Source organism: Pseudomonas rhodesiae (assembly GCF_007858255.1).
Taxonomy (GTDB): Bacteria; Pseudomonadota; Gammaproteobacteria; order Pseudomonadales; family Pseudomonadaceae; genus Aquipseudomonas; species Aquipseudomonas rhodesiae.
The window spans coordinates 340789-397376 of the sequence record NZ_VFEU01000002.1 but is presented as its reverse complement, the minus strand read 5'-3'; the positions used below and the strand labels follow the sequence as shown (position 1 = coordinate 397376).

Genomic DNA, 56588 nt, shown 5'->3' with positions numbered 1-56588 from the left:
ATCAGGCCGGCCAGCGGCATCACCGCGATACAGCCGATCTCGGCCAATTGGCGCGCGATGATTGGGTCATCGCTGGTGTAGACCATCACGTCGAAACCTTCCTTGACTAGGGTTTCGGCGGCCTTGAGGGTTTCGATCACGTTGGGGAACAGGGTTTTCTGGTCGGCCAGCACTTCCAGCTTGACCAGGTTATGACCGTCGAGCAGCTCACGGGCCAAGCGACAGGTGCGCACGGCTTCGACGGCGTCGTAGCAACCGGCGGTGTTCGGCAAGAAGGTGTAGCGGTCCGGCGACAGCACTTCGAGCAGGTTCGGCTCGCCCTCGATCTGGCCGAGGTTGGTGCGGCGTACGGCGAAGGTCACGATTTCGGCACCGGAGGCTTCGATGGCCAGGCGTGTTTCTTCCATGTCGCGGTACTTGCCGGTGCCGACCAGCAGACGGGACTGGTAGGTACGGCCGGCCAGGACGAAGGGCTTGTCGTTACGAACGATGCTCATGGGAAATCCTCGTAATGGGGTGAGGTTCTGCAGAATCCGGGGCGGCGCCATCGCGCCAAGGGGGCGACTAGCCGCCGCCGATGGCGTGGACCACTTCGACCTGGTCGCCGTCGTTCAACGTGGTGCCCTCGTGCTGGCTACGCGGGACGATGTCCTGGTTGAGTTCCACTGCGACGCGACGCCCGGTCAAGTCCAGGCGGGTCAGCAGCGCCGCGACGGTTTCACCGTCGGGCAGTTCAAAGGATTCGCCGTTCAACTGAATGCGCATGCCACGGGCCGCCATCGTTTTAAGGGGCCCGCATTCTAGCTCGATTGGCCGCCAAAGGTCAGCTCCAAGCGTCAAGCGGTCAGTTGCATGCGCCAGGCAGCCAGGCCCAGAAAGAACCAGCCAAGCAGAAAGGCCAGGCCACCGAAGGGGGTGATGATGCCGAGCTTGCTGATACCGGTCATGGTCAGCACATACAGGCTGCCGGAGAACAGCAGGATGCCGACGACAAACGACACGCCCGCCCAGGTCACCAGCCGACCGGGAATGTGAGCTGCCAACAAAGCAACGCCGAACAGCGCCAGGGTATGCACCAACTGGTAGGTTACGCCGGTGTGGAAGATCGCCAGATAATCGGCGCTCAAGCGGTTTTTCAGGCCATGGGCGGCGAAGGCGCCAAGAGCAACGCCCGTGAAGCCAAAAAAGGCAGCCAACATCAGAAAACTACGCAGCATGGGAACTCCAGTCAGACTCATCGGGCAGGGTCTGTATAATGGCCCGCTCAACGGGTTCGGCCAAGCCATCTCTATGCTGCGTGTCCTCTTCAGTCGGTTACTCAAAGTCGCGAAATGGTTTGCCATTGGCAGTGTGTTGCTGGTGCTGCTGTTCCGTGTCGTCCCACCGCCGTTCACTGCGCTGATGGTGGAGCGCAAGATCGAGTCTTGGGTCGACGACGAGCCCATCGACCTGCAGCGCACCTGGGTGCCATGGAATGAGATCTCCGACGAGCTCAAGGTGGCGGTGATAGCCGGCGAAGATCAACGTTTCCCACAGCACTGGGGCTTTGATTTCGGCGCGATCCAAGCGGCATTAGCTCACAACGAGCGCGGCGGCTCGATACGCGGCGCCAGCACATTGAGCCAGCAGGTGTCGAAAAATTTGTTCCTCTGGTCCGGCCGCAGTTACCTGCGCAAAGGCCTGGAAGCGTGGTTTACCGGACTGATCGAGGTGCTGTGGCCCAAGCAACGAATTCTTGAGGTGTACCTCAACAGCGTGGAATGGGACGACGGGGTGTTTGGCGCGGAAGCGGCGGCGCGGCATCACTTTGGGGTGAGTGCCAAGGGGTTATCGCGGCAGCAGGCCAGCTATCTGGCGGCCGTTCTGCCTAACCCTCGCGTGTGGAGTGCCAGTCACCCAACAGCGTACGTGGCGCGGCGCGCGGCGTGGATTCGACAACAGATGAGCCAGCTGGGCGGGGATGGTTATCTGGCGGAACTGAACAACGCGCGAAAAGCCCCCTGGTCCGACTGACTCAACACAGAACAAATGCAGGAGGGGGGCTTGCCCCCGATGACGGAGTGTCAGTCAACTTCTGTGTGACTGATCCACCGCAATCGGGGGGCAAGCCCCCTCCCACATTGTTAAGCGGCGATGGACAATTTCAGCTTGTTCATCGCGCTTTTTTCAAGCTGGCGAATCCGCTCAGCCGACACGTTGTACTTCTGCGCCAAGTCGTGCAGCGTGGCTTTTTCTTCCGCCAACCAGCGCTGGTAAAGAATGTCACGGCTGCGCTCGTCCAGCACTTCCAGCGCTTCGTGGAGGTTGTGATTGGAGTTGTCGCTCCAGTCCGCATCTTCCAGCTGACGCGCCGGGTCATACCGGTGGTCTTCCAAGTAATTGGCCGGCGATTGGAAAGCGCTGTCGTCGTCCGCTTCGGCGGCCGGGTCAAAGGCCATGTCATGGCCAGTCAGACGGCTTTCCATCTCGCGCACTTCACGGGGCTCCACACCGAGGCTTTCGGCCACGCGGTGGACTTCCTCGTTGTTCAGCCATGCCAGACGTTTTTTCTGGCTGCGCAGGTTGAAGAACAGCTTGCGCTGGGCCTTGGTGGTGGCGACTTTCACAATGCGCCAGTTGCGCAGGATGAACTCGTGAATTTCCGCCTTGATCCAGTGCACGGCAAACGACACCAGGCGCACGCCCATTTCAGGGTTGAAGCGCTTGACCGCCTTCATCAGGCCGACATTACCTTCTTGGATCAGGTCAGCCTGGGCCAGACCGTAGCCGCTATAGCTACGGGCGATATGTACGACAAAACGCAGGTGGGCGAGCACCATCTGCCGAGCCGCCCCCAAATCCTGCTCATAGTAGAGACTCTCGGCCAGTTCACGCTCCTGCTCAGGCGTCAGCAATGGAATGCTGTTGACCGTGTGCACATAGGCTTCCAGGTTCGCACCTGGGACCAAGGCATAAGCAGGTTGCAAAGAAGTGGTCATACGAAAAAACCTCCGACTCACATAACTCGTGCAGTTCAGCACTGCGAAAATTGACCGGGAACCGTAGGACAAGTTCCCTAAACCACTGATACGGTCAATACAAACGAAACCACATTAATCTGACATTAACTACTTCGGTGCCAGCTCGCGTAAATGCCGTGCGACCGCAATCCACGCACCGATATACCCCAACAATACCGCGCCGAGCAAGAGTGACAGACCATCGGCAACCGGCACGCCCGCCAGGGCGAAATCGCTGCCGTACAGCCCGGCCAGCCCGACCACCGCATCGTTCAGCCAGTTCAGCCCGAACGCCAGCACACCCCAGGACAAAATCCCCGCACCGAAGCCATAAAGCGCGCCCATGTACAGAAAAGGCCGACGCACATAGCTGTCCGTGCCGCCGACCAGTTTAATCACTTCTATCTCGGTGCGACGGTTTTCAATATGAAGACGAATGGTATTACCTATCACCAAAAGTAATGCAGACACCAACAACACCGTCAAACCGAACACAAACCGGTCACCCAGCTTGAGAATCGCGGCCAGGCGCTCTACCCAGACTAGATCAAGTTGCGCTTGTTGCACCTTGGGCAGCTCTGCGAGTTTTTGTCGCAGGGCTTCAAGGGCGGTCTTGTCGACCTCGTTCGGCGTCACCAGCACCACGCCCGGCAGCGGGTTCTGCGGCAGCTCCTTGAGCGCCTCGCCCAGGCCGGACTGTTGCTGGAACTCTTCAAGCGCCTGATCACGGCTGACGTACTCGGCATCCGCCACGCCCGGCATGTTCTTGATGTCATCGCGCAGCGCTTCGCCCTCCTTGGCGCTGGCGTCCAGATTCAGATACAGCGAAATCTGCGCCGCGCGCTGCCAGGAACCACCCAGACGCTCCACATTATTGAGCAACAGCGACAAACCCATCGGCAGGCTCAGGGCCACGGCCATCACCAGGCAGGTGAAAAAGCTGCCGATCGGCTGCTTGCCCAGGCGACGCAGGCTGTCCAGCAAGCTGGCACGATGGCTTTCGATCCACGCACGCAACAGGGTGCCGAAGTCCGGCCCGTCGTCATCGTCGTGTTTTTTCTTCTTCGGTTGCGGATCGGCGGGCTTGGGGGCCACGCGCTCGGAAACCTTGGGACTGCGTGTTGCACTCATACGCCAGCCTCCCCGTCACCGATCAAACGACCGCGCTGCAAGGTCAGCATGCGATGGCGCATGCGCGCGATAAGCGCCAGGTCGTGACTGGCGATCAGCACGCTGGTGCCCAGTCGGTTGATGTCCTCGAACACCCCCATGATCTCGGCGGCCAGGCGTGGATCGAGGTTACCGGTGGGTTCGTCCGCCAGCAGCAAGGCCGGACGGTGGACGATGGCGCGGGCGATACCGACGCGCTGTTGCTGGCCGGTGGACAGGTCGCCGGGGTAAAGGTCGGTCTTGTCCGACAGCGCTACGCGCTCCAGGGCCGAATCCACGCGCTTGATGATCTCGGCCTTGGACAACCCGAGAATCTGCAACGGCAACGCGACGTTATTGAACACCGTGCGATCGAACAGCAACTGGTGATTCTGGAACACCACGCCGATCTGGCGGCGCAGGAAAGGAATCTGCGCATTGCTGATGGTGGCCAGATCCTGGCCCGCCAACAGCAGCTTGCCGGTGGTCGGGCGTTCCATGGCCAGCAGCAGGCGCAGCAGGGTGCTTTTGCCCGCGCCCGAATGGCCGGTCACAAACAAGAATTCGCCGCGACGCACTCGAAAGCTCAGCTCATGCAAGCCGACATGCCCGTTGGCATAGCGTTTACCGACCTGTTCGAATCGAATCATGAACGCTCCCGTTCGGCAAACAGTGCCTGGACAAAGGGTTCGGCTTCAAAGGTGCGCAAGTCGTCGATACCCTCACCGACACCGATATAGCGAATCGGCAACCCGAACTGTTTGGCCAGGGCGAAGATCACGCCGCCCTTGGCCGTGCCGTCGAGCTTGGTCAAGGCCAGGCCGGTCAACTGCACCGTCTGGTTGAACTGCTTGGCCTGACTGATAGCGTTCTGGCCCGTGCCGGCGTCCAGCACCAGCAGCACTTCATGGGGCGCGTCGGCATCGAGCTTGCCGATCACGCGACGCACTTTTTTCAGCTCTTCCATCAAGTTGTCTTTGGTGTGCAGGCGACCGGCGGTATCTGCAATCAGCACATCAATGTTGCGGGCCTTGGCGGCCTGCACAGCATCGAAGATTACCGACGCAGAATCGGCGCCGGTGTGCTGGGCGATGACCGGGATCTTATTGCGCTCACCCCAGACTTGCAGTTGCTCCACGGCAGCGGCGCGGAAGGTGTCGCCGGCGGCGAGCATGACTTTTTTGCCTTCCGACTGCAGCTTCTTGGCCAACTTGCCAATGGTGGTGGTTTTACCGGCGCCGTTGACGCCCACCACCAGAATCACAAATGGTTTGTTCGGCGTGATCACCAGCGGCGCTTCGACCGGTTTGAGCATCGCGGCCAGTTCGGCCTGCAGAGACTTGTAGAGCGCGTCGGCGTCGGTCAACTGTTTGCGCGCGACCTTCTGGGTCAGGCTCTGGATGATCACCGCAGTGGCTTCGACGCCGACGTCAGCGGTCAGCAGACGGGTTTCGATGTCTTCAAGCAGTTCGTCATCGATGGTCTTGCGGCCCAGGAACAGGCTAGCCATGCCTTCGCCGATGCTGGCGCTGGTCTTGCTGAGGCCCTGCTTGAGGCGGGCAAAGAAACCGGTCTTGCTGGTTTCGGCGGGTGCCGGGGCGATGACCGCAGGCGCGACCTCCTGCACTGGCACCGCAGCAGGCGTCGGCTCGACGACCGCAGGTTGCAGCTCGGGCTCGATCACCGGCGGAATCGGCGGCACCACATGCTCAGTCTGCACATCGTCGACCAGCGCAACTGGCTCCTCGGCCACCGGCAGTTCCGGCCACGGCTTGTGCTCTGGCTCTGGCTCTGGCTCTGGCGCCGCTTCGACCACCGGCTGCAATACCGGCTCGGCCAGAGGCAACACCACGGGCGCCGGTGTCTCGGCAACCGGTGCGGCTTCTATCAGAGGCTCGGGAATAGGCTCAGGTTGAACCTGGGGCTGTTCGACGACGGTTTCCTGCGGCTTTTTGCGCAGCCATCCGAACAGGCCTTTTTTCTCGCCAGCCGCAGCTGGGGTCTTCTTGTCGTCGTTGGAACCAAACATGGAGGACGGCTATCTCAAAGTAGCGACGCGCCAGGGCGCCTCGGTAAATAAAATTCGATGCAGAACAGACTGCTTTAACGCCCGCTTGTTCATGCGCAACATTTTGTAAGGCCAAATAAAGCCTCAGGAAAACGATTCAATACAGGGCTTTAGCGACACAAAATCGGCGAAAAATAGAATAACGTCAGGGAAAACCACTGTTTATTCCATGATTCCTACGGCTGCATACGAGGCGTCGTAAGCACCCCGAGCCTGATAGCCGTGGCCGTCGTTAAATCGGATCAGTATCCTAGCACCTCCTCGCCCGCCGACGCTAAGACCAAGCGGGCCGCCCAACAGGTTAAAAAACGAATGAATGCTCTCGCCCGCCGCGCCGCAGGCCTGCTGTTCAGCACAGTTTGTCTGCCTCTTTCAGCTTTGGCTGCCGATCCACAACCGACCCATGAATTCACCCTCGATAACGGCCTCAAGGTGGTCGTACGCGAAGACCATCGCGCGCCGGTGGTGGTTTCCCAGGTTTGGTACAAGGTCGGCTCAAGCTATGAAACCCCGGGCCAGACCGGTTTGTCCCACGCTCTGGAGCACATGATGTTCAAGGGCAGCGCCAAGGTCGGCCCGGGCGAAGCCTCGCTGATCCTGCGCGACCTCGGCGCCGAAGAAAATGCGTTCACCAGCGACGACTACACCGCCTACTACCAAGTACTGGCCCGCGACCGCCTGGGCGTTGCCTTCGAGTTGGAAGCGGACCGCATGGCCAGCCTGCGCTTGCCGGCCGATGAGTTCAGCCGCGAGATCGAGGTCATCAAGGAAGAGCGCCGTCTGCGTACCGACGACAACCCGATGTCAAAAGCCTTCGAACGCTTCAAGGCGATGGCTTTCCCGGCCAGCGGCTATCACACGCCGACCATCGGCTGGATGGCGGACCTGGAACGCATGAAGGTCGAGGAGCTGCGCCACTGGTACCAATCCTGGTATGTGCCCAACAACGCCACCCTCGTGGTGGTCGGCGACGTGACCCCGGACGAGGTGAAGAACCTGGCCCAGCGCTACTTCGGCCCGATCCCCAAACGTGACGTGCCACCGGCCAAGATCCCCATGGAGCTGGCCGAACCCGGCGAGCGCCTGCTGACAATGCGCGTGCAGACCCAACTGCCAAGCGTAATCCTCGGCTTCAACGTACCCGGCCTCGCCACTGCCGAAGACAAACGCTCGGTGCAGGCCCTGCGCCTGATCTCGGCTCTGCTGGATGGCGGCTATAGCGCGCGTATTTCCGAGCAATTGGAACGTGGTGAAGAGCTGGTATCCGCCGCCTCTACCAATTACGACGCCTATACCCGTGGCGACACCCTGTTCACCCTCTCGGCCACGCCGAACCAGCAGAAGAAAAAGACCATCGCCCAAGCCGAGGCCGGCCTGTGGCGCCTGCTGGACGAATTGAAAGCCAAACCGCCGACCGCTGAAGAACTGGAACGCATCCGTGCCCAGGTCATCGCCGGCCTGGTCTATCAGCGGGACTCCATCACCAGCCAGGCCACGGCCATCGGCTCCCTGGAGACGGTGGGGCTGTCATGGAAACTCATGGACAGCGAACTCGCCGACCTGCAAAGCGTGACCCCGCAAGACATCCAGAAAGCCGCCCGCACCTACTTCACCCGCGAACGTTTGAGCGTCGCCCATGTTCTGCCCGAGGAGACCGCTCATGAGTGATCGCAAAAGCAGCCGTCTGATTCTGCCCGGCCTGATCGCCGTCACCTTGATCGCCGCAAGCGCCGTGTACTTCCTGCGCCCCAGCGAGTCCGTGGCCAGTCAGGCGCTGGATCAAGCGCAATCGGCCAACAAGCTGCAATCCCTGGCAGAACTGGACGGCAAGGCGCCGACCAACCGCAAGCTGGATGTGCAGACCTGGACCACCGCCGAAGGCGCCAAAGTGCTGTTCGTCGAAGCCCATGAACTGCCCATGTTCGACATGCGCATCCTGTTCGCCGCCGGCAGCAGCCAGGACGGCGATGTACCCGGCCTGGCGCTGATGACCAACGCCATGCTTAACGAAGGCGTGCCGGGCAAGGATGTCAGCCAGATCGCCAGTGGTTTTGAAGGCCTGGGTGCCGACTTCGGCAATGGCGCCTACCGCGACATGGCGCTGGTGTCCCTGCGCAGCCTCAGCGACAGTGCCAAGCGCGATGCAGCCCTGGCGCTATTCGATCAGGTGATCGGTCAACCGACTTTCCCGGCCGATTCCCTGGCGCGCATCAAGAACCAGATCCTCGCCGGTTTCGAGTATCAGAAGCAGAACCCCGCCAAACTGGCGAGCCTTGAATTGTTCAAGCGTCTATATGGCAATCATCCGTATGCCCATGCCAGTGAAGGCACGCCAGAAAGCGTGCCGAACATCACCCTGGCGCAGTTGCAGGCCTTTCACGCCAAAGCTTATGCCGCCGGCAATGCGGTGATTGCGGTAGTGGGCGACTTGTCCCGCCCCGAAGCCGAAGCCATGACCGCCAAGGTGTCCGCCTCGCTGCCCAAGGGCCCTGCCCTCCCGAAGATCGCCCAGCCCACCGAGCCCAAGGCCGGCCTGAGCCATATCGAGTTCCCTTCCAAGCAGACTCACCTGCTGTTCGCCCAACTGGGCATCGACCGCGCCGACCCGGACTACGCAGCCTTGTCCCTGGGCAACCAGATCCTCGGTGGCGGCGGTTTCGGCACACGCTTGATGAGCGAAGTACGCGAGAAGCGCGGCCTGACCTATGGCGTGTACTCCGGTTTCTCGCCGATGCAGGTGCGTGGCCCGTTCATGATCAACCTGCAGACCCGCGCCGAAATGAGCGGCGGCACCCTGCGTCTGGTGGAGCAAGTGCTGGCCGATTACCTCAAGACCGGCCCGACCCAGAAGGAGCTGGATGACGCCAAGCGCGAGCTGGCCGGCAGCTTCCCGCTCTCGACCGCGAGCAACGCCGATATCGTCGGCCAGTTGGGGGCGATGGGTTTCTACAACCTGCCGCTGAGCTATCTGGAAGATTTCATGAAACAATCCCAGGCTTTGACCGTAGAGCAGGTCAAGGCTGCGCTGAACAAACACTTGAGCGCCGACAAGATGGTCATCGTGACCGCCGGCCCGACCATTGCGCAGAAGCCACTACCGCCCCCTACTGATAAACCCGCCGAGCAGCCGCTCGGGGTCCCGGAGCATTAATGGCCAGTTCATCTCGCCCGAAAAAACCTGTCCACAACGTACATAACGGTGTGGGCCAACTGCGCATCATTGGCGGTGAGTGGGGCAGCCGCAAGCTGAGCTTCCCCGACGTGGTGGGCCTGCGCCCAACACCGGATCGCGTGCGCGAAACCCTGTTCAACTGGCTCGCGCCGTACATCGGCGGGGCCAAGGTGCTGGACCCATTCGCCGGCAGCGGCGCGTTGTTCCTGGAAGCGTTGTCCCGTGGCGCCGCCCAGGCCCAGGCGCTGGACGCCAGCAACGTCGCGGTGTCCAGCCTCAAGGAGCATCTGGGCACCCTGCGCTGCACCAATGGTCAGGTGCAAACCGCCGACGCCCTGCGCTATCTGGAAACCCAGCCCGCCAGCGAATACGACGTGGTATTCCTCGACCCACCGTTCAACCAGAACCTGTTGCCCGCCGTGTGTGCGCTGCTGGAAGAGCGCCAATGGCTGGCAGCCGATGCGTGGATCTACACTGAAAGCGAAACCGCACCCTCTACCCTGGGCCTGCCTGGCGCATGGCGCCTGCATCGGGAGCAAAAATCCGGGCGGGTGTTTTACGCGTTGTGGCATCGGTTGGTCGAAAGCGGCGCTTAATGCTTTTCAGCACGCGGATTCTTGTGGCGGGCAGGCTCGCCACAGACTGAGAGTTTCATGACACCGACCTCCCACCTGTTCACCCCCGCCTTCGGCCTCGGCAACCCCCACCTGCAAACACTGTGGGGGCCGCTGTTGCGCCCCACAACGCATATTGAGCGCCAACGCGAGCGCCTGTGGCTGGACGACGGCGACTTTCTCGACCTTGACTGGCATGGCCCTCACGACGCACACGTGCCGCTGGTGCTGGTGCTGCATGGGTTGACCGGCTCATCCAACTCCCCCTATGTCGCGGGCTTGCAGAAAGTCCTCGCCGGCCAGGGCTGGGCCAGCGTCGCGCTGAACTGGCGGGGCTGCTCCGGCGAGCCGAACCTATTGGCGCGCAGCTATCACTCCGGCGCCAGCGAAGACCTCGCGGCGACCATTACGCACCTGCGCACCAAGCGACCGTTGGCGCCCTTGTACGCGGTGGGTTACTCGCTGGGGGGCAATGTGTTGCTCAAGCATTTGGGGGAAACGGGGGAAATGTCCGGCTTGCAAGGCGCAGCGGCGGTGTCGGTGCCGTTTCGCCTGGATCAGTGCGCCGATCGCATCGGGTTGGGGTTTTCGCGGGTGTATCAGAAACACTTCATGCGCGAGATGCTGGCGTATATCCGCGTCAAGCAACGCCGCTTCCTACAGGATGGCCAGGTGGAGGGACTGAAAACCCTGGAGGCCCTCGGCTCGCTGGAAAAGATGCATACGTTTTGGGACTTTGACGGCCGGGTCACCGCGCCGCTGCACGGTTTTCTGAGTGCCGAGGATTATTACCGCCGGGCGTCGAGCCGTTACTATCTGGGCGGCATCCGCACCCCAACCCTGATTATCCAGGCCGCCGACGACCCGTTCGTGTTTGCCCATAGCTTGCCTGAGGCCAGCGAGCTATCGGATTGCACCGAGTTTGAGCTAACGACCAAGGGTGGCCATGTGGGCTTTGTCGATGGCTCACTGAAACGCCCCGGCTACTACCTGGAGCGTCGAATCCCCCAATGGCTATTGGCCCAGCACGGCTGAACGAGTGTGCGATCAATCGCCCGTAGCAATCGCCCGCTTCGAATCGGTGATCCACTCGCTCCACGACCCCGCATACAACTTACCCAGTGGATAACCTGCCAGGCTCAGGGCGAACAGGTTGTGGCACGCCGTCACTCCCGAACCGCAATAGGCCACCAGTTCTTCCGGCGAGCGCCCCTGCAACTGCGCAGCGAAGCGTTGCTTGAGTTGTTCGGCCGGCAGAAAGCGCCCGTCGCTGCCGAGGTTTTCATTGAATGCCGCGCACTGCGAGCCGGGAATATGCCCGGCAATTGGGTCGATGGGTTCGACTTCGCCGCGAAAACGCGCGGGTGCGCGAGCATCGATCAAGGTCATGCCCGGCTGGCCCAGGCGTTTTTGCAGGTGTTCGGCGTCCAGCAGCAGATGATTGTCCGGCTGGCCGACAAAGCTCCCCGGCTCGGTTACCGGCACGTCAAGGCTCAATGGGAACCCGGCGCTGTGCCAAGCCTTGAGGCCGCCATCCAGAATGGATACGCCGTCGCGCTTGCCCAGCCAGGCCAGCAGCCACCATGCCCGCGCGGCATAAGCGCCGGGGCCGTCGTCGTACAGCACAACATCGGTGTCGGCACTGATGCCCCAGGCCCGCAGTTGCTCGGCGAAGGTGTCCGCCGCCGGTAAAGGGTGGCGGCCGGTCACGCCTTTTACCACCGGACCGCTGAGGTGGCGCTCAAGATCGGCATATTGCGCGCCCTCGATATGGCCTTCGGCATAGCTGCAACGCCCGTATTCCGGGTCTTCCAGGGCGAAACGGCAATCCAGGATTACCAAACCTCCGGCCTTGCGGCGCTCGGCCAATTGCTGGGGGCTGATCAGTTGGGCAAGCGGCATGGCGGACTCCTGTAAACAGATTCGAGAAAAGGCCTACTTCACTTCTTCCAGTGCCTGATTCAATGGCACGTAAAATTCTTTGAACAGTGCGTCCACCGCGTCTTTCGCCTGGGGCGTGACGAAGCCGGCCTCCAGCACCAGCACCTGATACACCCCGCGCTTGATCGCTTCGGCACTCAGATGGGCAGAATTCTCATTGGTGGTGCACAAAAAACGCACCCAGGACGTGAGGATAATCCAGGCATTCAGGGTCAGGGCTTCGGTTTGCACCGGGTCCATATTGAGAATGCCGGCATCGACAAACCCCTGGTAGATAGCGCCGCCCTGGATCAGGCAACGCTGGGAAAAACGCCGATAGCCAGTGGCCAATTCCGGGTCGCTTTCCAGCAGGTGCTCAAGGTCGCGGTGCAGGAAACGGTAGCGCCACATGCCGGCCAATACGGCTTGCAGGTAGAAACGCTTATCCTCCACCTGCATCGCACGCCCTTGGGGCGGACGCAGGAAACTGTCCACCAGCGCTTCGTACTCGCGAAACAGCACGGCGATGATCGCCTGCTTGTTGGGGAAGTGGTAGTACAGGTTGCCCGGCGAAATTTCCATATGGGCGGCGATATGGTTGGTGCTGATACTGCGCTCGCCCTGCTGGTTAAAAAGCTCCAGGCTGGTTTGCACAATACGCTCGCTGGTCTTTACTCGTGGTGCCATAGGGGATCAGCTTCTATACACGGGATGGAGCATCTTACGGGCTATCCCGGCCTGGATAAATCCATCATGTTGCTGCAATGTTATTTGACAATTTAGAGTAATGACTCTAAAAATCCACGCAGACCAATAACAATCGGTACTGCGCCATGTCTGCCAACGTTGCCTACCTGCAAGATTCTCAGGCACTGGATCAACTCCAGGGTCTGTTCGACGCACAGCAGCGTGCCTACGCTGCCAATCCCATGCCGCCCGCTGCGCAGCGTCAACAATGGCTCAAAGCCCTGCGGGATCTGCTCAGCAATGAACGCCAGGCGTTGATCGATGCGATCAGCCAGGACTTCAGCCACCGCAGTGCCGACGAAACCCTCTTCGCCGAACTGATGCCCAGCCTGCATGGCATTCACTACGCCAGCAAACACCTCAAGCGTTGGATGAAACCCTCCCGACGCGCCGTAGGCATTGCCTTCCAACCGGCGTCAGCCAAAATCATCTATCAGCCGCTGGGGGTCGTTGGCGTCATCGTGCCGTGGAACTACCCGCTGTACCTGGCCATCGGCCCGTTGGTCGGCGCGTTGGCGGCCGGTAACCGGGTCATGCTCAAGCTCAGTGAATCCACGCCGGCCACCGGGCAATTGCTCAAGACGTTGCTGGCGAGAATTTTCCCCGAAGACCTGGTGTGCGTGGTGCTCGGCGAGGCCGACATGGGTATCGCGTTTTCCCGGCTGCGCTTCGATCACTTGCTCTTCACCGGCGCCACCAGTATCGGCAAGCATGTAATGCGCGCGGCGGCGGAACACCTCACGCCGGTGACCCTGGAACTGGGCGGCAAATCGCCCGCCATCGTTTCCACGGATGTACCGCTCAAGGACGCAGCCGAACGCATCGCCTTCGGCAAAGCGCTGAACGCCGGGCAGACCTGCGTGGCGCCGGATTACGTGCTGGTGCCAGAAGACCGTGTCGAGGGGTTTGTCGAGGCTTACAGCAACGCCGTTCGCGGGTTTTATCCCACGCTGGCCGACAACCCGGACTACACCGCAATTATCAATGAGCGACAACTGGCCAGGCTCAACGCGTACGTCAAGGACGCCACAGACAAGGGCGCCACCCTGATTCCGCTGTACGACCAAGGCCAGGGGCGACGCATGCCTCACAGCCTGCTCCTTAACGTCAGCGACGACATGACCGTGATGCAGGACGAAATCTTCGGCCCGGTGCTGCCGATCGTGCCGTATCGCGGCCTCGATCAGGCGTTTGCCTACATCAACCAACGGCCTCGCCCGCTGGCGCTGTATTACTTCGGCTACAACAAGGGCGAACAACAGCGCGTGCTGCACGAAACCCATTCCGGTGGCGTGTGCCTGAACGACACCCTGCTGCACGTCGCCCAGGACGATATGCCGTTCGGCGGCATCGGCCCCTCGGGCATGGGCCACTACCACGGTCACGAAGGTTTCCTGACGTTCAGCAAGGCCAAGGGGGTGCTGATCAAGCAACGTCTGAACGCGGCGAAGCTGATCTACCCGCCCTACGGCAAGTCCATACAGAAGTTGATCCAGAAGCTGTTCGTCCGCTGATTCCGCCACCTACGGGATAACAACAACAATGAACCCTAGCCTCACGGATTCCCCCGCGCTGTCACGGCGCGGCGTCTTGAAAATCGGCCTGTGCGCCAGTGCCTTCCTGGCCACAGCAGGGCTGGGCGCCAGCCTTACTGGCTGCTCCAGCAGCACTCCGGCCAGCGGCTTTGCCATGCTGCGCAATAGCGATCTGCCGTTTTTGCGCGCGGTGATCCCTGTCTTACTGGAGGGCGTGGCCAGCGCCCAGGCAGTCGCCAGCGGCATCGACGGCACTCTGAAAAAACTCGACTTCAGTCTGCAGCACCTGTCGCCGGAAATGTTCAAGCTCACCCAGCAATTGTTCGACGTGCTGAGCATGGGCCTCACTCGCGGCCCGCTCACCGGAATTTGGGGCAGTTGGGAAAACGCCGGCGCTGAACAGATCCGCCACTTTCTACAGCGCTGGGAAAACAGTTACCTGAACCTGCTGCGCATGGGCCAGGGCTCGCTACTCAAACTGGTGATCATGGCCTGGTACTTCCAGCCGGTGTCCTGGGCCCATTGCGGCTACCCCGGGCCGCCGAAGATCTGATCCGCATCCCCCACAATAAAAACAAGAGACGACCCTGATGCCCGTACCCGATCTGTTCCGCGAAGGCCTGGCCCGTGGCTGGAAAACCCACAATGGCAGCGCCCTCGATCAAGACCTGACCCTGGAAGCCGACGTGGCGATCATCGGCAGCGGCGCTGGGGGCGGCACCACTGCTGAAATTCTCAGCGCGGCCGGTTACAAGGTGCTGCTGATCGAAGAAGGCCCGCTCAAGACCAGCAGCGACTTCAAGTTGCTTGAGGACGAGGCCTACACCAGCCTGTATCAGGAAGGCATTGGCCGCATGAGCAAGGACGGGGCGATCACCATCCTCCAGGGCCGCGCGGTGGGCGGTACGACACTGATCAACTGGACCTCAAGTTTTCGTACACCGGACGCGACCCTTTCCCACTGGGCCAGCGAATATGCGGTCAAGGGCCACAGCAGCGCCGAGATGGCGCCGTGGTTCGAAAAAATGGAGCAACGCCTGGGCATCGCCCCGTGGGCCGTCCCGCCCAACCCCAACAACGATGTGATCCGCAAGGGCTGCGAAAAACTCGGCTACAGCTGGCATGTGATCCCGCGCAACGTGCGTGGCTGCTTTAATTTGGGTTATTGCGGCATGGGCTGCCCGGTCAATGCCAAGCAATCGATGCTGGTCACCACCATCCCCTCCACCTTGGAACACGGCGGGGAGCTGCTCTACCTGGCGCGGGCCGAGCATTTCAAATACCGCGGCGACACCGTCAGCAGCCTGGAATGCATGGCGATGGACGCCCGCTGCGTAGCACCCACAGGGCGCAAAATCACGGTCAACGCCAAACACTATGTACTGGCCGGGGGCGGCATCAACAGCCCGGCGTTGCTAATGCGTTCGGACGCGCCGGACCCACATTCGCGGCTGGGCAAGCGGACATTTTTGCACTTGGTGAATTTCTCCGCGGCGCTGTTCGACGAGGTGATCAACCCGTTCTACGGCGCGCCGCAGTCGATCTACTCCGACCATTTCCAATGGCAGGACGGCACTACCGGTAAAATGTCCTACAAACTCGAAGCGCCACCGCTGCATCCGGCGCTGGCCAGCACTCTGCTGGGCGGCTACGGCACACAGAATGCGCTGGATATGAGCCAGTTGCCCAATACCCACGCGATGCTGGCGTTGCTGCGCGACGGTTTCCACCCTGACAGCCCGGGCGGCAATGTGGAACTGCGCGGCGACGGCACGCCAGTGCTCGACTATCAGGTCTCAGATTACGCCTGGGACGGTCTACGCCGGGCCTTCCAAAGCATGGCCGAGATCCAGTTCGCGGCGGGCGCCAAGTCCGTCAAACCGCTGCATCACGATGCACGCTATGTGAAAACCCTGGCCGAAGCCCGCACGCTGATCGAGGGCCTCAACCTGGAACTGCACCGCACCTGCCTGGGCAGCGCCCATGTGATGGGCGGTTGCGCCATGGGTGAAGACCCCAAAATGGCCGTGACCGACAGCCTTGGCCGTCATCACCAATTGCGCAATCTGTCCATCCACGATGGCTCATTGTTCCCCACCAGCATCGGAGCCAACCCGCAATTGTCGGTGTATGGATTGACCGCGAAACTGGCGACTTCGTTGGCCGAACGTCTGAAAACGGCGTGAAAACACCTAGGATTCACGGCATTTATCTACGTAAGTCGACTTGGCCGACCGGGAAGGCTGCGATACCATCCGGTTCCCCAACGGACTCCGCCAGGACGACGCGATGAACCGAGTGTTGTACCCAGGTACCTTCGACCCGATTACCAAAGGCCATGGCGATCTGGTCGAACGCGCCTCTCGCTTGTTCGACCATGTGATCATCGCGGTCGCTGCCAGCCCCAAGAAAAACCCGCTGTTTCCCCTGGAACAGCGCGTGGAGCTGGCGCGTGAGGTCACCAAGCATTTGCCTAACGTGGAAGTCGTCGGCTTCTCCACGTTGTTGGCGCATTTCGCCAAAGAGCAGAACGCCAATGTATTCCTGCGTGGCCTGCGGGCGGTGTCGGACTTCGAATACGAATTCCAACTGGCCAACATGAACCGCCAACTGGCGCCGGATGTCGAGAGCCTGTTCCTCACGCCGTCGGAGCGTTATTCGTTTATTTCCTCGACATTGGTCCGAGAAATCGCGGCATTGGGCGGGGATATCACCAAGTTCGTGCATCCGGCCGTGGCCGATGCGCTGACGCTGCGCTTCAAGAAGTAATACCGCTCAATCGGCGCCTGCTCGCACTGCGGGCGCCAATGCGGCACAATTGCGCGCATTCGTTTTCAGATGCCTTGGCTGACGGCCCTGGCAGGAGTTTCCATGTCCCTGATCATCACCGACGATTGCATCAATTGCGACGTCTGCGAACCCGAGTGTCCGAACGCTGCAATCTCTCAAGGCGAAGAGATCTACGTGATTGACCCCAACCTCTGCACCCAGTGCGTCGGCCATTACGACGAGCCTCAATGCCAGCAGGTGTGCCCGGTCGATTGCATTCCGCTGGATGAAGCCCATCCGGAGACGCAAGAGCAGTTGATGGATAAGTACCGGAAGATTACCGCTAAGAATTGAGCCTATTTAGTGCCTGTTAGGGCCTTATCGGGGGCAAGCCCCCTCTCACATTTTTTGAATGTATTCACAAACTGTGGGAGTGGGCTTGCCCCCGATAGCGATACCAGCCATCACCCAGCAATCAGCTCTGGCACCTGGGGCAAAACACACTGGCCCGCTGCCCCAGCACCACATTGCGCAGCTCAGTCCCGCAGACCTTGCACGCCTCGCCGCCTCGGCCGTAGACGAACAGTTCCTGCTGGAAGTACCCCGGCTGCCCGTCGCCACCAATGAAATCCCGCAACGTCGTGCCGCCGCGCTCGATGGCCGCCGCCAGCACGCGCTTGATCTCGATCGCGAGCTTTAAATAACGCCCGCGTGAAATGCCGCCGGCCGCGCGACGCGGATCGATCCCCGCCGCAAACAACGCTTCCGTCGCATAGATATTGCCCACACCCACCACCACCGCGTTGTCCATGATGAACGGTTTGACCGCCATGGACTTGCCGCGCGATTGTTGAAACAGGCGCTCGCCGTCGAACAGGTCGGTCAACGGTTCCGGCCCCAGGCGCAGCAGCAGCTCGTGGTTGTGCGGGTCATGGCTCCAGAGCATCGCGCCGAAACGCCGCGGGTCGGTGTAGCGCAGGGCCAGGCCGGATTCGAGTTCGATGTCCACATGCTCATGCTTGGCCGCCGGCATGCCGGTTTCCACCAGACGCAAATTACCGGACATGCCCAAGTGGCTGATCAGGGTGCCCACCTCGGCATTGATCAACAGGTACTTGGCGCGCCGTTCCACCAGCACGATGCGCTGCCCGGACAGGCGCACATCCAGGTCTTCGGGAATCGGCCAGCGCAGGCGCCGCTCGCGCACCACCACACGGCTGACGCGCTGCCCCTCCAGGTGCGGGGCGATCCCGCGTCGGGTGGTTTCGACTTCAGGTAACTCGGGCATGTACGCCTCTTGGGTAATAAATCAGTTCGCGCCCAATTCGCGGATCGACAACTTCATGCTCTCGAAGTCGTAGTCCGACAGGCCCACGTAATCGAGCACCAGGTGGCCGACGGCATTCCACTCATGGTCCACCGACTGGTTGCCCAGCACCCGATAGGACGCGCAGATGTGCTCGGCCATTTTCAGGATCGCCAACAAGTTCTTCAGCGGCGCATTGCGCGAGGACTCATCGCTGAAAACCGCCAGGGCGTTGTGGTGGTTGGCAATCGCGTCGGTCACATGTTCCGGCAAACGCCAGGACTTGGCCGTGTAGTAACCCACCACCGCATGGTTGGTATTGAACGCGTTGTTCTCGGTATCGACCACGCGGCAGTCCGGCCCGGCGTTGGCATAGGCCTCTTCGAGCACCGGCATATAGTTGGGGAACCGTTTGAGCATCAGCGGCACGCCGCAATCGTGGAACAGCCCCAGAGCATAGGCTTCGTCCACCGCCTGAGAACCGGTGCGTTTGGCCACGCTCAGGCTGGTCATGGCCACATCCTGGGCGGTGTCCCAGAAACGGTTGAGGGTGACGATGGTTTCATCGCTCATCTCGCCCCGGATCGACAGAGCGTTGATCAGGTTGATCACCGAACGGCTGCCCAGCAGGTTCACCGCGCGTTGGATCGAGGCGATCTTGTTGCTCAGGCCGTAATGCGCCGAGTTGACGATTTTCAGCAGCGCGCCGGACAGGCCCGGGTCCTGGGAGATCAGCCGCGCGATCACGTCCAGATCCGGATCGGGCATGTACTGCTCCATCTGCAAATCCACCATGATCTGCGGCTGCGGCGGCACGCTGATGCCTTGCAGGGCCTGTTGAATCTGTTCGGCGGTAAGCTCTTGGGACATAAGTACACACTCCGGGCTAGGCCGCGATTCTAACCCCTAAGCAAAGCTGACCGACACCTCAAAAACCCGATCAATGTGAGAGCTGGCTTGCCTGCGATAGCATCGCCGCCGTACGTCAGATACACCGCGCCGCCGGCATCGCAGGCAAGCCAGCTCCCACATGAACCGGCGCGCAAAGGGTATACTCCCGCTCTTTTTTCCGGAGCGACGTCATGTCCCTGCCAAGCCTGCGTCTCAAAGCCAACGCCGATCGTCGTTTGCGCAACGGCCACCTGTGGGTCTACAGCAACGAAATCGACGTGGCCGCCACCCCACTCCACGGCTTCCAGGCAGGCGACCAGGCCATCCTGGAAGCTGCCGGCGGCAAGACCCTGGGCATCGTGGCCATGAGCCCGAACAACCTGATCTGCGCCCGCTTGCTGTCGCGCGACATCAAGTTGCCATTGGACAAGTCGCTGCTGGTGCACCGCCTGAACGTTGCCATGTCCCTGCGTGATCGCCTGTTCGACAAGCCGTTCTACCGCCTGGTCTACGGCGATTCCGACCTGCTGCCGGGCTTGGTGGTCGACCGTTTCGGCGACATTCTGGTGGTGCAAATCGCCTCGGCGACCATGGAAGCCCATAAAGACGACGTGATCGCCGCGCTGACCCAAGTGCTCAAGCCCAGCGGCATCCTGTTCAAGAACGACTCCGCCGCACGCGACGCCGAAGGTCTGAACCGTTACGTCGAAACCGTGTTCGGCCTGGTGCCGGAGTGGGTGGCGCTGGAAGAAAACGGCGTGAAGTTCGAAGCCCCGGTGATCCAGGGCCAGAAAACCGGTTGGTTCTACGACCACCGCATGAACCGCGCCCGTCTGGCGCCGTATGCCAAAGGCAAACGCGTACTGGACCTGTACAGCTACATCGGCGGCTGGGGTGTGCAAGCCGCGGCGTTCGGCGCCAGTGAAGTGTTCTGCGTCGACGCTTCGGCCTTCGCCCTCGACGGCGTGGAGCGCAATGCCGCGCTGAACGGCTTTGCCGAGAAAATGACCTGCATCGAAGGCGACGTCTTTGAAGCGCTCAAGGAGCTCAAAGCCAGCGAAGAGCGCTTCGACGTGATCGTCGCCGACCCACCGGCCTTTATCAAACGCAAAAAAGACATGAAAAACGGCGAAGGCGCTTACCGCCGCCTCAACGAGCAAGCCATGCGCCTGCTCAGCAAGGACGGCATCCTGGTCAGCGCTTCGTGCTCCATGCACCTGCCGGAAGACGACCTGCAAAACATCCTGCTGACCAGCGCACGCCACCTGGACCGCAATATCCAGATGCTGGAACGCGGAGGCCAGGGCCCGGACCATCCGGTGCACCCGGCGATTGCCGAGACGCGGTATATCAAGAGCATTACGTGCCGGTTGTTGCCCAATAGCTGATGCTGGCCTGACCGTTCATTTGTAAACGGCTCATGTGTGGGGGCAGCCGCCCCCACACTTCTTTGCGAAATTTCAGACAACACTGATCGCCCTATGAGGCATTGACCGGGTCTCTCTTCAAATCGATTCTCAGCCCTCATTCAAGGACTGAGCCCCCTCGATGATCCACATGACCTCCCCCGCCCGAAAAACCGCCGCCATCGCCTTGCTGATGAACATGACGATCCTCGGCGTATTCCCCCTGGACGTGATTCTGCCCTCCTTTCCCTCCATGGCTCGCTACTTCGATACGGCCGTGGCCGATATCGCGTTATCGGTGAGTCTGTTTTCAATCGGTTTATCGTTGTCGCTGCTGCTGGTCGGACCACTGTCCGACCGCGTGGGGCGCAAGCGTGTGTTGATAATCGGTATGGGCGTCGCCGTCATGGGCTCGGCGGGTTGTGCCATGGCGCAGGACTTTGCCTGGTTTATGGTCTTCCGAATGATCCAGGCGGTCGGGTGCGGCAGTTTCGTACTGTCCCAGGCACTGGTGCAGGATCTATTCATCGGCAAAGAACAAGAGCGATTGCGCATTGCCATGGTCACGGCCAGCGGCATCTGTATTTCCGTGTCACCGTTGTTCGGCAGTTGGTTGCAGACCTGGCTCGACTGGCGCGGCAGCTTTCAGGTGTTTGTCATCATTGGCCTGCTATTGATCCTCAAGGCTTGGCTCCTACTCGACGATCCAAGCCCGCCCTCCGATGTTCGACTCTCGATTGTGAACGCCTACCGACAGGTGCTGCGTGACCGCAGTTTCGTCGGTTACTGGCTGATCTCGGCACTGGCCTTCAGTTGCCATTTCGCCTTTATCGTCGTGTCGCCCATCATCCTGATGGAGCAATTGGGCCTTACGCCTTATCGGTTCGCCCTGGTCTTGCTGCTCTATGGCGCCGCCTACGTGCTGGGTGGCATCGCTGCGGGCTGGATGAACCGATGGATGGACGGCAATACGCAGATCGTCACCGGTCAGCGACTGATCGCATCGGCGGGCGTATTAATGCTGGCGCTCTATCACCTGTGGGGCCTGACGGTCATGACAGTGATGCTGCCGATGATCCTCTGTACCGCCGGAACGACCATCACCCGCCCCATTGCAACCTCCCGCGCCATGGGCCGATTCCCCCTGGCCGCCGGGACCTGCGCGTCGGCGGGAAACGTGATTATTTTTGTCTGTGGCGGTTTGGTCAGCAGCCTGGTCAGCCAGTCGGGCGAACAGGTGATGAACGTGCTGGCGATCACCTTTCTGGTTCTGAGCGGTATCGGTATGGGCCTGAACGCCAGGGAGCAAAGGTCTGCGCACGCGGCCTAAGGGCTCACTTCACGCTTGCGCCCATTCCCTCCAGCCGCCAGCGGTGTAGAATCGGCCCTATTCATCGCCAGTCATCCCCCGGCGGGTTTATGAGCTCAAGGCCACGGCGCGCGGCGATCCCGCAGCGTTAGAGGCAACCTCCGGACACACGGCTATTTCTGAGTGTTCCAGACGTCAATAGAAGCTCACTCCCCTGTTTAGTACCTGATTAGCCGCCCGGAGTGCTCCATGCCAGATTACCGCTCGAAAACATCCACCCACGGCCGCAACATGGCCGGCGCCCGCGCATTGTGGCGCGCCACGGGGATGAAAGATGACGACTTCAAGAAGCCGATCATCGCGATTGCCAACTCCTTTACTCAGTTCGTACCCGGCCACGTCCACCTCAAGGACCTGGGCCAACTGGTCGCCCGCGAGATCGAACGCGCCGGTGGCGTGGCCAAGGAATTCAACACCATCGCCGTGGACGACGGCATCGCCATGGGCCATGACGGCATGCTGTATTCGCTGCCGAGCCGCGAAATCATCGCCGACTCCGTGGAATACATGGTCAACGCCCACTGCGCCGACGCCATCGTGTGCATTTCCAACTGCGACAAGATCACCCCCGGCATGCTGATGGCCGCCCTGCGCCTGAACATCCCGGTGATCTTCGTCTCCGGCGGCCCGATGGAAGCCGGCAAGACCAAGCTCGCCTCCCATGGCCTGGACCTGGTGGACGCCATGGTCATCGCCGCCGATTCCAGCGCTTCTGACGAGAAGGTCGCGGAATACGAGCGTAGCGCCTGCCCGACCTGCGGTTCATGCTCCGGCATGTTCACCGCCAACTCGATGAACTGCCTCACCGAGGCCCTCGGCCTGGCACTGCCGGGCAACGGCTCCACCCTGGCCACCCACAGCGACCGCGAGCAATTGTTCCTGCAGGCCGGCCGCACCATCGTCGAGCTGTGCAAGCGTTACTACGGCGAGAACGATGAGTCGGTGTTGCCGCGCAATATCGCCAACTTCAAGGCCTTCGAAAACGCCATGACCCTGGACATCGCCATGGGCGGTTCCACCAACACCATCCTGCACCTGCTGGCCGCGGCCCAGGAAGCCGAGATCGATTTCGACCTGCGCGATATCGACCGCCTGTCCCGCCATGTGCCGCAACTGTGCAAAGTCGCGCCGAACATCCAGAAGTACCATATGGAAGACGTGCACCGAGCTGGCGGGATCTTCTCGATCCTCGGCTCCCTGGCCCGTGGCGGCCTGCTGCACACCGACCTGCCGACAGTGCACAGTAAGACCATGGCCGAAGGCATCGCCAAGTGGGACATCACCCAGACCGACGACGAAGCCGTGCACACCTTCTTCAAGGCCGGCCCGGCGGGCATCCCAACCCAGACCGCATTTAGCCAGTCGACCCGCTGGGACACCCTCGACGACGACCGTGAAAACGGCTGCATCCGCAGTGTCGAGCACGCCTACTCCAAGGAGGGCGGCCTGGCCGTGCTGTACGGCAACATCGCCCTCGACGGCTGCGTGGTCAAAACCGCCGGCGTGGATGAGTCCATCCATGTGTTCGAAGGCAACGCCAAGATCTTCGAAAGCCAGGACAGCGCCGTACGCGGCATCCTCGCCGACGAAGTCAAAGAAGGCGACATCGTGATCATCCGCTACGAAGGCCCCAAAGGCGGCCCGGGTATGCAAGAGATGCTCTACCCAACCTCGTACCTGAAATCCAAGGGCCTGGGCAAAGCCTGTGCGCTGCTGACCGACGGGCGTTTCTCCGGCGGCACCTCGGGCCTGTCCATCGGCCACGCTTCGCCGGAAGCTGCTGCCGGTGGCGCGATTGGCCTGGTGCAGGATGGCGACAAGGTGCTGATCGACATTCCGAACCGCTCGATCAACCTGTTGATCAGCGACGAAGAACTGGCGGCGCGCCGGGTTGAGCAGGACAAAAAAGGCTGGAAGCCCGTGGAGAAGCGTCCGCGCAAGGTCACTACCGCGCTGAAGGCTTACGCCCTGCTCGCTACCAGTGCCGACAAAGGCGCTGTGCGTAACAAGGCGATGCTCGACGGTCTGTAAGTCTTGCGCCCATAAAAATGCCCCGCCAAGTGCGGGGCATTTTTTTGCCTGGCCAAATCTCAATGCCAGCGTGGCAGTTAGCACATTTGCAACTGAACTATTGCAATCGGGGGCAAGCCGCCTCCCACATTTTTGATCAGTTACTGAATCTCCTCCGGCTTGACGATCACCCAGTTCTTGTCTGCCGTCACCGGCAAGCCTTCCTTGGCCTGGGCCGCGGCGTGCTTGGCCATCATGCCGTTGAGCTGGGCCATGTATTTGTCCTTGCGGTTGACCCACAGGTGGATACCGCCCTTGGCCACGTCCACATCGTGGAACAACATGTAGCCGTCGCTGGTCGGGGTGTCGCCGCCGACGATCACCGGCTTTTTCCATTCGTCGATGTAGGTGAGGATCGCCGCGTGCTTACCGGCCATCCAGGTCGCCGGGGTCCACAGGTAGGAGGTGAGCTCCAGACCGAGGTTGGCCTTCTCGTCATACTTGCCGGCGCTGATCTGTTTGCGCGCGGTGGTCAGTTCGCCGGTCTTGCGGTCCTTGAGCAGGGTGGTCACGCCAATGACGTTCTCGGGTTTGACGTTGTAGCCGTACTTCGGATCGGCAGCGACCATGCGCACCAGCTCTTCGGAAGCGGCGGTCATCACGTACACCTCGATGCCGTTTTCCATCAGCTTGTTGTACAGCTCGGCCTGGCCGGTGAAGACTTTCGGCGGCTGCACTTCGGACGTCTTGACCACATCGCCTTCGTAATAACTGACCGGCACGGGCTTGCCGGAGGCCATCAGTTCGTCGACCTGGACCTTGAGTTCCTTGAGGGTGAAGCCGGAGAACACTTGGGCGACCCATGGGTAGCAGACCATGTCGTCCACTTCGCACAGGCGATAGTAGTAACTGAACAGGCTTTCCTTGTGGTCGGCAGTGTCTTTGAATGGCATCAGCTTGAGCGATGGATCCAGGCTTTCGCGGGTGATGAGCCCCTTGTTTTCCATGTAGGGCAACAGCGACTCTTCGAGGTCGTAGCGGTAGCTGGTGTTGTCCATGTCGAACACCGCCAAGTTACCTTTATTGGCATTGGCGGCGATCATCTCGTTCAGTTGCTTGGCGGCCGGGGCGGGCCAGTGTTTCAACTCGGTGGCGGCGAACGCCTGGCTGGCCAGGCCAAGGCAGAATGCGGCGGATACCAATAGTGTCGGCGCGAGCTTCATAGGCGTTGTCTCCCTGAGTGAAAGACACCGACGCTAGCAAATCCCTGTGACAATTCCCGCTTCGAGCGCGACCGCACGCGTCCCGTTTCCGTCAAGGCCATGCGCGTGAGCGTCAAACACTTATTCCAAAAACGACAGTTACCATTCCATATCGGTATTAATTCATTATTTATCAAGCTGTTAGGCTCCCCGGTTGGCAATCGCAGGCTCACGCGATTGGCGCACTCACAATGGAGTTCAAATGAATCTGCCGCTGATTCTCAACCTACTGGTGTTCCTGGCCCTGTTGCTGGGCCTGGCACAAACCCGCCGCACTCAGTGGAGCCTGGCCAAAAAGGTTCTGTTGGCGCTGGTACTGGGCGTGGCGTTCGGCGTGGTGCTGCATGCCATCTATGGCGCCGGCAACCCGGTGCTCAAAGCCTCCATCGGATGGTTCGATCTGGTCGGCAATGGCTACGTGCAACTGCTGCAAATGATCGTGATCCCGCTGGTATTTGCCTCGATCCTCAGCGCAGTGGCGCGCCTGCATAACGCGGCGTCCCTGGGCAAAATCAGCTTCCTGACCATCGGCACCCTGCTGTTCACCACCGCAATTGCGGCGATGATCGGTATCGGTCTGACCAACCTGTTCGGCCTCACCGCCGAGGGCCTGGTGGCCGGTACTCAGGAAATGGCGCGCCTGCAGGTGATCCAAAACGATTACGCCGGCAAAGTCGCCGACCTGAATATCCCGCAGCTGCTGCTGTCGTTCGTACCAGCCAACCCATTCGCCGACCTGGCGCGGGCCAAGCCGACGTCGATCATCAGCGTGGTGATTTTCGCCGCGTTCCTGGGGGTGGCCGCGCTGCAACTGCTCAAGGACGATGTGGAAAAAGGCCAGAAAGTGCTCAATGCCATCGACACCCTGCAAGCCTGGGTGATGCGCCTGGTGCGCCTGGTGATGAAGCTCACGCCCTACGGTGTGTTGGCGCTGATGACCAAGGTCGTCGCCAGTTCCAACCTGCAAGACATCATCAAGCTCGGTAGCTTTGTGCTGGTGTCCTACCTGGCCCTGGGCCTGATGTTTGTGGTGCACGGCCTGCTGTTGTCGGCGGCCGGGATCAATCCGCTGCGCTTCTTGCGCAAAGTGTGGCCGGTGCTGACTTTCGCGTTCACCAGCCGCTCCAGCGCAGCGACCATTCCCCTGAGCATCGAAGCGCAGACCCGTCGACTGGGCATCCCGCAGTCCATCGCCGGTTTCGCCGCCTCGTTTGGCGCGACCATTGGCCAGAACGGCTGCGCAGGCCTCTACCCTGCCATGCTGGCCGTGATGGTGGCGCCGACCGTGGGCATCAACCCGCTGGACCCGCTGTGGATCGCAACCCTGGTGGCGATTGTGACCTTAAGTTCGGCAGGCGTTGCAGGCGTGGGCGGCGGCGCGACCTTTGCCGCGCTGATCGTGCTGCCGGCGATGGGCTTGCCGGTGTCACTGGTGGCGCTGCTGATTTCCGTGGAGCCGCTGATCGACATGGGCCGCACGGCGTTGAACGTGAACGGTTCGATGACAGCCGGTGCGATTACCAGCCAGATCATGGGGCAGACGGATAAGGGATTGTTGGAGGCGGATGAGCATGCGCAGTTAGCGCAGGCCTGATAGACCGCTATCGGGGGCAAGCCCCCTCCCACACTTGAAGGTATTCACAAATCAAAATGTGGGAGGGGGCTTGCCCCCGATGCTTTTAGGCTTTTTCCCAGACTTCAAAGTTGTAGGCTGGCTTGTCGCCCTCAGCCGCATTCTCAGCATTCGACACCAGCGTCCACTGGCTGCGGTCAAACTCCGGAAACCACGCATCCCCTTCCGGACTCAACGCCACCCGCGTCAAATACAGGCGATCGGCCTGTTCCAGGCCCTGCGCATACAACTGCGCGCCGCCGATCAACATCAGCTCGTCCACGCCCTGCTCCAGTGCCCATGCCTCGGCGCGCTCGACGGCGGCCTCCAGTGACGGAAAAACTTCCGCACCTTCAAGCGCCAGGCCGGTCTGACGGCTGACCACCAGGTTCAAGCGCCCCGGCAGCGGTCGGCCCAGGGAGTCCCAGGTTTTGCGCCCCATGATGATCGGCTTGCCGAGGGTGGTGGCCTTGAAATATTTGAAATCCCCCGGCAAATGCCAGGGCATGCGGTTGTCGACGCCGATCACGCGGTTTTCACCGAGGGCTGCGATCAGGCTTAGAGGGAGAGTTTTTTTCATGGCGACGAGAATACCAGAGCCGCGAGTCAGCGGTTATGCTCCAGGCTCACTTGCTCAACAGAACAGCGCGTGACTGTACTGAACTCGCTCCACACACTCTGGCTGACCGAAACCGTGCGCCTGCGTGAAGAACACGCCGGCAACCTCGAAGACCTGGAAGCCAACCGCCTGGCCCGCACGGCCGGAGGCGACCTGCCAACGCGCATTCAACGCCGCGCCTTGCACCTGGCCGAGCGCGATGGCCTGGTGGCCGCCCTTACCCGCTGGTTGCAAGGCGCGCGCCTGGCTCTGGTGCTACTGGCGATACTCGCGGTGGTCAGCGGCGCCGGCCTGGCGTTTGCCGCGCTGGGCAACGGATTGGCGCCAGTGAACGTGTTCTGGGCCTTGGGCAGCCTGCTCGGCCTGAACCTGATTCTGCTGATCAGTTGGGCCTTGGGCCTGCTATTTGCCGGCGAACATAGCGCCAGCCTCGGGCGCCTGTGGCTGTGGCTCAGCGAAAAATTCGCGCGCGATGCCAAGGCCGCGCAGTTGGCGCCGGCCCTGTTACTGCTGTTGCAGCGGCAGAAACTCAATCGCTGGGCCGTAGGCGTACTGGTCAACAGCCTGTGGCTGCTGGCATTGCTCAGTGCATTGGTGATCCTGCTGACATTACTCGCCACCCGTCGCTACGGCTTCGTGTGGGAAACCACCATCCTCGGCGCCGATACTTTCGTGGCCGTGACACAAGCACTGGGCACCTTGCCTGCCCTGCTCGGCTTCAATGTGCCGACTGTAGAGATGATCCGCGCCAGCGGGGATTCCGCCCTGAATATCGAGAGCGCCCGCCAAGCCTGGGCCGGCTGGCTGGTCGGTGTGTTGCTGGTCTACGGCCTGCTGCCGCGCCTGATCCTAGCCCTGCTGTGCCTGTGGCGTTGGAAACGCGGGCGCGCGGCGCTGCGCCTGGACCTCAACCTGCCCGGCTATAGCCAACTGCGCGAACGCCTGATGCCGAGCAGCGAGCGCCTTGGGGTCAATGATGCTGCGCCCGAACACCTGCACGCCGTCACTGGCGGCGTGAGTGAACAGCACAGCGCCGGCGCCCTGTTGGTAGCCATCGAGCTGGACGACCAATACCCCTGGCCGCCCAAACTGCCCGCCAACGTCAGTAACGCCGGCATCCTCGACAGCCGCGAATCGCGCCACAAACTCCTCGAACAACTCAGCCGCTTCCCGCCCGCGCGCCTGGCCATCGCCTGCGACCCTCGGCGCTCGCCGGATCGCGGCAGCCTGGCGCTGATCGCCGAACTGGCCCGCAGCGCCAGAGCCACCCGCGTCTGGCTGTTACAGGCGCCGCCCGGCCAGGCGCTGGACGCCGAGCGCCTGGGCGACTGGCACAACGCGCTGCAACAGCTCGAACTTCCCTTCGCCGACTGCGCGCCGCTGAACTGGCTGGAGACCGGTCATGACTAAGCCTCTGAAACTCGCCGTGGTCGGCCACACCAACGTCGGCAAAACCTCGCTGTTGCGCACGCTGACTCGCGACGTGGGCTTCGGCGAAGTGTCCCATCGCCCCAGCACCACGCGTCATGTGGAAGGCGCACGCTTGTCGGTGGACGGTGAAGCCTTGCTGGAGCTGTACGACACGCCCGGCCTGGAAGATGCCATCGCCTTGCTCGATTACCTGGAACGCCTGGACCGCCCCGGTGAACGCCTCGACGGCCCGGCACGCCTGGCGCGCTTCCTGGAAGGCAGCGAAGCGCGCCAACGCTTCGAACAAGAAGCCAAAGTGTTGCGCCAACTGTTGGCCTCGGACGCCGGCCTGTACGTGATCGATGCCCGCGAACCGGTGCTGGCCAAGTACCGCGACGAGCTGCAGGTGCTGGCCAGTTGCGGCAAGCCGTTGTTGCCGGTGCTCAACTTTGTCAGCAGCAGCGACCACCGCGAGCCCGATTGGCGCGAAGCCTTGGCCCGCCTGGGTTTGCATGCGCTGGTGCGCTTCGACAGCGTGGCACCGCCCGAAGACGGCGAACGGCGTCTGTATGAAAGCCTGGCACTCCTGCTGGAAAACGCCCGGCCGCAGTTGGAGCGGTTGATGCTCGATCAGCAAGCCCAGCGCCAGGCCCGCCAGCAAAGCGCGGCGCGGTTGATCGCCGAGCTGCTGATTGACTGCGCCGCGTGCCGGCGCAGTGTGGTCAGCGAGGACGAACACAACGCCATCGGCGAACTGCGCAAGGCCGTGCGCCAACGGGAACAAAAGTGTGTGGAAGCCTTGCTCAAACTGTTCGGGTTCCGCCCCCAGGACGCCGCCGCCAGTGATCTGCCGTTGCTGGACGGGCGTTGGGGCGACGACCTGTTCAACCCGGAAACCCTCAAGCAACTCGGCGTGCGCGTCGGCGGTGGCATCGCTGCCGGTGCGGCGGCCGGCGCGGGGGTAGACCTGCTGGTCGGCGGCCTGACCCTCGGCGCCGCCGCCCTGGCCGGCGCCATCGCTGGGGGCGCGCTGCAAACCGCGCGCAGCTACGGCAATCGCTTGATGGGCAAGCTCAAGGGCCACCGCGAGCTGACCGTAGACGACAGCGTCCTTCGCCTGCTCGCCCTGCGCCAACGCCAGTTGCTCAAAGCCCTCAACCTGCGCGGCCATGCGGCGATGCACAGCATCAAAGTGGACACACCCCAGGACAAAACCTGGCGCGAAGGCAAATTACCCGACGCCCTGCATAAGGCCCGCGCCCACCCGCAATGGTCGTCCCTCAACCCTCACGCCAAACTGAGCCAGGCCGAGCGCCAGGAACAGATCGACGCCCTCGCCGAGCGCCTCGATCAGGACTGAGCCGTCAGCAACCGCCGAGCCTTGGCTTTGAGCCATTCAAGGTCGAGCAGCGGCACGTTGGCCTGCTTGGCCTGCTCATCCCAATACCGCAGACGCACACTCACCGCGCAGAGCGGGTCCTGTTCAAAGGCGCGGGCCTCGACGGCGCTCATCACGCCGCCTTGATACGCCAGGGTGCGGCGGCTGGCCTCGCTCAGTTGTGCGTAGTAGTCGGGCTGGCTGAAGGTCAGGTAACGCTTGGCCTGGACGTGATATTCCACAAGCCTGGCCAAGCGTTCGCTGAAACCGGCCCGGCGCAGGTAATCCGCCCCCAGCCGCTCATGACTGACCACGCCGTAACCGCCCATGTTCTCGGCACGTTGGTCGCAGAGATGGCCGATATCGTGGAAAAACGCCGCCAATACCACTTCGTCATCGAAGCCTTCGGCCACGGCCTGTTGCGCGGCCTGGGACATATGTTCGATCTGCGACACCGCTTCGCCGATGTAGTCCGCCGTGCCGTGCTGTTCGTACAGACCGAACACCTCGGCAATCACCTGTTCAGGATGCATCACGCCTCACCCCACAGTGCCGCGACGTTGCGCTCGCCCAGCGCCGGCCCCACGCTCATGCCCACGCCGGTATGCATCAACGCGGCACTGACCCCCGGCGCCGCCCGTACGAAAGAAAACGGTCCCGGCCCGCGCGCGCCATAGACCCCCTGCCAGCGCTCGACCACCTGGATCCCACAGCCCAGGGTCTGCTCGGCCAGTTCGATCATCCAGTTGTCCACCTGTTCGCCGTTGAAGGGCGACGCATCCAGGCCGTAATCATGGGAATCGCCGATGATCAGCTCGCCATAGGGCGTAGGACTGATCAACAGATGAATTCCGTGCTCGTGCAGGTGCGGCGCTTCGCGCAGGATTTGCGCCTGCACCGCCGCCGCTTCCGGTAAGTCGGCAAATGCGCCGTAATGCACGCAACTGAGGCCCGTAAGCAAGGCATGCTGCAGGTTCGGATTCAGCGCCGGTCGCGCCCGCAGCATTTGCAAGCGGCAGATACTCGGATGCAGTTCGGCCAACGCTTCGGCCAATAGGGTTTGGTAGTCATGGCCGGAGCAAACGATGATCTGTTCGCCGCGAAAGCTGCCGGCGGTGCTGTGCAACAGGCCCGGCTCGACATCGCGCACCAGGGTGGAAAAGTGAAATTCCACGTTCAGGTGCTGCCTCAGGTAGCGGATCAGCGCCGAGAGCGCCTCGCGTGAATACAGTTGCTGATCGTCGCGGCCATGCAAAGCGGCCCGGTGATGGCGGAACTGGCCGCCGTACAAATCGCGCATCGCCGCACCTTGCAGCAGCTCCACGTTGTACCCGTGTTCCTGCGCGCGCCCGGCGCAGAAGGCTTCCAGCAGGTGTTCTTCCGCTTCGGTGCGGGCGAACAGGTAGGCGCCGTTGCGCTTGAGTTGCAGGCCTGCCACCTGAGCCCAATGCCCCCAGATATTACGGCTTTGCCGCGCCAGATCGAGCATCGCTCCCGGTGGCTGGCCAGTGACCAAAGCCTGGCCGAAGTTGCGTACCGAGGCGCCCAAGGGCGTAGCGCTGCGTTCGAACACCTTGACCTTGAGGCCGCGTCGAGCCGCGGCGTAGGCGTGGGACAGGCCGAGGATGCCGGCGCCGACAATCAGTAGGTCGCTGTGCTGTGTCATGTAGTGATGTCCTGTTTTCAAGACCGCTATCGGGGGCAAGCCCCCTCCCACCTTTTGAATGCCTTTCAATGTGGGAGGTGGCTCGCCCCCGCTAGGACCTTCAGCCAAAACCGAGTAATTACTGGCCCGCGACCTTCTCCGACTTACCGTCATAGCGCTTGCGCCATTCGACCAGGATGCTGTCGCGGTTTTTCGAAGCCCAGGCAAAGTCATTCTTGATCAGGCGTTGTTCGTAGTCGGCCGGCAATTCGGTCTGCGGCTTGGCAATGCCCGGCTGGGCGAGGACTGCGAAGTTGTCCTTGTACAGCTCCATGGCTGCGGGGCTGGCGGAGAAGTCGGCGAGTTTTTTCGCCGCATCGGCATGGGCGGTGCCTTTCATCACGGCGGTGGCTTCGATGTCCCAGCCCAGGCCTTCCTTGGGCAGGATGATGTCCAGTGGCGCGCCCTGGCGTTTCAACTGCACGGCTGGGTATTCGAAGGAAATCCCGATCGGAAACTCACCGGAAGCCGCCAACTTGCACGGCTTGGAACCGGAGTGAACGTACTGGCCGATGTTCTGGTGCAGGTCATCCATGTACTGCCAGCCTTGCTTCTCGCCATAGGTCTGCAACCAGGCGCTCACGTCCAGAAAACCGGTGCCGGATGAGGCCGGGTTGGGCATCACGATCTTGCCTTTGTACTCAGGCTTGGTCAGGTCTTGCCAGCTCACCGGCTTGGTCAGGCCCTGCTTCTCGGCTTCGACGGTGTTGAAGCAGATTGTCGCGGCCCACACGTCCATGCCGACCCACGCGGGCGGGTTGGCAGGGTCGCGGTAATTCTTGCCGATCTTGTCCAGGTCCTTCGGCGCGTAGTTGTCCAGCATGCCTTGCTGGTCGAGGATCGCCAGGCTCGATGCAGCCAGGCCCCACACGGCATCGGCTTGGGGGCGGTCTTTTTCGGCCAGCAGCTTGGCGGTGATGATGCCCGTGGAATCGCGCACCCATTTGATCTCGATATCGGGGTTGGCCTGTTCGAAGGCCTTTTTATAGCTCTTCAACTGCTCGGCTTCGAGGGCCGTATACACGGTGAGATCAGTTTTGGCGAAGGCATTCAGGCTGAATGCGGTGAGTACGGCAGCGACCAGCGCCAGGGGCTTGAACATGAGGAACCTCCTTCAGGGTTGTTTATTGGCCGGGCGCGCTCTGGCGCCAGGCTTGGGAGCGACGCAGCGCGCCGCGCGATGCCCACGCCAGCAGCAGCGAAACGCTGGCCGAGGTGAACAGGATCAGGGTGGACATGGCCGCCGCACCGCCCACGTTCCCGGCGTCGTCCATGTTCAACACGGCGACGGCGGCAAGGATGGTGTCGGGGCTGTAGAGGAAAATCGCGGCGGACACGGTAGTCATCGCCGACACGAACAGGTAGCGCACGATATCCAGCAAGGCCGGCAGGCAAATCGGCACCGTGACTTTCAGGTAATGGCGGTACAGCGGCGCCTTGAGGGACAGCGCGGCGGCTTCGAATTCCGCATCGAGCTGACGCAGCGCGGTCGTAGCGGTCATCTGCGCAGTGGTCAAATAGTGAGCAATGGTGCACACCACCAGCAGGGTCATGGTCCCGTAGAACACATGCAGCGGGTTGCCGTTGAGGTTGAAAAAGAACACGTAGCCCAGGCCCAGCACCAACCCCGGCACCGCCATCGGTACGAAGCTGAGCATGCGCAGCGCTAGGTTGAGGTGCTTCTGGCCCTTGGTCTTTTCCATCAGATAGGCGCCGGTGAAGATCAGGACGCTGCCGATCACGGCCGTACACAGCGCCATGGTCAGGCTGTTGCGGTAGGCCAGCCAACCACCGCCGGCGGTGTCCTCGAACTGGTAATGAGCGAGGGACAGCGACAGGTTGTACGGCCAGAACTTCACCAGCGAGGAATACACCGCCATGCCAAATACCAGCAGCAACAGCGCGCAGATCAGCAGCACGATGACCAGGTAGCAACCGTCCCTCAAGCGCGACGGCGCCGGGCGGAAGACTTGGGCGCGGCCGCTCATGGCATCGCCGTGGCGACGGCGCAACCAGGCGTCCACAGCGAAGCTGAACAGCGCCGGCAACAGCAAAACCATGCCGATCAACGCACCGCGACCGAACTGCTGCTGGCCGACCACCGCCTTGTAGGCTTCCAGCGCCAGCACCTGATAATCGCCGCCGACCACCACAGGCACGCCGAAATCGGTGATGGTCAGCGTGAACACCAGACAGAACGCGGCGAACACCGCCTGGCGCGTGGCCGGCCAGGTGATGCTGCGAAACGCCCGCGCCGGGCTGGCCCCCATACTTGAGGCGGCATCGAACAGGCGCGCATCGGCCAGCGAGAGCGCCGACAGCAAAATCATCAGGGCGTGTGGGAAGGTGTAGATCACTTCACCGAGCACGATGCCCCAGAAGCCGTAGATATTTTCCGCGATCAACCCGCGCAACAGGCCTTGGTTGCCGAACAGGTACACCAGCGCAATGCCCGGCAACATCGACGGCGCCATCAGCGGCAACAGCGACAAGCCGCGCCAGATCGCTTTGCCGGGGATCAGCGTGCGTTGCAGCGCGTAGGCAAACAGGTAGGCCAGCGGTACGACGATGGCCGCCACGCTGAGGGAGACTTTCAGGCTATTGCCCAGCAACCAGTGGAAGTTGGCGCTGGTGAGCAGTTCCCGCGCCGCGACCAGGCCGCCACCCTGCCCGGCCTCGTTGCTGAAACCACGCCAGAAGATCGCCAGCAACGGCAGCAACACCGCGACACTCAGCAAGCTCAGCCAAAGCCATTTGCCGCCGACCACAAAAATGCGGTCGCCCCACTCGGCACGGGACACCTGACGCGTCGCAGGCAAGCTCATCACTGCGGCCATCTCAGGCAAACACCTGTAGGCTGCGCGGCGGCAAAGCCACCCAGATGTCCTGGGCACCCAGGCGCGGCATGGCTTCGGGGGCGAGTTCGGCCAGCAGCGGATGACCGGGCAGGTGCTCCAGCTCAAAACTCATGCGGCAGCGGTTGCCGAGAAAGGTGATCTCACGGACCTTGGCCGGGAAGAGGTTTTCTTCGTGCACGGGAGGGTTGACGCTGATCGCTTCCGGGCGGCAGAACAGCCGACCGGACTTGGCTCTACCGGCGTCATCGGCCAGGCGCATCGTCATCCCGCCGACCTGAGCATGGCTGATGCTGTTGCGGCTGAACGGCAACCAGTTGCCCTGGCCGACAAACTCCGCCACGAACGGCGTGGCCGGGCGGTCGTAGATTTCCTGCGGCGTGGCGTATTGCTCGACCTTGCCGTTGTTCATCACGGCAATGCGGTCGGCCATCAACATGGCTTCGTCCTGGTTGTGGGTCACCATCAAGGTGGTGATGCCCAGGCGCCGTTGCAGCTGACGCAGTTCGGTGCACAAGTGCTCGCGCACCCGTGCATCGAGGGCCGACATCGGCTCATCCAGCAGCAGCAACGACGGCGCCGGCGCGAGCGCGCGGGCCAGGGCGACCCGCTGCTGCTGGCCGCCGGAGAGTTGACCGGGGTACTTCTTTTCGCTGCCGAGCAGGCCGACCAACTCCAGCATCTGGCCGACACGCTGGCGCACTTCGTCGCGGCCGCTGCCGGTGAGGCCATAGCCGATATTCGCTTCGACGGTCAGGTTGGGAAACAGCGCGTAGGACTGAAACAGAATGCCGTAGTCCCGCGCCTGCGGCGGCAGCAGGGAAACGTCACGGCCGCCCAGGTAAAGTTCGCCGTTGTCCTGGCGCTCCAAGCCGGCAATGCAGCGCAACAAGGTGGTCTTGCCGCAGCCCGACGGGCCCAGCAGGCACACCAGTTCGCCGGCGGCGACGTCCAGGGAGACGTTGTCCAGCGCGGTGAACGCACCGAAGCGCTTCTGGATGCCGCGCACTTTCATGGGCGCGCCGGGTTGGGTCAGGGCTGTGTTCATGGTGGCACCTCATCAAACGGATGAAGGCCATGCTAGGCAGGCAATGCGTCGCTCTTGTGGCAGGAAGGCAAAACGCGGCGATAGTGGTATTCGCAGATTTGTGTAGGACTCTTCGAAGTGAGTTGCTGGGGTATCGCCAATCGGGGGCAAGCCCCCTCCCACACTTGAAGGCATTCACACTTCGAATGTGGGAGGGGGCTTGCCCCCGATTGGCCCTCCAGGCCGCCAAAAAAAGCCTAGATTGGCGACATTTCCTGGGCTAACCCCAAAAACGCCGCCGGCAGGCGAGCGCCTTTTCGTTCTTTGAGGCAGTACAGATACTCCGGAATCTGCGGCGCATGCTCAAGGGTCAGCACCTTGAGCTGCGGGTCATGGGGCACTTCCTGGCGGGCGATGATGCTGATGCCGATATTGCGCAACACCGCCTCGCGGATCGATTCACGGCTGCCGATTTCCAGCAGCGGCCCGTAGTTCACGCCAGCGCCGCGCAGCATGTCTTCGGTCAGGCGGCGTGTGGTGGAGCCGACCTCGCGCATCAACAGGGTGTGTCCGGCGAGCGCACTCAGCGGCACATGATCGAGTTTGGCCAGGGGATGGTTGCGATGCACCGCCAGCACCAGCGGGTCGGTGCCGAGGACGCGGCGGATCAGCCGTGGGTCGTCGAGCAGCTGTGAGGACGCCGCCACATCGACGCGGTAGTCATCCAGCGCTTCGAGCACCTGCTGGGAGTTGCCGATTTCCACCGACACCTCCACTTGGGGTAGGCGCTCGCGAAAGGCTTTGACCAGATCCAGGATGTAGTACGGCGCCGTTGCGGCAATCCTGAGTGCGCCCTGGACCTGACCGTTGTTGCGCAGGAAAAACTCGATATCGGCTTCCTGCTGCAACAGCGTCTTGACCATCGGCAACAGCCGCGCGCCTTCGTCACTGACGGTGAGGCGGCGCCCGCCGCGATAGAACAGCTCGACGCCGTATTGGCTTTCCAGGTTGCGGATCTGGGTAGTGACCGTGGGCTGGCTCAGGCCGAGTTTTTTCGCCGCCTGGGTGATGCTGCCCAGGCGGGCGACCATAAAAAACGCCTTCAGCTCGGCACTCAGCACACCACCCTCTCTTGTCTATTTGCGCAACAGGCGCAGGCCATTGAACACCACCAGCAGGCTCACGCCCATGTCGGCGAACACCGCCATCCACATGGTGGCCATGCCCATGAACGTCACCGCGAGGAAGATCGCCTTGATCACCAACGCCAGGGCGATGTTCTGCTTGAGGATACTCGACGTTTGCCGCGACAACCGAATGAATGCCGGAATCTTGCGCAGATCATCGTCCATCAACGCCACGTCGGCGGTCTCGATGGCGGTGTCGGTGCCGGCGGCGGCCATGGCAAAGCCGATTTCGGCGCGGGCCAGGGCCGGAGCGTCGTTGATGCCGTCGCCGACCATGCCCACCCGACGGCCTTGGGTGTAGAGGGTTTCGATGGCGTGGAGTTTGTCGGTGGGCAGCAAATCGCCCTGGGCTTGATCGATACCTACCTGCGCCGCAATCGCCTGGGCGGTGTGGGTGTTGTCGCCGGTGAGCATCAGGGTCTTGATGCCCAATTCATGCAACTGCTGGATGGCTTCTCGGCTGCTGTCCTTGACGGTGTCGGCCACGGCAAACAGCGCCAGCGGGCCGGATTTGTCCAGTAGGAGCACGACCGACTTGCCTTGTTTCTCTAGGGCGAAGAGTTTCTCTTCCAGCGCTGGCGAGCACAGGCCCAGGTCCTCCACCAGGCGGTGATTGCCCAGGTGATAGGTTTCGCCGTTGATATCGCCTCGCACGCCGCGCCCGGCCAGGGCCTCGAAATTATCCACAACGTGAGTCGACAGGTTTTTATCCACAGCCGCATTGGCGATTGCCAGGGACACGGGGTGGTCGGAACGCCCAGCCAGGCTGGCGGCGAGGGCAGGCGCGCTGTCTTCGACAGTGGGGAACAGCGCCAGGTAGTCGGTCTGCACGGGTTTGCCGTGGGTGATTGTGCCGGTCTTGTCGAGGGCCAGGTAATCGAGCTTGTAACCGCCCTCCAAGTACACGCCACCCTTGATCAGGATGCCTTTGCGCGCCGCAGCGGCCAGGCCGCTGACAATGGTCACCGGCGTGGAAATCACCAGCGCACAGGGGCACGCGACCACCAACAGCACCAGCGCGCGGTAGATCCAGTCGAACCAGGCGCCGGCCATGAACAGCGGTGGAATCACTGCCACGCCGAGTGCGAACAGGAACACAGCCGGGGTGTAGATCTTGGAAAAACTGTCCACGAAGCGCTGGGTCGGAGCCCGCGCGCCCTGGGCTTGTTCCACCGCGTGGATGATCCGCGCCAGGGTGGAGTTGTTGGCCGCCGCCGTCACGCTGTATTCCAGGGAACCGGCCTGGTTGATGGTGCCGGCGAAGACTTTATCGCCCACCGTCTTCTCAATCGGCAGGCTTTCACCGGTAATCGGCGCCTGATCGACAGTGGATTGACCCGCGGTCACCTCACCGTCCAGGCCGATGCGCTCACCGGGCTTTACCCGCACCACAGCGCCCAGTTCGATGCTTTTAACCTCTTGTTCAACCCAACTGCCGTCAGGCTGCCGCACGGTGGCCTGTTCCGGGGTCATCTGCATCAAACCGCTGATGGCATTGCGCGCGCGGTCCAGGGACTTGGCTTCGATCAGCTCGGCCACGGTAAACAGGAACATCACCATCGCCGCTTCCGGCCACTGGCCGATAAGAATCGCGCCGGTGACCGCGATACTCATCAGCGCGTTGATGTTCAGATTGAGGTTTTTCAGGGCGATCCAGCCCTTTTTATAGGTGCCAAGGCCGCCGCTGAGGATCGACACCAGCGCCACCAAGGCAATCACCCAGGTCGGCGCGGCATTGGTGAAGTGCAGCACTTCGGCGCCCAACGCCCCAAGACCCGACACGGCCAGCGGCCACCAATGTTTCTTGGCCGGGGGAGTAGCGGCGGGCGCGCCCTCTTCGATGGGGTCGGCTTGCATGCCGATGGATTTGATCGCATCGATAATCGGCGCAGTACTCGGCAGGTCGTGGGTGACGCCGAGAATGCGGTTGATCAGGTTGAATTCCAGCTGCTGCACGCCAGCGATCTTGCCCAGCTTATTCTGGATCAGCGTCTGCTCGGTGGGGCAGTCCATGGCTTCGATACGGAAGGTGCTCAGGCGCGAACCGGCGGTGGGTGCTTCGCTCAGTGTCACCACCGCAGGCGCGGGGCCACCGGAACAGCAGGAGCCGCCGTGGCCGTGATTGTGTACGGGCGTGAGTTTTTCAGTGCCATGATCGTGGGTGTGATCATGTTTATGCGGGGTGTGGTGGGAATCGCTCATGCTGTGGCGTCCGTAAGAGTGCTTGTTGCCAAGTAAAGACCCTGTAGCCACTATAGGGTCAAGCACCCATTTGGAGATTGCTGCGATGAAGATCGGCGAACTGGCCAAACTCACCGAATGCCCGGTGGAGACCATCCGTTACTACGAGAAGGAAGGCCTGCTGCCGCCCCCGGCGCGCACCGATGCCAACTACCGCGTGTACACCCAGGCGCACAGCGAACGGCTGGTGTTTATCCGCAACTGCCGCAGCCTGGACATGACACTTGAGGAAATCCGCAGCCTGCTCAGCCTGCGCGACAGCCCTCAGGACCAGTGCGAAAGCGTCAATACGTTGATCGACGAGCATATCCAGCATGTAAAGACGCGCATCGACGGGCTGCTGGCCTTGCAGGAGCAATTGCTGGACCTGCGCCAACGCTGTGGGGGCGGGGATCACTGCGGGATTTTGCAGCGGTTGGAGGTCAACGGCGGGGTAGTCGCCAGCGAGGCCGAGCCCTCACACGTAGGCAGGAGCCACGGGCATTGACTCAAGCGAACACTGTTCGAATGTGGGGTGGGGGCTGCCCTGGATGCGGAATTTCAGCTGACCCACCGCAATCGGGGGCAAGCCCCCTCCCACATTGGACAGCGTTAGGCTCTAGCCCCCTCCCACATTGGACAGCGTTAGGCTCTAGCCCCCTCCCATATTGGACAGCGTCAGGCTCTAGATAGCGACGTCGGCCTTGATGCTCGGATCGGCGTCGTAACCCACGATCTCGAAGTCTTCGAACTTGTAGTCGTAGATCGACGCAGGTTTACGCTTGATCACCAATTCCGGCAGCTTCTTAGGCGTGCGCGCCAGCTGGGTCTGGATCTGTTCCATATGGTTGCTGTAAGCGTGGGTGTCGCCGGTGGTGACGATGATCTCGTGGGGGATCAGGTCGCACTGTTGAGCCAGCATATGGGTCAGCAACGCCAGGGCGGCGGTGTTGTATGGCAGGCCGAGGAACACGTCGGAGCTGCGGATATACAACTGCATCGACAGGTGACCGTCATGCACGAACGCCTGATACAGCAGGTGGCACGGCGGCAGAGCTTGTTTGCCGTTGCGCGCGTTTTCCTGGGGGCTCTTGGTTTCGTCGGGCAGGTACTCGACGTTCCAGCCGTGGAACAGGATGCGGCGGCTGTTGGGGTTGGTCTTGAGGGTGTGAACCATATAGTCGATCTGGTTGATCGTGCCGCCGTCCTTGGTCGGCCAGGCGGTCCATTGCTCGCCGTAGACCGGGCCCAGGTCGCCGTCTTCGGTGGCCCATTCGTCCCAGATGCGTACGCCGTTTTCATTGAGCCATTTGATGTTGGTGTTGCCGCTCAACATCCAGATCAACTCGTTGGCGATGCTTTTGAAGTGCAGTTTCTTGGTGGTCAGGAGCGGGAAGCCGTCGGCCAGGTTGTGCCGATACTGGCGAGCGAACACGGCCTTGGTGCCGGTGCCGGTGCGGTCGCCCTTGGTCAGGCCATTGGTCACGACGTCGTGCAGCAGTTCGAGATATTGCTTCATGTGGATACCCGTTTCGTTGAAGCCTGGGCCCATCGCGGCTGGGCCCAGGCGTTCGAATTTAAAGCGCGGTGTTCTTCAGCGGCTGCGGGCGATTGTACGCCCACCACAGCAGGCCCAGGCCGACCAGGATCATCGGCAGGCTGAGGATCTGGCCCATGGTCAGCCAGCCCCACGCCAGGTAACCCAGCTGCGCATCCGGCACCCGTACGAATTCGACGATAAACCGGAAGATCCCGTAGAACAGCGCGAACATGCCGGACACGGCCATGGTCGGGCGCGGTTTGCGCGAGAAGATATACAGAATCAGGAACAGTGCCACACCTTCCAAGGCGAACTGGTACAGCTGCGACGGATGGCGCGGTAACTGGGCCGGGTCGCTGAACGGCGGGAACACCATGGCCCACGGCACGTCGGTCGGCTTGCCCCACAACTCGGCGTTGATAAAGTTACCGATGCGCCCGGCGCCCAGGCCGATCGGCACCAGCGGCGCGACAAAGTCCATCAATTGGAAAAACGACTTGCCGTTGCGCCGACCGAACCACCAGGCCGCGATCATCACGCCGATAAAGCCGCCGTGGAACGCCATGCCGCCCTTCCACACTTCGAAAATCAGCATCGGGTTGGCGATATACGCCGACAGGTCGTAAAACAGCACATACCCCAGGCGTCCGCCGACGATTACCCCCATCGACAACCAGAACACCATGTCGGAGAGTTTCTCCTTGGTCCAGGTTGGGTCGAAACGGTTCAGGCGCCGAGACGCCAGCAGCCACGCGCCGCCGATGCCGATCAGGTACATCAACCCGTACCAGTGGATTTTCAGCGGACCGATGGCCAGGGCCACCGGGTCGATCTGCGGGTAAGGCAGCATTGCGACTCCTCGTTAAATCATTCGTTATGGCGTCCGGACCATGCCCGGGCGCGATTAAGCCTTCGTTACAGCAAAAAATTCAAACCGACGCACAATAGCAATCCGGCAAACAGCCGCTTGAGCAGGCGGGGCGACAGCCGGTGCGCCAGGCGTGCACCGAAGCGCGCGAACACCATGCTGGTCAGGGCAATGCCCAGCAGGGCCGGCAAATACACGAACCCCAGACTATGAGCGGGCAACAGCGGATCATGCCAGCCCAGAATCATGAAACTTAATGCACTGGCCAGCGCAATCGGCAGGCCGCAGGCCGACGACGTCGCCACTGCCTGCTGCATCGGCACGCTGCGCCAGGTCAGGAATGGCACGGTCAGCGAGCCGCCGCCAATCCCGAAAATCGCCGAGGCCCAGCCGATCACGGTGCCGGCCAGGGTCAGACCGACCTTGCCCGGCACCGTTCGACTGGCCTTCGGCTTTACGTCCAGGCCCAGTTGCAGCGCCACCAGCAGAGCAAATACGCCAATGATCTTTTGCAAGTGCGGCCCGGAAATCGCTTCGGCGGTCAGCGCGCCAAAACCGGCGCCGATCAGAATGCCGACGGTCATCCAAACAAAGATCGGCCAGCGCACCGCGCCACGCCGATGGTGCTCGCGCACGGCATTGACCGAGGTAAAGATGATAGTCGCCAGGGACGTTCCCACCGCCAAGTGCGTCAGTACCTGCGGGTCGAAGCCCTGCAAGGTGAAGCTGAACACCAGCACCGGCACGATGATGATCCCGCCGCCCACACCGAACAGCCCGGCGAGCACGCCCGCACAGGCGCCAAGCACCAGATACAGCAGAAATTCCATGGGAGCCCCCGAAACAAGTCCGGCATGTTAACGGATGGAAGGCATGCGACCCAACTGGAGACGATGGAACGCTTCTGCTTGAGTGAGTAGAGTGGCAAAAAACACAAAAGGGATCGCCTGATGTGCTTGATCGTTTTCGCCTGGCGGCCGGGTCATGCCCAGCCGCTGATCGTCGCGGCCAACCGCGATGAGTTCTACGCCCGCCATACGCTGCCACTGGCCCAGTGGCCGGATGCGCCCCATGTGTATGCCGGCCGCGATCAGGAAGCCGGCGGCACCTGGCTGGGGGTGAACGCCGATGGGCGGTTTGCGGCACTGACCAATATCCGCGATCCGCACCAGCCGCCGGCGCGTAAGTCCCGCGGCGAGCTGGTGGCGCGGTTTCTCAGTGGTTCGCTGCCGATTGACCAGTATTTGGCCGAAGTAAATGGCCGATCCATCGAATATGCCGGCTTCAACCTGCTGGTGGGGACGCGGGAAGAGATGTGGCATTACAACGCCAATCACACCGAGCCTGCCCGATTGGAGGCGGGAGTGTATGGGTTGTCCAATGCCGGGTTGGATACGCCGTGGCCGAAGCTGCTCAAGGCCAAGGCAGCGTTAAGCCAGGCGCTGGATAATCCGCACCCGCATACCTTGCTGGCGTTGTTGAGTGATCCGCAGACCGCGCCGTTCGCCGAGTTGCCGGATACCGGCGTGGGGCTGGCGACTGAAAGCCTGTTGTCGAGCGTGTTTATCGCCAGCCCTACTTATGGGACCCGAGCCAGCACAGCATTGATCGTGAATGCCGACGGCACACGGTGGATGGTGGAGCGTAGTTTCGGGCCCGAGGGCGGGCGGCTGGGCGAAGTGGAGATCAATCTCTAGCCACACCACAACGCCGATGTGGGAGGGAGCAAGCCCCTCTCACAATTCTGATTGGTGTCAGCGTTATAGGGTTTTCGCCGAAGCCGGATTGATCATCCGCGTCAGCCCCAGATTTTTCAGGGCCAATTGAAGCGAGCTGTGGATAACTTGCGGGTTGTCGATGGTCATCACCTGCGCCAACAGATCCTTGGCCATGCTCAGGTTGACCTGGCGCAGCAGCCACTTCACTTTCGGCAGGTTGGTGGCGTTCATCGACAAGCTGTCAAAACCCATCGCCATCAACAACACCGCCGCCGCCGGGTCGCCGGCCATTTCGCCGCAGATACTCACCGGTTTGCCTTCGGCATGGGCGTCGCGAACCACATGTTGCAGGGCTTGCAGCACGGCCGGGTGCAGGTAGTCGTATAGGTCGGCAACCCGAGGGTTGTTGCGGTCCACGGCCAGCAAATACTGAGTCAGGTCGTTGGAACCTACCGACAGGAAGTCCACCTGCCGCGCCAGCTCCTTGGCCTGGTACACCGCTGCCGGGATTTCGATCATCACGCCAATCGGCGGCATCGGTACGTCGGCGCCTTCGTCGCGCACTTCACCCCAGGCCCGGTGGATCAGGTGCAACGCTTCTTCCAGCTCGTGGGTGCCGGAGATCATCGGCAACAGAATACGCAGGTTGTTCAGGCCCTCGCTGGCCTTGAGCATGGCGCGGGTCTGCACCAGGAAAATCTCGGGATGGTCGAGGGTCACGCGAATACCGCGCCAGCCGAGGAACGGGTTGTCTTCCTTGATCGGGAAGTACGACAGCGACTTGTCGCCGCCGATATCCAGGCTGCGCATGGTCACCGGCAACGGGTGGAACGCCGCCAACTGCTCACGATAGATCGCCAGCTGTTCCTTCTCGCTCGGGAAACGCTGGTTGATCATGAACGGCACTTCGGTGCGGTACAGCCCCACGCCTTCGGCGCCTCGCTGTTGCGCGCGGGCCACGTCGGCCAGCAAGCCCGTGTTGACCAGCAGCGGCACGCGGTGGCCGTCGAGGGTCACACACGGCAACTCGCGCAGGGAATCGAGGCCCAGCGCCAATTGCTTCTCTTCTTCCACCACCTCGGCATATTGCTTGCGCAGCACTTCGCTGGGGTTGGTAAAGACTTCGCCGCGATGGCCGTCGACGATCATGTCGATGCCGTCGACTTTGGAATACGGCAGGTCCACCAGACCCATCACCGTCGGAATGCCCATGGCCCGAGCCAGGATCGCGACGTGGGAGTTACCCGAACCGAGTACCGACACCAGGCCCACCAGTTTGCCTTCCGGTACTTCGCCAAGCATGGTGGCGGTCAGTTCTTCACTGATCAGGATGGTGTTGTCGGGGTAGACCAGGTTGGTGCTGCGATCTTCCTGCAAGTAGGCCAGCAGACGGCGACCGAGGTCACGCACATCCGAGGCGCGCTCGCGCAGGTAGGCGTCGTCCATCATTTCAAAACGGTTGACGTGATCGCTGACCACCTGACGCAACGCGCCCTGGGCCCACTGGCCGGTCTTGATCACGGTCTTGACTTCGTTCCCGAGGGACGCGTCGTCAAGCATCATCTGGTACACCTCGAACAACGCCCGCTCTTCGGGGCGCAACTGGGTGGCCAGCTTGTTCGACAGGTTGCGCATGTCGGCGCGTACGCCTTCGAGGGCGGTCTTGAACAGTTTGATTTCGGCGTCGATGTCGGTGATGGCTTTGTCCGGCACCACATCGAGGTCGGCCGGCGGCAGCATGACCACCGCCGTACCCACAGCAGCACCTGGCGAACCCGGCACGCCGACGAACTTGGCTTCCTGAATACCCTTGCCCTGACGGCCCAGGCCACGGATGGAACCGGTGGCCTCGGCGTGGGCGATAACCCCGGCCAATTGCGCGCTCATGGTCACGAGGAAGGCTTCTTCACCTTCGTCGAACTGGCGGCGTTCTTTCTGTTGAATGACCAGCACGCCGACAACGCGGCGGTGGTGAATGATGGGTGCGCCGAGAAATGAGGCGTAGCGCTCTTCGCCGGTTTCGGCAAAGTAGCGATAACGCGGGTGATCGGCCGCATGTTCAAGGTTCAGGGGTTCTTCACGCGTCCCCACCAAGCCAACCAGACCTTCATTGGGCGCCATGCTGACCTTGCCGATGGAGCGCTTGTTCAAGCCCTCGGTGGCCATCAGCACAAAACGGTTGGTCTCGGGGTCCAGCAGGTAAACCGAGCAGACCTGGCTGCCCATGGCTTCCTTGACGCGCAACACAATAATCCCCAACGCCGCCTTGAGATCCTTGGCGGAGTTAACTTCCTGGACGATCTTGCGCAGCGTATTGAGCATGGCTCGGGGTCGAACTCCGTCGTCAGTCGCGCGCTAAAAGGCGCGGGGCAAGCTCTTTGAGAGCGCGACGATAAACTTCGCGCTTGAATGTCACCACCTGGCCCAGCGGGTACCAATAACTGACCCAACGCCAGCCATCGAACTCCGGTTTACCGGTCAAATCCATCCGCACCCGCTGCTCATTGGAGATCAGGCGCAGGAGAAACCATTTCTGCTTCTGGCCGATGCACAGCGGTTGGCTGTGGGTACGCACCAGGCGTTGCGGCAAACGATAGCGCAACCAGCCACGGGTACAGGCCAGAATTTGCACATCTTCGCGCTCAAGGCCGACTTCTTCGTTCAACTCACGGTACAAGGCGTCTTCAGGGGTTTCGTCGGGGTTGATTCCGCCCTGAGGAAACTGCCAGGCATCTTGGTTGATTCGGCGAGCCCATAGCACCTGTCCGGCATCATTCGTAAGAATAATCCCGACATTTGGACGGAAACCATCGGGGTCGATCACGGCAACAACCTCGCAAACGCATGTCGCCGCATTGTTCCACAAAGCTTGCGCAAGCGGCAACGAGGCTTCTTAGCTTATGTGCACTCTTGTGAAAAGACCGTATTCTGGACGCCTTTTTACAGACATTTCAGCGAGTAACTGCAATGCGCCTGGCTTTATTCGACTTGGACAACACCCTTCTCGGCGGTGACAGCGACCACGCCTGGGGCGATTACCTGTGTGAACGCGGGATTCTCGACCCGGTGGCCTACAAGGCTCGCAACGACGAGTTCTACCAGGATTACCTGGCCGGCCAACTGGACAATGCCGCTTACCTGAACTTCTGCCTGGAAATCCTCGGCCGCACCGAGATGGCCCAGCTGGACGCCTGGCATAACGACTACATGCGCGACTGCATCGAACCGATCATGCTGCCACGCGCCTCAGAACTGCTGGCCAAGCACCGCGACGCCGGCGATAAGCTGGTGATCATCACCGCCACCAACCGTTTCGTCACGGCGCCGATTGCCGCACGCCTGGGCGTGGACACCCTGATCGCCACTGAATGCGAGATGGAAAACGGCCGCTATACCGGACGCAGCACGGATGTGCCGTGTTTCCGTGAAGGCAAGGTGACGCGCTTGAATCGTTGGCTGGAAGAGACCGGGCATAGCCTGGAAGACAGTTACTTCTATAGCGACTCGATGAACGACTTGCCGCTGTTGGAGCAGGTGGCGAACCCGGTGGCGGTCGACCCGGACCCGAATTTGCGCGCCGAAGCCGAGAAGCGGGGTTGGCCGGTGATTACCCTGCGTAGCTGATAGCGCTATCGGGGCAAGCCCCCTCCCACAATGACTCGGTTAAATGTGGGAGGGGGCTTGCCCCCGATACAGGCGACACGATCCAACGGGTTAAACCGGCTTGGCCCCCATCAACCCGGCAATCGCCACAAACCCCACCAGGCTGACCACCGCTAGCACCAGAGTGAAATTCAGGCTGCCGCCCTCGCCCTTGCGCAACCGGTTGAGCCGCGCCACCAGCCAGAACCAGGCCAGCGCCGCCACGGTGTAGAGCAGGCTGGAGCCCAGAATCCAGGTCTGCCCCAACGGCCAGCCCACCAGGTGCACCAGCCACCAGCCGGTAAACGGCATGCTGAGCAGGCAAACCCCCATCAGCAACCATACGAACGCCCAAGGGCGCTGCACGACCACCGCCGGTCCGGCGCTGCGTTTGCGCCAGGCCAGCAGCGCCAGGCCCAAGCCGCAGAGCAGCAACACCGCAGTGGCCGCAATGTGGATAACTTTGAGGGTGATCAGGGTTTGCATGTGTCGTATTCCTTAAAGGCCGCCCCAATCAGCGTAGTCGCTCAACCGAGGAACAGTTTGTAGGCCGGGTTATCGCTTTCGTCCCAGTACGGGTAACCGATTTCCGCCAGGGCCGCCGGTACCAAGTGACGTTCGTTCGCCGGCACTTGCAGGCCGGCGACCACACGGCCATCCGCCGCGCCGTGGTTGCGATAGTGGAACATTGAGATGTTCCAGCGCCCGCCCAATTTGTTAAGAAAGTTGAACAAGGCCCCCGGCCGCTCCGGAAACTCGAAGCGCAACACCACTTCATCGCTCACCTTGGCCGCATGCCCACCGACCATATGGCGGATGTGCAACTTGGCCAATTCGTTCTCGGTCAGGTCCAGCACCGGAAAACCCTGCTGGGTGAGGCTAGCGATCAAGGCGCTGCGCGGGTCGCTTTCCGGATGCGTCTGCACACCGACGAAGATGTGCGCTTCGCTGCCGGTGTGATAGCGGTAGTTGAACTCGGTAATCTGGCGTTTGCCCACGGCCTCGCAGAACGCCTTGAAGCTGCCAGGCTTCTCGGGAATGGTCACGGCGATGATCGCTTCGCGGCCTTCACCCAGCTCGGCGCGCTCGGCCACATGGCGCAGCCGGTCGAAGTTGACGTTGGCGCCGGAATCGATAGCCACCAGGGTTTGCTCGCTGACGCCTCGGGTTTCCACGTATTTCTTGATGCCCGCTACGCCCAGCGCGCCCGCCGGCTCGGTGATGGAACGGGTGTCGTCGTAGATGTCCTTGATCGCCGCGCAGATTTCGTCGGTGCTGACGGTGATCACTTCATCCACGTAGTCCTTGCAGATATCGAACGTGTGCTGACCGATCTGCGCCACCGCCACGCCATCGGCAAACAGGCCCACGGTCGGCAGCACCACGCGCTCGCCCGCTGCCATCGCGGCTTGCAGGCAGTTGGAGTCATCCGGCTCGACGCCGATGATCTTGATTTCCGGGCGCAGGTATTTCACGTATGCGGCAATACCCGCGATCAGGCCACCGCCGCCCACCGGTACGAAGATCGCGTCCAGCGGCCCTGGGTGCTGGCGCAGAATCTCCATCGCCACGGTGCCCTGCCCGGCAATGGTGTGCGGATCGTCGTAGGGGTGAATGTAGACGTAGCCTTTTTCGTCGACCAGCTTGAGCGAATAGGCCAGGGCTTCCGGGAACGAATCGCCGTGCAGCACCACTTTGCCACCACGGGAGCGCACGCCTTCGACCTTGATCTCGGGGGTGGTCTTGGGCATCACAATAGTGGCCTTGACCCCCAGCACCTTGGCCGCCAGGGCCAGGCCCTGGGCGTGGTTGCCCGCCGAGGCGGTGACCACACCGCGCGCACGTTCTTCGGCGCTCAGTTGGGTCAGCTTGTTGTAGGCGCCGCGAATCTTGAACGAGAACACCGGCTGCAAGTCTTCCCGCTTGAGCCAGACCTTGTTGCCCAAGCGCTCGGAGAGCTGGCGGGCGGTCTGCAACGGGGTTTCTACGGCAACGTCGTAGACGCGCGAGGTGAGGATCTTTTTGACGTACTGTTCAAGCATCGGAAAGCATCACTGGGCGGGTTGGGCAGGGCCAAGGAGTCTAACCCGGCTTTTAGCCGTACGACCACACGAATCCCGAGGTTTTGTTGGGGTATACTCGCCGCCCTCGATAACTCCCCGCCCGTTCCGGAGCCCGCATGACCCAGGATCAACTCAAACAGGCCGTGGCCCAGGCCGCCGTCGATTTAATCCTTCCCAAACTCGACGACCAGAGCATCGTCGGCGTCGGCACCGGCTCCACCGCCAACTGCTTTATCGATGCGCTGGCCCAGCACAAGGGCGCGTTCGACGGCGCAGTGGCCAGCTCCGAAGCCACCGCCGCGCGCCTCAAGGGCCACGGCATTCCGGTGTATGAGCTCAACACCGTGAGCGACCTGGAGTTCTACGTCGACGGCGCCGATGAAAGCGACGAACACCTGCACCTGATCAAAGGCGGCGGCGCAGCCCTGACCCGCGAGAAGATCGTCGCGGCCGTGGCCAAGACCTTCATCTGCATCGCCGATGCCAGCAAACTGGTGCCGGTGCTCGGTACATTCCCACTGCCGGTGGAAGTCATCCCCATGGCCCGCAGCCATGTAGCCCGGGAATTGGTGAAGCTGGGCGGCGACCCGGTGTACCGCGAAGGCGTGTTGACCGACAACGGCAACATCATCCTCGATGTGTTCAACATGCAGATCACCAACCCGGTCGAGCTGGAAACCCGGATCAACGCCATCGTCGGCGTGGTCACCAACGGCCTGTTCGCCGCGCGGCCGGCGGATGTGTTGCTGCTGGGCACGCCTGAAGGCGTGAAAACCCTCAAGGCTTAAGCACAGGTTGACTGTGGGACGGAGCCAGCCTCCTCCCACAGCCCCTGTCCATGTAACAAAAACGCTACCTTTCGCAGCACCCCTCTCCAAAATCGTGCGCCAAATCACGGCATTCAATGCCGTCGCTGGTATCAAATCCGTTACAACTTACAACCACGCGACCCCGCCGTTTAACAATGCGCCAATTCACAATCGCCCAGGGAATGAGGCGCACATTGTGCAAAGGGTCTCGGCTCAACCACTCCGTCACTTCAAGGAAGACCCTGTGATAAAGCCCCTCGCCTTCGCGATCGGCGCGACCTGCGCCCTGGTGTCCCTGCAAGCCTCAGCCTACGAATACGGCGAGCACGCCAACACCACCCTGGAAAAGCTGATCAACGACTACCCCGGCCGGTATCGTGGCACGGCCAATTTCGCCGGCGCGGCCGACTGGATGCAAAGCCAGATGGGCACGGCCTACACCATCAGCCGTCAGGACTTCACCTGGAACAGCGGCAGCCGCGCCTCGCAGAACGTAGTGGCCTACGCCGCCGGCACTCGGCCGCAGTACGTGGTAATTGGCGCGCATTTCGACACTTACTTTGGCCGCCCTACCCTGCAAGGCCTGGATGACAACGGTTCCGGCGCCAGTGTGCTGACCGAAGTGGCGAAGAACCTGGGCGGTCTGCAGCTGGAAAACGGCCTGCAGGTTGTCGGTTTCGGCGCGGAAGAAGAAGGCTTGCGCGGCTCCCGGGCGTTCGTCGATTCGCTGAGCGCCAGCCAACGCGCGAATATGCTGGCGATGATCAACCTCGACAGTCTGATCACCGGCGACATGATGTACGCCCACGCCGGCCAGAACAGCACCGCCAACCCCGCACTGGCGGCATTGCGCGAACACACCTTCCAGATCGCCAAGGAATTGAATATTCCTTTGTTCACCAACCCCGGCCTCGACCCGCAATACCCCACAGGCACCGGTTGCTGCAGCGACGGCGAAGCATTCGAAGCGCTGAACATACCAATCCTCTATATAGAGGCCACTAACTGGGAACTGGGCGACCTGGACGGCTATACCCAGACCAATAACCCGAAAATCCCCGGCGGCTCGACCTGGCACGACCCCGCTGAAGACAACAAAGCAGTACTCACCGATGCCTTCGGCCAGGCGCGCATTGACCAGCGTCTGCGCGACTATTCGCGCCTGCTCAGCCGCTTGGTGCTGGAGCTGACCAACGCTGACCTGCTGGCCTCAACCGCTTCCGGCGGCGCCGTCGCGCGCAATATGCAGGACAACCTGCAGCGCCAGCACCAAGCGATGGTGCGCCTGCACGATCGCCGCTGGCTGACCTTGCAATCGGCCAGCCGCGAGGTAGGCAGCTTTGACGGCGAGATTGGCGTGGACGGCGAATACAACCCCGACAGTGGCTTCGACACGGCGCCCAACCCAGAGGCCCGGCGCGTGGGCCTGCACGCCCTGGGCGATTACCAACTCAGCGCGAGCCTGAACATCGGCGCCAGCCTCAGTTACCTCAACGGCCGCGACAAACTGGAGCACCGCGGCAAACTCGACAGCGACACCTGGCAAGCTGCCGCCTATGCGCTGCTTAACGATGGCGGGCCGAGCTGGCTGGCCGGCGACCTGAGCATCGGCCACAGCCGCTTCGATAGCCGGCGCAACCTGCTGATCCAGGCCAATGGCGGGCCGATCCTGCTCAATCAACAGCTGACCGGCAGCACTGACGCATTGACGCTCGGCGCGCGGGTGCTGGGCGGCTACGACTTTGACCTCGGCGCAATCAAGAGCGGCCCGTTCGCCGGCCTGGACTACAGCCACTCACGCATCGATAAATTCCACGAGAAACAAAACCTGCGCACCGCCCTTGAGTACGAGGAACAATCCTTCGACTCCCTGGAAGCCAGCCTTGGTTGGCGAGTACGCGGTACCGTCGCACTGCCTCATGGCCTAAGCCTGATGCCCTACGGCGACATTGCCTGGGTTGAGGAATTGGCCGACGGCCGTCTGGACGATCTGCAATTGACCGCCCGCGCCGATGGCCAGGCGCGTACCGCGCGGCTCGGCGCTGTGGATAAGCATTTTGGTCGCGCCCAACTGGGCAGCCAGTTGGCGATTACCCCACAGCTGGGGGTGTATGCCGAGGTCAATAGCCGCCTGGGCCATACCGAAGGCAGCCAGACCGGCTATTCACTGGGTGTGCAATGGATGTTCTGATCAGGGCTTTTTGAACACGTAGAACAGGTTCGGCTCGCTGACAAGGTACAGCGCGCCATCGTCATCCATGGCAATGCCTTCGGCCTGAGGCACGCGTTTTTTCAAACCCTGGCGTCCGTTGAGCAGAGACAGACTGCTCAACGGGCGACCGTCGATGTCCAGCTCCAGCACCAGAAACGACTCATCCGACAGCGCCAGTAAATGGCCGCTGCGCTCGTCGTATTGCAGGCTCGACAGGTCGCGCACAAACAACCCGGCGTCACGCTTGGGGTTGTTGATCACATGCACCGAGTAGGTTTTTTCCGGCTTGAAATGAGGAAAGCCGTGCACCTCGTAGATCAGCATCGGGTCGCGCTCCTTGGCGACGAACAGACGCTTGCCCACCGAATCGTAGGCCAAACCCTCAAAGCCCTTGTTGCCGCCGACATGCACGCCCAAGGTCATTTGTTCGGCGTCGGCCGCGTCGAGGAATTCGGTGTCATCGTCCACATGCACTTTGATCAGCCGTTGCTGGCGCTCATCGCTGATAACGTAGATGTTCTCGCTGATGAACTCCACGGCCTCGGCATCGCCAAACCCGACCAGGGGAATACGCCGCAGGATCTTACCCTCCAGGGACAGCTCGATCATCTCGGCGTTTTTATTGGTCACGGTAAACAGGCTTTTGCGGATCGGATCGTAGGTGAGGGCTGACACGTCGTCGTCCAACCCCTCAATCACCTGCGCCTCCAGCACCACGCGGTAATCCGCCAGGCCAATGGATTGCTCATTGGTAGGCTGGCGCCACGCCTGCAAGTTGAACCAGGCGCGCTCAAAGAGACGGAAGTACTGCGCAACAGCGACGGCGCTGATCACGATGACCAGCGCAAGCATCAAAAGAATAGGTTTGGGGCGGGCAAGTCGACGCATTGGGCGAGCTCAAAGTCAAAAGTGGCGAATAAATATCACGCCGGTCTGAATTTAAACTTAAACGCGCCCCACTGTCTGGCGAATGCCGTTGAAAGAGAAATGTCCGACGTATTTCGTCAGCTACTTCTGCTTTTCGAAACGATAGAACAGGTTCGGCTCGCTCACCACGTACAGGTTGCCATCCTCGTCCATGGTCACCCCTTCGGCTCGCGGAATCGTGTCCTTGAGGCCATTGAAGCCACCGAGCAAGGTCATGAAGCTGACCTGATCGCCCTTTTCATCCAACTCCAGCAACAAGTGAGAGTCGGCCGATAACACCAGTAGATGGCCCGTGCGTGGGTCGACGGCCAGGGCCGAGAGGTTGCGCATGTCCAACTCTTTGCTGGCCAGCTTTTGTTTATCGCCAGTCAGGCTCTGGCTGCCGTCGCTTTTCCAGGTGAACAATGCCGGCGGACGCTCCTCACCGAGCACCAGTTGCTGAGTGCGCTTGTCCCAAGTCACGGCCTCAAACGCTTTGTTCTGGTCCTTGGAGGGGCCCAGGTCGTAACTGGTGAAGTCGGCTTTGTTCAACTGCTGGGTCGTGGCATCGACCTTGACGATGGTCAGCGTGTGTTGACGTTCATCGACCACCGCCATCAGGCCGTTTTCCAGCATCGCGACGCCTTCCGGATTGCTCCAGCCGTTGAGCGGCATCTTGCGCAGCACGTCGCCTTGCAGGTTCAGCTCCACAAGAAACGGGTTTTTGCCCATGACAGAGAACAGGGTCTTGGTCTGTGGGTTATAGGTGAGGTCCGACGCTTCGTCTTTTTCCATGCCCGGCAGCACCTTGGCATCGATCACCGCCTGATAGTCCGGCAGCCAGACACTTTCCTTGCGCTCGGCAGCGCTTTCAAATCGCTCCAGCACCCACAGCACGCCTCGATCGTCCCAATGCATGGCCCACGCCACGCCATACACCACCGCCCCGACCAGAAACAGCCAGGAATACCAGCGCAGGGCAAAGCGGGAGCGGGGCTTGGATGATGCAGAGGGCAGAGGCACGGCCATTGAGCGCTTTTCCGAGAAGTGATTAGGGGATTAGCACAGGATCAATGGGCTCGCGTGCTGGAGCCTGAAGATTATCCGGATCGCGTGTGAAAAAAATGCAAAAGCCGTGATGTGAGACGTGCTCGTCCCCCTTTTATAGAAGGGGGCAAGCCCCCTCCTACGGCGTGCTTAGCGGACGACGCTTTCGAAGCGACTTACGCCCGGCAATTCCAGCATCAGTTCATCGCCTGCATTCAACGGGCCTACGCCGGCCGGGGTGCCGGTGAGGATCACATCCCCCGCCTGCAGCGAGAAGCAGCCGGCCATGTACTGGATCATCGGAACGATAGGGTTGAGCATCTGCGCGCTGTTACCGTCCTGGCGCACTTCGCCATTGATGGTCAGGCGAATGCCGATGTCGGTCAGGTCCGGGAAGGCGCTGCCGACCACGAAGGGCGCAATCACCGCCGCGCCGTCGAACGACTTGGCGACTTCCCACGGCAGGCCCTTGGCTTTCAGTTCGGCCTGCTTGTCGCGCAGGGTCAGATCCAACGCCGGGGCGAAGCCGGAAATGGCATCCAGCACTTCTTCACGGCTGGGCTTGGCCGACAATGGCTTGCCGATCAACACCGCGATTTCCGCCTCGTAATGCACCGAACCACGCTCTGCGGGAATAGCGAAACCGCCTTCCAACGGCACCACGCAACTGCCCGGCTTGATGAACAGCAAAGGTTCGGTCGGCACCGGGTTATCCAGTTCCTTGGCATGTTCGGCGTAATTGCGCCCAATACACACCACTTTCCCCACAGGAAAATGGATATTGGTGCCGTCGACATACTTGTGCTGGTAGCTCATGAAACGACTCCTTCAGGGGCGGTTTAAACAGCGAAGATCTTGCCGGGGTTCATGATCCCGTTCGGGTCGAACACCGCTTTGACGGCTTTCATGTATTCGATTTCAACTGGCGAACGGCTGTAGGTCAGGTAATCGCGTTTGGTCATGCCCACGCCGTGCTCAGCGGAGATCGACCCGTTGTATTTCTCGACGGTTTCAAAGACCCACTTGTTGACGGTGGCGCACTTGGCGAAGAACTCATCCTTGCTCAGATTTTCCGGCTTGAGGATGTTCAGGTGCAGGTTGCCGTCACCGATGTGGCCAAACCAGACGATTTCGAAGTCCGGGTAGTGTTCTCCGACGATTGCGTCGATTTCCTTCAAGAATGCCGGCACTTTGCTGACGGTCACCGAAATATCGTTCTTGTAAGGCGTCCAGTGGGAAATGGTCTCGGAGATGTACTCGCGCAGTTTCCACAGGTTGTGCAATTGGGTTTCGCTTTGGCTCATCACGCCGTCCAGCACCCAGCCCTGCTCGACACAGTGCTCGAAGGTTTCCAGGGCATGATTGGCAACTTCTTCGGTGGTGGCTTCGAATTCCAGCAGCGCGTAGAACGGGCACTCGGTTTCGAACGGCGCAGGCACGTCGCCACGCCCGAGGACTTTGGCCAGGGCCTTGTCGGAGAAGAACTCGAAAGCCGTCAGGTCCAACTTGCCCTGGAAGGCATGCAGCACCGGCATGATCGAGTCGAAATCGGTGGTGCCCAGCACCATGGCGGTGAGGTTCTTCGGTGCACGGTCCAGGCGCATGGTGGCTTCGACCACAAAGCCCAGGGTGCCTTCGGCGCCGATAAACAGCTGGCGCATGTCATAGCCGGTGGCGTTCTTGATCAGGTCGCGGTTCAGCTCCAGCACGTCGCCCTTGCCGGTGACGACTTTGATGCCGGCCACCCAGTTACGGGTCATACCATAGCGAATGACCTTGATCCCGCCGGCATTGGTGCCGATATTGCCGCCAATCTGACTGGAACCGGAGGATGCAAAGTCCACGGGATAGTACAGGCCGTTTTCTTCGGCGACGTTTTGCAACTGCTTGGTGACCACGCCTGGCTGGCACACGGCGGTGCGGTCGGTGAGGTTTACGTCGAGGATCTGGTTCATATAGTCGAAAGACACCACCACTTCGCCATTAGCCGCAACGGCTGCGGCCGACAGCCCCGTACGCCCGCCGGACGGCACCAGCGCCACCTTGCGCTCATTGGCCCAACGCACAACCGCCTGCACCTGCTCGATGGTCTTGGGAAACACGATGGCGGTCGGCGCGGGGGCGAAGTGTTTAGTCCAATCCTTGCCGTAAGCCTCCAGGGAGTCGGCGTCGGTCAGCACTTTGCCGGGCTCAACCAGGGTCTTTAGCTCATCAATCAGGGCAGGATGGGTCATCGACAGAACTCTCGAACAATTCATGGTCATCCTGAGAACGCTTCACGTCGCAGGATAGGTGTTTAGCGGGGCGCATATGCTAGCATACCGCCCCCGCAGGACAGAGCCCAAGGGCGTTTCTGCGGTGACGGCTTTCCTGCCGTCCGGGTCAGCTTAAGTGATCCGACTCCCTGCCATTTTTCTCCGGGATACAGGTTTACGCAGATGAGCAAGACTTCTCTCGATAAGAGCAAGATCAAGTTCCTTCTTCTGGAAGGCGTCCACCCATCGGCTGTCGACGTTCTGAAAGCCGCCGGGTACACCAGCATTGAGTACATCA

At 61.5% G+C, this 56588-nt stretch carries 53 protein-coding genes (2 of these 53 only partly in view); 22 read left to right on the top strand and 31 right to left on the bottom strand.

The genetic code is table 11. The annotated features are described in order from the left end of the window. From FIV35_RS04095 to FIV35_RS04085, 3 genes are all read right to left on the bottom strand, one after another. Positions 1-497 carry the 5' portion of a thiazole synthase gene (locus tag FIV35_RS04095; protein ID WP_034101284.1) on the bottom strand. 298 nt of this gene lie to the left of the window's left edge, so the window shows 497 of its 795 coding nt (coding positions 1-497); the start codon lies at positions 495-497; its stop codon lies off the left edge, out of view. A gap of 67 nt (positions 498-564) precedes the next feature. Further along, positions 565-765, bottom strand: coding sequence for a sulfur carrier protein ThiS (gene thiS, locus FIV35_RS04090; protein WP_162276707.1), 201 nt, complete (start codon positions 763-765; stop codon positions 565-567). A gap of 71 nt (positions 766-836) precedes the next feature. Further along, positions 837-1217, bottom strand: coding sequence for a DUF423 domain-containing protein (locus tag FIV35_RS04085; RefSeq protein WP_034139680.1), 381 nt, complete (start codon positions 1215-1217; stop codon positions 837-839). A gap of 73 nt (positions 1218-1290) precedes the next feature. Here FIV35_RS04085 and mtgA point away from each other — a divergent pair, with 73 nt between their 5' ends. Beyond that, positions 1291-2013, top strand: coding sequence for a monofunctional biosynthetic peptidoglycan transglycosylase (gene mtgA, locus FIV35_RS04080; RefSeq protein WP_034139910.1), 723 nt, complete (start codon positions 1291-1293; stop codon positions 2011-2013). Between the two features lie 110 nt (positions 2014-2123). Here mtgA and rpoH read toward each other — a convergent pair whose 3' ends face one another. The 4 genes from rpoH to ftsY form a co-directional block, all read right to left on the bottom strand. Next, positions 2124-2978 (bottom strand): RNA polymerase sigma factor RpoH, encoded by an 855-nt coding sequence (gene rpoH, locus FIV35_RS04075; protein ID WP_005792286.1) that lies wholly within the window; start codon positions 2976-2978, stop codon positions 2124-2126. 129 nt (positions 2979-3107) lie between these two features. Beyond that, positions 3108-4130, bottom strand: a complete 1023-nt coding sequence (ftsX, locus tag FIV35_RS04070) for a permease-like cell division protein FtsX (RefSeq protein ID WP_034101290.1) — start codon at positions 4128-4130, stop codon at positions 3108-3110. Further along, entirely contained in the window at positions 4127-4798 is a 672-nt protein-coding gene (gene ftsE, locus FIV35_RS04065; protein ID WP_003176700.1) for a cell division ATP-binding protein FtsE, read from the bottom strand. The genes ftsX and ftsE overlap by 4 nt, the downstream gene beginning before the upstream one ends. After that, positions 4795-6177 carry a signal recognition particle-docking protein FtsY gene (ftsY, locus tag FIV35_RS04060; RefSeq protein WP_034139681.1) on the bottom strand — a complete coding sequence of 461 codons (1383 nt, stop codon included), beginning with the start codon at positions 6175-6177 and terminating at the stop codon, positions 4795-4797. The genes ftsE and ftsY overlap by 4 nt, the downstream gene beginning before the upstream one ends. A gap of 351 nt (positions 6178-6528) precedes the next feature. On the opposite strand from ftsY, the gene FIV35_RS04055 reads away from it, so the two are divergent. Genes FIV35_RS04055 through FIV35_RS04040 form a run of 4 tightly spaced genes read left to right on the top strand, consistent with a single transcriptional unit; the run spans position 6529 to position 11037 of the window. Continuing rightward, on the top strand, positions 6529-7884 hold the full coding sequence (locus FIV35_RS04055) for a M16 family metallopeptidase (protein ID WP_034101292.1): 1356 nt from the start codon (positions 6529-6531) through the stop codon (positions 7882-7884). Further along, the gene (locus FIV35_RS04050; protein ID WP_034139682.1) at positions 7877-9367 is read left to right on the top strand and encodes a M16 family metallopeptidase; all 1491 of its coding nucleotides are present in this window, start codon (positions 7877-7879) and stop codon (positions 9365-9367) included. The genes FIV35_RS04055 and FIV35_RS04050 overlap by 8 nt, the downstream gene beginning before the upstream one ends. Then, complete coding sequence (rsmD, locus tag FIV35_RS04045) at positions 9367-9984, top strand: 16S rRNA (guanine(966)-N(2))-methyltransferase RsmD (RefSeq protein WP_034139683.1); 618 nt, start codon at positions 9367-9369, stop codon at positions 9982-9984. The genes FIV35_RS04050 and rsmD overlap by 1 nt, the downstream gene beginning before the upstream one ends. A 57-nt stretch (positions 9985-10041) precedes the next feature. Next, complete coding sequence (locus tag FIV35_RS04040) at positions 10042-11037, top strand: hydrolase (RefSeq protein ID WP_034139684.1); 996 nt, start codon at positions 10042-10044, stop codon at positions 11035-11037. Positions 11038-11049: 12 nt separating this feature from the next. On the opposite strand, the gene FIV35_RS04035 is transcribed toward FIV35_RS04040, so the two are convergent. Continuing rightward, the gene (locus FIV35_RS04035) at positions 11050-11904 is read right to left on the bottom strand and encodes a sulfurtransferase (protein ID WP_034139685.1); all 855 of its coding nucleotides are present in this window, start codon (positions 11902-11904) and stop codon (positions 11050-11052) included. A 33-nt stretch (positions 11905-11937) separates the two neighbouring features. Then, positions 11938-12609 (bottom strand): TetR/AcrR family transcriptional regulator, encoded by a 672-nt coding sequence (locus tag FIV35_RS04030; protein WP_034101297.1) that lies wholly within the window; start codon positions 12607-12609, stop codon positions 11938-11940. Positions 12610-12755: 146 nt separating this feature from the next. On the opposite strand from FIV35_RS04030, the gene FIV35_RS04025 reads away from it, so the two are divergent. The 5 genes from FIV35_RS04025 (at position 12756) to FIV35_RS04005 (ending at position 17327) form a co-directional block, all read left to right on the top strand. Further along, complete coding sequence (locus FIV35_RS04025) at positions 12756-14183, top strand: coniferyl aldehyde dehydrogenase (protein WP_034139686.1); 1428 nt, start codon at positions 12756-12758, stop codon at positions 14181-14183. A gap of 28 nt (positions 14184-14211) precedes the next feature. Further along, the gene (locus FIV35_RS04020) at positions 14212-14757 is read left to right on the top strand and encodes a hypothetical protein (protein ID WP_034139687.1); all 546 of its coding nucleotides are present in this window, start codon (positions 14212-14214) and stop codon (positions 14755-14757) included. A gap of 37 nt (positions 14758-14794) precedes the next feature. Further along, positions 14795-16390, top strand: coding sequence for a GMC family oxidoreductase (locus FIV35_RS04015; protein ID WP_034139688.1), 1596 nt, complete (start codon positions 14795-14797; stop codon positions 16388-16390). A 103-nt stretch (positions 16391-16493) separates the two neighbouring features. Beyond that, a complete protein-coding gene (coaD, locus tag FIV35_RS04010) occupies positions 16494-16973 on the top strand; it encodes a pantetheine-phosphate adenylyltransferase (protein ID WP_003176711.1) in 480 nt (159 codons plus the stop codon). Between the two features lie 102 nt (positions 16974-17075). Continuing rightward, positions 17076-17327: a YfhL family 4Fe-4S dicluster ferredoxin gene (locus tag FIV35_RS04005; protein ID WP_034101300.1), complete on the top strand. Its 252-nt coding sequence runs from the start codon at positions 17076-17078 to the stop codon at positions 17325-17327. A gap of 121 nt (positions 17328-17448) precedes the next feature. Here the strand turns inward: FIV35_RS04005 and mutM are convergent, their stop codons facing one another. Beyond that, on the bottom strand, positions 17449-18261 hold the full coding sequence (gene mutM / locus FIV35_RS04000; RefSeq protein WP_083377934.1) for a bifunctional DNA-formamidopyrimidine glycosylase/DNA-(apurinic or apyrimidinic site) lyase: 813 nt from the start codon (positions 18259-18261) through the stop codon (positions 17449-17451). Positions 18262-18282: 21 nt separating this feature from the next. Beyond that, a complete protein-coding gene (locus FIV35_RS03995) occupies positions 18283-19095 on the bottom strand; it encodes an HDOD domain-containing protein (protein WP_173603591.1) in 813 nt (270 codons plus the stop codon). A gap of 266 nt (positions 19096-19361) precedes the next feature. Between FIV35_RS03995 and FIV35_RS03990 the strand changes: the two genes are divergently transcribed. The 3 genes from FIV35_RS03990 (at position 19362) to ilvD (ending at position 23976) form a co-directional block, all read left to right on the top strand. Next, positions 19362-20558, top strand: a complete 1197-nt coding sequence (locus FIV35_RS03990) for a class I SAM-dependent rRNA methyltransferase (RefSeq protein ID WP_034139691.1) — start codon at positions 19362-19364, stop codon at positions 20556-20558. Positions 20559-20727: 169 nt separating this feature from the next. Beyond that, positions 20728-21906 (top strand): Bcr/CflA family efflux MFS transporter, encoded by a 1179-nt coding sequence (locus FIV35_RS03985; protein WP_231980884.1) that lies wholly within the window; start codon positions 20728-20730, stop codon positions 21904-21906. A 228-nt stretch (positions 21907-22134) separates the two neighbouring features. Continuing rightward, positions 22135-23976, top strand: a complete 1842-nt coding sequence (gene ilvD / locus FIV35_RS03980; RefSeq protein ID WP_034101306.1) for a dihydroxy-acid dehydratase — start codon at positions 22135-22137, stop codon at positions 23974-23976. 140 nt (positions 23977-24116) lie between these two features. Here ilvD and FIV35_RS03975 read toward each other — a convergent pair whose 3' ends face one another. Continuing rightward, positions 24117-25178, bottom strand: coding sequence for a phosphorylcholine phosphatase (locus FIV35_RS03975; RefSeq protein WP_083377933.1), 1062 nt, complete (start codon positions 25176-25178; stop codon positions 24117-24119). A gap of 241 nt (positions 25179-25419) precedes the next feature. Between FIV35_RS03975 and FIV35_RS03970 the strand changes: the two genes are divergently transcribed. Then, on the top strand, positions 25420-26811 hold the full coding sequence (locus tag FIV35_RS03970; protein ID WP_034139694.1) for an L-cystine transporter: 1392 nt from the start codon (positions 25420-25422) through the stop codon (positions 26809-26811). An 85-nt stretch (positions 26812-26896) separates the two neighbouring features. On the opposite strand, the gene FIV35_RS03965 is transcribed toward FIV35_RS03970, so the two are convergent. Next, positions 26897-27409: a dihydrofolate reductase gene (locus tag FIV35_RS03965; RefSeq protein WP_034139695.1), complete on the bottom strand. Its 513-nt coding sequence runs from the start codon at positions 27407-27409 to the stop codon at positions 26897-26899. A 69-nt stretch (positions 27410-27478) separates the two neighbouring features. Between FIV35_RS03965 and FIV35_RS03960 the strand changes: the two genes are divergently transcribed. Next, positions 27479-28858 carry a DUF2868 domain-containing protein gene (locus FIV35_RS03960; RefSeq protein ID WP_034139696.1) on the top strand — a complete coding sequence of 460 codons (1380 nt, stop codon included), beginning with the start codon at positions 27479-27481 and terminating at the stop codon, positions 28856-28858. Next, positions 28851-30218 carry a DUF3482 domain-containing protein gene (locus FIV35_RS03955; protein WP_034101312.1) on the top strand — a complete coding sequence of 456 codons (1368 nt, stop codon included), beginning with the start codon at positions 28851-28853 and terminating at the stop codon, positions 30216-30218. Before FIV35_RS03960 ends, FIV35_RS03955 begins: the two co-directional genes overlap by 8 nt. On the opposite strand, the gene FIV35_RS03950 is transcribed toward FIV35_RS03955, so the two are convergent. The 7 genes from FIV35_RS03950 to FIV35_RS03920 all read right to left on the bottom strand — a co-directional run bounded on the left by FIV35_RS03950 (position 30209) and on the right by FIV35_RS03920 (position 39212). Then, positions 30209-30769, bottom strand: a complete 561-nt coding sequence (locus FIV35_RS03950) for a phosphonate degradation HD-domain oxygenase (RefSeq protein WP_034139697.1) — start codon at positions 30767-30769, stop codon at positions 30209-30211. The genes FIV35_RS03955 and FIV35_RS03950 overlap by 10 nt on opposite strands. Beyond that, complete coding sequence (locus FIV35_RS03945; RefSeq protein ID WP_034139698.1) at positions 30769-31902, bottom strand: TIGR03364 family FAD-dependent oxidoreductase; 1134 nt, start codon at positions 31900-31902, stop codon at positions 30769-30771. Before FIV35_RS03945 ends, FIV35_RS03950 begins: the two co-directional genes overlap by 1 nt. A gap of 118 nt (positions 31903-32020) precedes the next feature. Next, complete coding sequence (locus FIV35_RS03940) at positions 32021-33043, bottom strand: putative 2-aminoethylphosphonate ABC transporter substrate-binding protein (RefSeq protein WP_034139699.1); 1023 nt, start codon at positions 33041-33043, stop codon at positions 32021-32023. Positions 33044-33065: 22 nt separating this feature from the next. Continuing rightward, positions 33066-34778 carry a putative 2-aminoethylphosphonate ABC transporter permease subunit gene (locus FIV35_RS03935; protein ID WP_034139700.1) on the bottom strand — a complete coding sequence of 571 codons (1713 nt, stop codon included), beginning with the start codon at positions 34776-34778 and terminating at the stop codon, positions 33066-33068. A gap of 1 nt (position 34779) precedes the next feature. Further along, positions 34780-35844, bottom strand: coding sequence for a putative 2-aminoethylphosphonate ABC transporter ATP-binding protein (locus FIV35_RS03930; protein WP_034139701.1), 1065 nt, complete (start codon positions 35842-35844; stop codon positions 34780-34782). A 236-nt stretch (positions 35845-36080) separates the two neighbouring features. Further along, positions 36081-36944 carry a LysR family transcriptional regulator gene (locus FIV35_RS03925; RefSeq protein WP_034101319.1) on the bottom strand — a complete coding sequence of 288 codons (864 nt, stop codon included), beginning with the start codon at positions 36942-36944 and terminating at the stop codon, positions 36081-36083. A gap of 15 nt (positions 36945-36959) precedes the next feature. Beyond that, the gene (locus FIV35_RS03920; protein ID WP_034139702.1) at positions 36960-39212 is read right to left on the bottom strand and encodes a heavy metal translocating P-type ATPase; all 2253 of its coding nucleotides are present in this window, start codon (positions 39210-39212) and stop codon (positions 36960-36962) included. An 85-nt stretch (positions 39213-39297) separates the two neighbouring features. Between FIV35_RS03920 and cadR the strand changes: the two genes are divergently transcribed. Continuing rightward, positions 39298-39738: a Cd(II)/Pb(II)-responsive transcriptional regulator gene (gene cadR / locus FIV35_RS03915; RefSeq protein WP_034139703.1), complete on the top strand. Its 441-nt coding sequence runs from the start codon at positions 39298-39300 to the stop codon at positions 39736-39738. A gap of 177 nt (positions 39739-39915) precedes the next feature. Here the strand turns inward: cadR and FIV35_RS03910 are convergent, their stop codons facing one another. From FIV35_RS03910 to FIV35_RS03900, 3 genes are all read right to left on the bottom strand, one after another. Beyond that, positions 39916-40749, bottom strand: a complete 834-nt coding sequence (locus FIV35_RS03910) for a thymidylate synthase (RefSeq protein ID WP_034101322.1) — start codon at positions 40747-40749, stop codon at positions 39916-39918. A gap of 58 nt (positions 40750-40807) precedes the next feature. Beyond that, the gene (gene lgt, locus FIV35_RS03905; protein ID WP_034101323.1) at positions 40808-41620 is read right to left on the bottom strand and encodes a prolipoprotein diacylglyceryl transferase; all 813 of its coding nucleotides are present in this window, start codon (positions 41618-41620) and stop codon (positions 40808-40810) included. Between the two features lie 65 nt (positions 41621-41685). After that, positions 41686-42468, bottom strand: a complete 783-nt coding sequence (locus tag FIV35_RS03900; protein WP_034101324.1) for a sulfite exporter TauE/SafE family protein — start codon at positions 42466-42468, stop codon at positions 41686-41688. A gap of 120 nt (positions 42469-42588) precedes the next feature. Here FIV35_RS03900 and FIV35_RS03895 point away from each other — a divergent pair, with 120 nt between their 5' ends. Next, the gene (locus FIV35_RS03895) at positions 42589-43335 is read left to right on the top strand and encodes an NRDE family protein (protein ID WP_034139704.1); all 747 of its coding nucleotides are present in this window, start codon (positions 42589-42591) and stop codon (positions 43333-43335) included. 63 nt (positions 43336-43398) lie between these two features. Here FIV35_RS03895 and ptsP read toward each other — a convergent pair whose 3' ends face one another. Further along, positions 43399-45678, bottom strand: a complete 2280-nt coding sequence (gene ptsP / locus FIV35_RS03890) for a phosphoenolpyruvate--protein phosphotransferase (protein WP_034139705.1) — start codon at positions 45676-45678, stop codon at positions 43399-43401. A gap of 22 nt (positions 45679-45700) precedes the next feature. Further along, positions 45701-46180 (bottom strand): RNA pyrophosphohydrolase, encoded by a 480-nt coding sequence (locus tag FIV35_RS03885; RefSeq protein WP_003176750.1) that lies wholly within the window; start codon positions 46178-46180, stop codon positions 45701-45703. Between the two features lie 143 nt (positions 46181-46323). On the opposite strand from FIV35_RS03885, the gene FIV35_RS03880 reads away from it, so the two are divergent. Continuing rightward, positions 46324-46980 carry a histidinol-phosphatase gene (locus FIV35_RS03880; RefSeq protein ID WP_034101327.1) on the top strand — a complete coding sequence of 219 codons (657 nt, stop codon included), beginning with the start codon at positions 46324-46326 and terminating at the stop codon, positions 46978-46980. A 90-nt stretch (positions 46981-47070) separates the two neighbouring features. Here the strand turns inward: FIV35_RS03880 and FIV35_RS03875 are convergent, their stop codons facing one another. Then, complete coding sequence (locus FIV35_RS03875; RefSeq protein WP_034101329.1) at positions 47071-47484, bottom strand: DUF2269 family protein; 414 nt, start codon at positions 47482-47484, stop codon at positions 47071-47073. A gap of 41 nt (positions 47485-47525) precedes the next feature. Then, the gene (ilvA, locus tag FIV35_RS03870) at positions 47526-49040 is read right to left on the bottom strand and encodes a threonine ammonia-lyase, biosynthetic (protein WP_034139706.1); all 1515 of its coding nucleotides are present in this window, start codon (positions 49038-49040) and stop codon (positions 47526-47528) included. A gap of 137 nt (positions 49041-49177) precedes the next feature. Between ilvA and rpiA the strand changes: the two genes are divergently transcribed. Together rpiA and FIV35_RS03860 are read left to right on the top strand one after the other, a co-directional pair. After that, positions 49178-49849 (top strand): ribose-5-phosphate isomerase RpiA, encoded by a 672-nt coding sequence (gene rpiA, locus FIV35_RS03865; RefSeq protein ID WP_034139707.1) that lies wholly within the window; start codon positions 49178-49180, stop codon positions 49847-49849. Positions 49850-50114: 265 nt separating this feature from the next. After that, entirely contained in the window at positions 50115-52061 is a 1947-nt protein-coding gene (locus FIV35_RS03860; protein ID WP_034139708.1) for an autotransporter domain-containing protein, read from the top strand. Here FIV35_RS03860 and FIV35_RS03855 read toward each other — a convergent pair whose 3' ends face one another. The 4 genes from FIV35_RS03855 to FIV35_RS03840 form a co-directional block, all read right to left on the bottom strand. Beyond that, complete coding sequence (locus FIV35_RS03855) at positions 52062-52970, bottom strand: SdiA-regulated domain-containing protein (protein ID WP_034139709.1); 909 nt, start codon at positions 52968-52970, stop codon at positions 52062-52064. A 120-nt stretch (positions 52971-53090) separates the two neighbouring features. Continuing rightward, positions 53091-54017 (bottom strand): SdiA-regulated domain-containing protein, encoded by a 927-nt coding sequence (locus FIV35_RS03850; RefSeq protein WP_034139710.1) that lies wholly within the window; start codon positions 54015-54017, stop codon positions 53091-53093. A 168-nt stretch (positions 54018-54185) separates the two neighbouring features. Next, positions 54186-54851 carry a fumarylacetoacetate hydrolase family protein gene (locus FIV35_RS03845; protein WP_034139711.1) on the bottom strand — a complete coding sequence of 222 codons (666 nt, stop codon included), beginning with the start codon at positions 54849-54851 and terminating at the stop codon, positions 54186-54188. A 23-nt stretch (positions 54852-54874) separates the two neighbouring features. After that, on the bottom strand, positions 54875-56269 hold the full coding sequence (locus FIV35_RS03840; protein WP_034101339.1) for an FAD-binding oxidoreductase: 1395 nt from the start codon (positions 56267-56269) through the stop codon (positions 54875-54877). A 204-nt stretch (positions 56270-56473) separates the two neighbouring features. Between FIV35_RS03840 and serA the strand changes: the two genes are divergently transcribed. Beyond that, positions 56474-56588, top strand: partial view of a phosphoglycerate dehydrogenase gene (serA, locus tag FIV35_RS03830; RefSeq protein ID WP_034101340.1) — the start only. 1115 nt of this gene lie beyond the right edge of the window; only the first 115 of its 1230 coding nucleotides appear in the window; the start codon lies at positions 56474-56476; the stop codon falls past the right edge of the window.

What these genes read in the sequence shown, in the direction of transcription:
- FIV35_RS03990 (WP_034139691.1), top strand. Translation starts at nt 19,362, where the DNA reads ATGTCCCTGCCAAGCCTGCGTCTCAAAGCCAACGCCGATCGTCGTTTG.
- ftsY (WP_034139681.1), bottom strand. Translation starts at nt 6,177, where the DNA reads ATGTTTGGTTCCAACGACGACAAGAAGACCCCAGCTGCGGCTGGCGAG.
- FIV35_RS03895 (WP_034139704.1), top strand. Translation starts at nt 42,589, where the DNA reads ATGTGCTTGATCGTTTTCGCCTGGCGGCCGGGTCATGCCCAGCCGCTG.
- coaD (WP_003176711.1), top strand. Translation starts at nt 16,494, where the DNA reads ATGAACCGAGTGTTGTACCCAGGTACCTTCGACCCGATTACCAAAGGC.
- FIV35_RS03955 (WP_034101312.1), top strand. Translation starts at nt 28,851, where the DNA reads ATGACTAAGCCTCTGAAACTCGCCGTGGTCGGCCACACCAACGTCGGC.
- rpiA (WP_034139707.1), top strand. Translation starts at nt 49,178, where the DNA reads ATGACCCAGGATCAACTCAAACAGGCCGTGGCCCAGGCCGCCGTCGAT.
- FIV35_RS04055 (WP_034101292.1), top strand. Translation starts at nt 6,529, where the DNA reads ATGAATGCTCTCGCCCGCCGCGCCGCAGGCCTGCTGTTCAGCACAGTT.
- mtgA (WP_034139910.1), top strand. Translation starts at nt 1,291, where the DNA reads ATGCTGCGTGTCCTCTTCAGTCGGTTACTCAAAGTCGCGAAATGGTTT.
- FIV35_RS04035 (WP_034139685.1), bottom strand. Translation starts at nt 11,904, where the DNA reads ATGCCGCTTGCCCAACTGATCAGCCCCCAGCAATTGGCCGAGCGCCGC.
- FIV35_RS03880 (WP_034101327.1), top strand. Translation starts at nt 46,324, where the DNA reads ATGCGCCTGGCTTTATTCGACTTGGACAACACCCTTCTCGGCGGTGAC.
- thiS (WP_162276707.1), bottom strand. Translation starts at nt 765, where the DNA reads ATGCGCATTCAGTTGAACGGCGAATCCTTTGAACTGCCCGACGGTGAA.
- FIV35_RS04005 (WP_034101300.1), top strand. Translation starts at nt 17,076, where the DNA reads ATGTCCCTGATCATCACCGACGATTGCATCAATTGCGACGTCTGCGAA.
- FIV35_RS04020 (WP_034139687.1), top strand. Translation starts at nt 14,212, where the DNA reads ATGAACCCTAGCCTCACGGATTCCCCCGCGCTGTCACGGCGCGGCGTC.
- ftsX (WP_034101290.1), bottom strand. Translation starts at nt 4,130, where the DNA reads ATGAGTGCAACACGCAGTCCCAAGGTTTCCGAGCGCGTGGCCCCCAAG.
- FIV35_RS03965 (WP_034139695.1), bottom strand. Translation starts at nt 27,409, where the DNA reads ATGAAAAAAACTCTCCCTCTAAGCCTGATCGCAGCCCTCGGTGAAAAC.
- FIV35_RS03945 (WP_034139698.1), bottom strand. Translation starts at nt 31,902, where the DNA reads ATGACACAGCACAGCGACCTACTGATTGTCGGCGCCGGCATCCTCGGC.
- FIV35_RS03930 (WP_034139701.1), bottom strand. Translation starts at nt 35,844, where the DNA reads ATGAACACAGCCCTGACCCAACCCGGCGCGCCCATGAAAGTGCGCGGC.
- FIV35_RS03985 (WP_231980884.1), top strand. Translation starts at nt 20,728, where the DNA reads ATGACCTCCCCCGCCCGAAAAACCGCCGCCATCGCCTTGCTGATGAAC.
- ptsP (WP_034139705.1), bottom strand. Translation starts at nt 45,678, where the DNA reads ATGCTCAATACGCTGCGCAAGATCGTCCAGGAAGTTAACTCCGCCAAG.
- FIV35_RS04025 (WP_034139686.1), top strand. Translation starts at nt 12,756, where the DNA reads ATGTCTGCCAACGTTGCCTACCTGCAAGATTCTCAGGCACTGGATCAA.
- cadR (WP_034139703.1), top strand. Translation starts at nt 39,298, where the DNA reads ATGAAGATCGGCGAACTGGCCAAACTCACCGAATGCCCGGTGGAGACC.
- FIV35_RS04015 (WP_034139688.1), top strand. Translation starts at nt 14,795, where the DNA reads ATGCCCGTACCCGATCTGTTCCGCGAAGGCCTGGCCCGTGGCTGGAAA.
- FIV35_RS03875 (WP_034101329.1), bottom strand. Translation starts at nt 47,484, where the DNA reads ATGCAAACCCTGATCACCCTCAAAGTTATCCACATTGCGGCCACTGCG.
- FIV35_RS03855 (WP_034139709.1), bottom strand. Translation starts at nt 52,970, where the DNA reads ATGCGTCGACTTGCCCGCCCCAAACCTATTCTTTTGATGCTTGCGCTG.
- FIV35_RS03910 (WP_034101322.1), bottom strand. Translation starts at nt 40,749, where the DNA reads ATGAAGCAATATCTCGAACTGCTGCACGACGTCGTGACCAATGGCCTG.
- FIV35_RS03845 (WP_034139711.1), bottom strand. Translation starts at nt 54,851, where the DNA reads ATGAGCTACCAGCACAAGTATGTCGACGGCACCAATATCCATTTTCCT.
- rpoH (WP_005792286.1), bottom strand. Translation starts at nt 2,978, where the DNA reads ATGACCACTTCTTTGCAACCTGCTTATGCCTTGGTCCCAGGTGCGAAC.
- FIV35_RS03950 (WP_034139697.1), bottom strand. Translation starts at nt 30,769, where the DNA reads ATGCATCCTGAACAGGTGATTGCCGAGGTGTTCGGTCTGTACGAACAG.
- ilvD (WP_034101306.1), top strand. Translation starts at nt 22,135, where the DNA reads ATGCCAGATTACCGCTCGAAAACATCCACCCACGGCCGCAACATGGCC.
- FIV35_RS04040 (WP_034139684.1), top strand. Translation starts at nt 10,042, where the DNA reads ATGACACCGACCTCCCACCTGTTCACCCCCGCCTTCGGCCTCGGCAAC.
- FIV35_RS04050 (WP_034139682.1), top strand. Translation starts at nt 7,877, where the DNA reads ATGAGTGATCGCAAAAGCAGCCGTCTGATTCTGCCCGGCCTGATCGCC.
- ilvA (WP_034139706.1), bottom strand. Translation starts at nt 49,040, where the DNA reads ATGCTTGAACAGTACGTCAAAAAGATCCTCACCTCGCGCGTCTACGAC.
- FIV35_RS03935 (WP_034139700.1), bottom strand. Translation starts at nt 34,778, where the DNA reads ATGGCCGCAGTGATGAGCTTGCCTGCGACGCGTCAGGTGTCCCGTGCC.
- FIV35_RS03920 (WP_034139702.1), bottom strand. Translation starts at nt 39,212, where the DNA reads ATGAGCGATTCCCACCACACCCCGCATAAACATGATCACACCCACGAT.
- FIV35_RS03900 (WP_034101324.1), bottom strand. Translation starts at nt 42,468, where the DNA reads ATGGAATTTCTGCTGTATCTGGTGCTTGGCGCCTGTGCGGGCGTGCTC.
- FIV35_RS03940 (WP_034139699.1), bottom strand. Translation starts at nt 33,043, where the DNA reads ATGTTCAAGCCCCTGGCGCTGGTCGCTGCCGTACTCACCGCATTCAGC.
- lgt (WP_034101323.1), bottom strand. Translation starts at nt 41,620, where the DNA reads ATGCTGCCTTACCCGCAGATCGACCCGGTGGCCCTGGCCATCGGTCCG.
- mutM (WP_083377934.1), bottom strand. Translation starts at nt 18,261, where the DNA reads ATGCCCGAGTTACCTGAAGTCGAAACCACCCGACGCGGGATCGCCCCG.
- FIV35_RS04085 (WP_034139680.1), bottom strand. Translation starts at nt 1,217, where the DNA reads ATGCTGCGTAGTTTTCTGATGTTGGCTGCCTTTTTTGGCTTCACGGGC.
- FIV35_RS03975 (WP_083377933.1), bottom strand. Translation starts at nt 25,178, where the DNA reads ATGAAGCTCGCGCCGACACTATTGGTATCCGCCGCATTCTGCCTTGGC.
- FIV35_RS03970 (WP_034139694.1), top strand. Translation starts at nt 25,420, where the DNA reads ATGAATCTGCCGCTGATTCTCAACCTACTGGTGTTCCTGGCCCTGTTG.
- rsmD (WP_034139683.1), top strand. Translation starts at nt 9,367, where the DNA reads ATGGCCAGTTCATCTCGCCCGAAAAAACCTGTCCACAACGTACATAAC.
- FIV35_RS04030 (WP_034101297.1), bottom strand. Translation starts at nt 12,609, where the DNA reads ATGGCACCACGAGTAAAGACCAGCGAGCGTATTGTGCAAACCAGCCTG.
- ftsE (WP_003176700.1), bottom strand. Translation starts at nt 4,798, where the DNA reads ATGATTCGATTCGAACAGGTCGGTAAACGCTATGCCAACGGGCATGTC.
- FIV35_RS03840 (WP_034101339.1), bottom strand. Translation starts at nt 56,269, where the DNA reads ATGACCCATCCTGCCCTGATTGATGAGCTAAAGACCCTGGTTGAGCCC.
- FIV35_RS03850 (WP_034139710.1), bottom strand. Translation starts at nt 54,017, where the DNA reads ATGGCCGTGCCTCTGCCCTCTGCATCATCCAAGCCCCGCTCCCGCTTT.